This is a genomic window from Variovorax sp. 3319 (assembly GCF_031456585.1).
Taxonomy (GTDB): Bacteria; Pseudomonadota; Gammaproteobacteria; order Burkholderiales; family Burkholderiaceae_C; genus Variovorax; species Variovorax paradoxus_P.
Map to the genome: position 1 here is coordinate 113,730 of NZ_JAVDUZ010000006.1, position 56,849 is coordinate 170,578.

Below are 56,849 nucleotides of genomic sequence, written 5' to 3' on the forward strand. Positions count from 1 at the left end.
ACTTCCGCAACTACCGCCCTGACGACCTGCTTGCAACAACGCTCAAGGCCGCGCTCGCTGCCGTGCCGGGCCTCGATTCAAAGGCCATCGAAGACATCATCTGCGGCTGCGCAATCCCCGAATCGCAGCAGGGCTTGAATGTCGCGCGCATCGGCGCCGTGCTGGCGGGCCTTCCCACCAGCATCGGCGGCATTACCGTGAACCGCTTCTGCGCTTCGGGGCTCTCTGCAGTGCAGATGGCCGCGGACCGCATCCGCGTGGGCGAGGCCGACGTGATGATTGCGGCCGGCGTCGAGAGCATGAGCATGGTGCCGATGATGGGCAACTCGCCGTCGCTCTCGCCCTCCATCTTCGAGCGCGAAGGCGACGTGGGCATTGCCTACGGCATGGGTCTTACGGCCGAGAAGGTTGCGCAGCAATGGAAGGTGAGCCGCGAGGCGCAGGACGAGTTCGCGCTCGCCTCGCACCAGAAGGCGCTGGCCGCGCAGAAGGCGGGCAAGTTCACGGATGAGATCACGCCCATCGAGGTGACCGACCGCACGCCCAATCTCGAGACCGGCGAATCGATTGCGAAGACCCGCACCGTGAATCTCGACGAAGGCGCCCGCCCCGACACCAGCCTGGAGGGCCTGGCCAAGCTGCGCACGGTGTTTGCCGCACGCGGCACCGTGACGGCAGGCAACAGCTCGCAGACGTCGGACGGCGCGGGCGCGCTCATCCTTGCGAGCGAGAAGGCGGTCAAGCAATACGGCCTTACGCCGCTCGCGCGTTTCGTGAGCTTTGCAAGCAAGGGCGTGCCGCCGCACATCATGGGCATCGGCCCGATCGAGGCGATTCCTGCTGCACTGCGCTACGCAGGCCTCAGGCACGAGGACATCGACTGGTTCGAACTCAATGAAGCTTTTGCCGCGCAATCGCTCGCAGTCATCAACACGCTGGGGCTCGATCCGGCCAAGGTCAACCCGATGGGCGGCGCGATTGCGCTCGGCCACCCGCTTGGCGCGACCGGCGCAATCCGCGCGGCCACAGTGGTGCATGCGCTGCGCCGCGAGAATCTGAAGTACGGCATGGTCACGATGTGCGTAGGCATGGGACAGGGCGCCGCCGGCATCTTCGAGCGCGTGTAGGCGGCTACTGCGCAGGCGATCTGCGGCGTTGCGGGGCCCGTCGGGAAATCCTCACGACCCTGAAGGTCGCTCCGGTTTCCCGCCACCCGCGGCTTGCATCTCATCCCGCTCACTACGCCGGAAAGGTTGCGGTCGTGGTTCAAAAAACGAAGGAGACAAACGATGCAGGCACAACAACTCTCGGTCGACAACGGCGTGCAAGTGGCCGTACGCCGCTACGAGCCGGCGGGTGAACCGCATGCCAGCATCGTCATCGGCGGTGCCATGGGCGTGCGGCAGTCTTTCTACGAACCCTTCGCGCAATGGCTTGCGCAGCAGGGCCTGCAGGTGTGGACCTTCGATTACCGCGGTTCGGGCGACTCGCGCAACGGCGCCTCGCTGCGCGGCTTCGAGGCTGATCTGTTCGACTGGGCGCGCGACTACGAGGCCGTCATCGACGCTGCAAAGACTGCAATGCCGGAGCAGCCGCTGTACCTGCTAGGCCACAGCCTCGGCGCGCAGCTGCCGGGCTTCCTGCAGCGGCCGGAGCAGGTCGACGGCTTGGTCAGCATTGCTGCGGGCAGCGGCTACTGGCGCGAGAACGCGCCCAAGCTCAAGCGCAGCATTCTTTATTTCTGGTTTGTGCTGGTGCCGCTGGTCACGCGGCTGTGCGGCTACTTTCCGGGCCGCAAGCTCAAGAAGGTGGGCGACCTGCCGCGCGGGGTCATCATGCAATGGCGCCGCTGGTGCCTTCATCCGCGCTACAGCGTGGGTGCCGAAGGCGAAAGCGCGGTGCAGAGCTACGGGCGCGTGCGTTTTCCGGTGCTCGCACTGTCGATGACGGACGACGAACTCATGACGCTTGCCGGCACCGAAAGCCTGGTGAGCTTCTATGCGGGCGCGCCGCGTGCCGTGGAGCGCATTGCGCCCGCCGACGTACAGGTGCGGCGCATCGGCCACTTCGGCTTTTTCCGCGAACAGTTCAAGAGCAGCCTATGGCCGAGCACCATCGACAAGCTGCACCGGCTGGCCGCGATTACCGCGGTGCAGCAACCCGGCGTCCCGCACACGACTGCATGACGCCACGCATCGGAGGCACACTGCAAATCACCATGAGTACGCATCCCTTCGACAAAGCCCTGGCGCTGCAGCACAGCGACATCCGTGCCGGTCATTTCACCGGCGCCACCAGCCCCGACTACTGGAACATGGTCGGGCCCTTCGGCGGCGCCACGGCGGCCATTGCGCTGCAGTCGGTGCTGCGGCACCCCGACCTGCTGGGCACGCCGCTCGCGCTGACCGTCAACTTTGCGGCCGCGCTCGAAGCCGGCCCATTCGACGTGCAGGCCACGCCTGTGCGCACCAACCGGTCGACGCAACACTGGACAGTGCAGATCACCCAGCCGGGAGCGAACGGCGCGCCGAACATGACGACCACTGCCACGGTGGTCACGGCGGCGCGCCGTGAAACGTGGGGCGAAAGCGACATGCCGATGCCCGAGGTGCCGCCGCCCGAGGCGGTCAAGCGCTTCAGCATCGGCCCGGCCGGCGTGGCCTGGCTGGACCGCTACGAGATGCGTCCAATCAGCGGCGGCATTCCCGCGAAGTGGGACGGCAACCTGCAGCACAGCGAAAGCCGGCTCTGGCTGCGCGATGCGGAGCAACGGCCGCTCGACTTCTGCTCGCTCGCGGCGATGAGCGACATGTTCTACCCGCGCGTGTGGCTGCGCCGCGCCAAGCATGTGCCGGCGGGCACGGTGTCGATCACCACCTACTTCCATGCCGGGCCGGACCAACTGGCCGAGGTCGGCACCGGCTACCTCTTGGGCCGTGCGGTGGGGCAGCAGTTCTTCAACGGCTTCTTCGACCAGGCGGCCCACCTCTGGAGTGAGAAGGGCGTGCTGCTCGCGACGTCGAACCAGATCGTCTACTACAAGGAATAGCGAGAGAACGCCCATGCAAAAAACCGCACTCATCATCGGCGCCGGAGATGCCACCGGCGGTGCCATTGCCCGCCGTTTCGCTCGCGAAGGCTATGCCGCCTGCGTGACGCGGCGAAGCCTGGACAAACTGCAGCCCCTGGTTGCGCAGATCGAAGCCGACGGCGGCCGCGCCCATGCGTTCGGCTGCGATGCCCGCAAGGAAGAAGAAGTGGTTGCGCTGGTCGAACAGATCGAATCGACCATCGGCCCCATCGAGGTGATGGTGTTCAACATTGGCGCGAACGTGCCCGAGAGCATCCTGACCGAAACGGCGCGCAAGTATTTCAAAGTGTGGGAGATGGCCTGCTTCTCGGGCTTTCTGAACGGGCGCGAGGTTGCCAAGCGCATGGTGGCGCGCGAACTCCCCAAAGGCGGGCACCGCGGCACGATCATCTTCACGGGCGCCACGGCATCGCTGCGCGGCGCTGCGAACTTCGGAGCCTTCTCGGGCGCAAAAATGGCGTTGCGGGCACTGGCCCAGTCGATGGCCCGCGAGCTCGGCCCGCAGGGCATTCACGTCGCACATGTGGTGGTCGATGGTGCCATCGACACCGAGTTCATCCGCACCAATTTTCCAGAGCGCTATGCGCTGAAGGAAAGCGATGGCATCTTGAACCCGGAGCACATTGCGGACAGCTATTGGATGCTGCATTCGCAGCCGCGCGATGCGTGGACGCATGAGCTTGATCTGCGGCCGTGGTCGGAGAAGTTCTGAGATGACTTCTTCGATTGTGCGCACTGAGCGTTGTTCAGGGCGCGCACCCGCCGACGGGGTACCTTTCTCCGCGAATGTCCCCCGGCCTGCGGGCTTCCGCCCCTCCTCCTTTGTTTCGCTGCGCAAGGCACCCCATCGACGGGAGCGTTGCAAAGAGCAGTGGTTGATCAGCGGTACACCAGCCGCGTGCCCCGGTGCACAGGGCATCGGGTGCTCCCCGCAGCGAAATAAAGGAGGAGGGGCGCAGCCCCGGGGGACATTCGCGGAGGGGAGTACCCGGTGGCCTTTGCACACGCCCTGAACAAAACGCCCCGAACAACAGCCTAAGAACAAAAGCCCCGAACAAGCGCCCCCAAAGGAGACCTCAATGAATAAGTCCGTAGATTTCTATTTCGACTTCGGCAGCCCCGCCGCCTACCTGGCCGCCACCCAGCTGCCGCACGTCTGCGCCGACACCGGCGCCGAACTCGTCTGGAAGCCCATGCTCCTGGGCGGCGTGTTCCAGGCCACCGGCAATCGGTCTCCTGCCGAAGTGGTGCCGAAGGCGCCCTACATGACCATCGACCTGCAGCGCTTTGCCAGGCGCTACGGCGTCCCCTTTGTGCACAACCCGCACTTTCCCATCAACACGCTGCTGCTCATGCGCGGCGCCACCGGCATCCAGATGAAAGAGCCGGCCCGCTTCGGTGCGTATGTCGACGCCATCTTCCACGCCATGTGGATCGAGCCCAAAAACATGAATGACCCGGCCGTCGTCGGCGCCGTGCTTCAGAATGCGGGCTTCGACGCCACTGCCTTGCTCGCGCTGGCCGGTTCGCAGGAGGTGAAAGGTCGCCTGAAAGCCGTTACGCAAGAAGCCGTGGAGCGCGGCGTGTTCGGCGCGCCCACCATGTTTGTCGGCGACCAGATGTTCTGGGGCCAGGACCGCCTGGATTTTGTGCGAGAAGCCCTCGACGCCTGAGCGTTGCGTCACCCGTTTTTATTCAAGGACCATTCCCATGAGCGACATCCTCGTTCACACCGAAGCCGGTGTGATGACCATTACCTTCAACCGCGTCGACAAGAAAAACTCCATTACCAGCAGCATGTACGCCGAGCTGGCCGATGCGCTGGCAACGGCCGAAAGCGATGCAGCCGTGCGCTGCGTGCTGATTCAGGGCGACCCGACGATTTTCAGCGCCGGCAACGACATCGGCGACTTCCTGAATGCCCCGCCCGCGGGCAAGGAGTCGCCCGTGTTCCGCTTCTTGCGCGGCATCGCCACCTTTCCCAAGCCCGTTGTCGCGGCCGTCTGCGGCCCGGCCGTGGGCATTGGCACCACCATGCTGTTCCACTGCGACCTGGTCTACGCGGGCGACAACGCGGCCTTCTCGATGCCTTTCGTGAACCTGGGTCTCTGCCCCGAGGCCGCCTCCAGCCTGCTGGTGCCGCAGATGCTGGGCTACCACCGCGCGGCCGAGGCACTGCTGCTGGGCGAGCCCTTCATGGCCGAGGCCGCGCTCGAAGTGGGCCTGGTCAACCGCATCGTGCCGCCGACCGAGGCCAACGCCATTGCCCAGGTGCAGGCTCGCAAGCTCGCGGCCAAGCCGCTGAGTGCGCTGGTCGAAACCAAGCGGCTGCTGAAAAAAGCACAAATGCCCGCCGTGCTCGAACGCATGGACGAAGAGGGCGCGAGCTTTGGCCGCATGCTGCGCGAGCCGGCCGCGCGCGAGGCCTTCGGCGCGTTCATGGAAAAGCGCAAGCCCGATTTTTCGAAGGTCTGAGGGACTTTTTCCCCCGGGCTCCGATTACTTTTCGATCGGACGGGGGCGACCGTTGTCGTCGATGGCCACGTAGGTAAAGGTGGCCTGCGTCACCTTGATGTACTCGCCCTGCGCCCGAAAGCGCTCGGCAAATACCTCGACGGTTACCGTGACCGAGGTGCGCCCGACGCGCACCAGCTTCGAATAGAACGAGAGAATGTCGCCTAGCCGCACCGGCTGCTTGAAGATGAACTCGTTTACGGCCACCGTGGCCTGGCGGCCCTTGGCGTAGCGTGCCGGAATGACCGAACCGGCCAGGTCGCACTGCGCCATCACCCAGCCGCCGAAGATGTCGCCATTGGCGTTGCAGTCCGCCGGCATGGGAATCACCTTGAGCACCAGCTCCATGTCTGTGGGCAGGCTTTTCAGGGTTGCGGCGGCGGCGGTGCTGGAAGTATCGGACATGGGCACAATCTGAGGCAGAACAAAGCAACCACGATTGTCCCTCATGCGCCGCAGCGGCGAAGCCCTACCCCCACCCTCCCGTCCCGTTGCCGGGCACCCGCCCGCGCGCAGCGACCGCTCCGACTGGGCCACGCTGCGCCGGCTTTTTCCGTACCTTTGGCAATACAAGTGGCGGGTGATCGCCGCGCTTGCCTTCATGGTCGGGGCCAAGGTGGCCAACGTGGGCGTGCCGGTTCTGCTGAAGAACCTCATCGACACGATGACGCCCAAGCCGGACATGGCGCAGGCGCTTCTGATCGTGCCCATCGGGCTTTTGCTGGCCTACGGGCTGCTGCGCTTTTCGACCGCGCTCTTCGGCGAGCTGCGCGAGCTGATCTTTGCCAAGGCCACCGAGGGCACGGCCCGGCAGATTGCGCTGGAGGTGTTCGGCCACCTGCATTCGCTGAGCCTGCGCTTTCACCTGGAGCGCCAGACCGGCGGCATGACGCGCGACATCGAGCGCGGCACGCGCGGCGTGCACTCGCTGATTTCGATGTCGCTCTACAGCATCGTGCCGACCATCATCGAACTGGTGCTGGTGCTCACCATTTTGGGCGTGAAGTTCGACTCGCTCTTTGTGTGGATTACCGGCGCGGCGCTGGTGCTGTACATCACCTTCACGGTCACCGTAACGGAGTGGCGCACCCAGTTTCGCAAGACCATGAACGAGCTCGACTCCATGGCCCAGAGCCGTGCGGTCGATTCGCTGCTGAACTACGAAACCGTCAAGTATTTCAACAACGAAGAGTTCGAGGCCAGGCGCTACGACGCCAGCCTCGACCGCTACCGCAAGGCCGCCATCAAGAGCCAGCGCACGCTCAGCATGCTCAACACCGGCCAGCAGCTGATCATTGCGACCAGCCTGGTGCTGATGCTGTGGCGCGCGACCTCTGGCGTGGTCGAGGGGCGCATGACGCTGGGCGACCTGGTCATGGTCAATGCCTTCATGATCCAGCTCTACATTCCGCTCAACTTTCTGGGCGTGATCTACCGCGAGATCAAGCAGAGCCTGACCGACCTGGACAAGATGTTCGTGCTGATGGAAAAAGAGCGCGAGGTGCGCGATGCGCCCGGCGCGCAGCCTTTGTCTTTGCTCCCTCTGCCTCTGGGAGAGGGCAGGGGTGAGGGCAGCGGCGTCGACTCCACCATACGCTTCGAAGACGTGAGCTTTGCCTACGAGCCCGCGCGCCCCATCCTGAAGAACGTGAGCTTCGAGATTCCCGCCGGCAAGACCGTAGCGGTGGTCGGCCCGTCGGGCTCCGGCAAATCCACGTTGGCACGGCTGCTCTACCGCTTCTACGACGTGCAGCAGGGCCGCATCACCATTGGCGGGCAAGACATCCGCGAAGTGCAGCAGTCGAGCGTGCGCCGAGCCATCGGCATCGTGCCGCAGGACACGGTGCTGTTCAACGACACGGTCGAATACAACATCGCCTACGGCCGCCCCGGCGCCACGCGCGAAGAAGTGGAAAACGCCGCGCGCGCGGCGCGCATCCACGACTTCATTTCGGCCACGCCCTTGGGCTACGAAACCACCGTAGGCGAGCGCGGCCTGAAGCTTTCGGGCGGAGAAAAGCAGCGCGTGGCCATTGCCCGCACGCTGCTCAAGAACCCGCCGATCGTGATTTTCGACGAGGCCACCTCGGCGCTCGATTCCGCCAACGAGCGCGCCATACAGTCCGAGCTGAAGAGCGCCGCGCAAGACAAGACAACGCTGGTCATTGCGCACCGGCTCTCGACGGTGGTCGATGCGCACGAAATCCTGGTGCTCGAAGCGGGCGTGATCGTCGAGCGCGGCACGCATGCAGAGTTGCTGGCCAGGCAGGGCCGCTATGCGCAGATGTGGGCTTTGCAGAAGAGCGAAGCGGCGCCTCTGTTGTAGCCCGATCATTCATTCATCCTTACTTTCATCGATCCAGGAGTTCAGACGTGCCGACCAAGATTCCCCTGCTGGTGCTCAACAGCCTCTCGAGCGCCCACCAGGCCCAGATTGCCGAGGTCTACGACGTGACCTACGCCTTCGATTCCGCCGCGCGTGCCGCAGCCGTTGCCGAACATGGCAAGAAATTTCGCGCGGTGCTGACCATCGGCGTGATCGGCATCACGCCTGAGGAAATTGCGGCCATGCCGGCGCTGGAACTCGTCTGCTGCATGGGCGCGGGCTACGAAGGCGTGCCGCTCGAAGTGACTCGCGCGCGCGGCATCGTTACCGCAAACGGCGCAGGCACCAACGACGACTGCGTGGCCGACCATGCCTTCGGCCTGCTGATCAGCATCGTTCGCGGGTTTCGCCAGCTCGACCGGCTGTGCCGCGAGGGCGTGTGGCGCGAGTCCATACCGCAGCCGCCGAACGTGTCGGGCAAGAAGCTCGGCATCCTCGGCCTTGGCACCATCGGCCAGAAGATCGCCAAGCGCGCCGCCGCGTTCGACATGGAAGTGGGCTATCACAACCGCAAGCCGCGCGAAGGCGCAACGCAGCGCTACTTCGACGACCTGAAGTCGCTCGCCACGTGGGCCGACTTTCTGGTGCTCGCCGCGCCAGGCGGGCCGGCTACGCGCCACCTGGTGAATGCCGAGGTGCTCGATGCACTGGGGCCGCAAGGCTTCCTGGTCAGCATCGGGCGTGGCAGCGTGGTCGACACGGAGGCAATGGCTGCGGCGCTGCGCGAGAACCGCATTGCAGGTGCGGGGCTCGATGTGTACGAAAGCGAACCCAAGCGGCCCGAGCCGCTGATTGGACTGGACAACGTGCTGCTGACGCCGCACATGGCGGGCTGGTCGCCGGAGGCGACGCAGAAATCGGTCGACCATTTTCTAGCGAATGCCGAAGGGCATTTCGCGGGGCGCGGTGTCTTGACCCCGGTCTGAAGGTCTTGCTCCTTCCCCCTCTGGGGGAAGGTTGGGTTGGGGGCGGGCAGGGCGCCCATTGGATGCGCGCCGCGTGCCCCCACCCCCGCCCTCCCCCGGAAGGGGAGGGAGTCAGTCCAAAGCCGCGGGGCGTCGGGCGCCCCAGCCGCAGGCCTGGTCGTACGCATGCCCAAGCCGCAGCACGTCGAGGTCCGCATGAATGGGCCCGGCCAGCTGCAGGCCCATCGGCAATCCTCCCTCTCCGAATCCGGCGCGCACATTCAGCGTCGGCAACCCAGCCAGGGTGAACGGCGTCACGATTTCCATCCAGCGGTGGTACGTGTCGCTCGGCACGCCGGCCACTTCGGCGGGCCAATGTAGCTCGGCTTCGAATGGAAACACCTGCGCCGATGGCGCCAGCACGAAGTCGAAGCGCTCGAAGAGCTTGAGGAACGCGCGGTACACGTTCGAGCGATAGACCGAAGCCTGGTACAGCGACGCCGCATCCAGGTGGCGGCTTTGCTCTATTTCCCACTGCGCCTCGGGCTTGAGCTGGGCAAAAAGCTTCGGATCGCTCAGGTACGCACCGAGCTTGCCGCCCACCAGCAGCTGCCGCAGGCGCAGCCAGGCGCTCCAGTTGTGCTCGCGCGGCACGTCCAGCGTGCAGGGCTCCACTTCGCAGCCGATGGCGCGAAAGGTGTCGAGCGCGCGTTCGCCCAGTTCGCGGATGCCCGCCGCCAGCGGCAGATCGGGCCAGATGCTGCCTAGCCAGCCGATGCGCAAGCCTTCGACCTTGCTGTCGAGCCGCAGCGCATCGGGCGCAGGCAGGGCGTGCTGAGACGACAAGGGCACGCGCGTGTCGAAGCCCGCCTGCACTGCGAGCAGCCGAGCGGTGTCTTCCACGGTGCGGCCCATCGGCCCTTCGGTGCCCAGTTGCTGAAAGAACAGCTCCTGCTCGGGATCGCCGGGCACGCGGCCGCGCGAGGGACGCATGCCGATCACGTTGTTGAAGGCGGCCGGGTTGCGCAGCGAGCCCATCATGTCGCTGCCGTCGGCCACCGGCAGCATGCCCAGGGCCAGCGCCACGGCAGCGCCGCCGCTGCTGCCGCCGGCGCTGCGGTCGGGCGCATGGGCGTTGCGCGTAACGCCGAACACCGTGTTGTAGGTGTTCGAGCCCAGGCCGAACTCGGGCGTGTTGGTCTTGCCGATAACGATGGCGCCCGATTCGCGCATGCGCGCCACGTGCAGGCTGTCGGTGCGCGCCGGGGAGCGCGGCGAAAGCGGTGAGCCCATCGAAGTCGGCAAGCCCGCGGCGTGGCTCAAATCCTTTACCGCCAATGGAAAGCCGTGCATCCAGCCGCGCCGCTCACCGCGTGCGAGCTCGGCATCGCGCTCGCTTGCCTCGGCCAGCAGGGCCTCGGGTTCGCGCAGCGAAACAATGGCGTTGAAGCGGGGGTTGAGTGCCTCGATGCGGGCCAGCGAAGCTTGCATTGCCTCTCGGCAAGACACCTTGCGCGCTGCAATCAGCTGCGACAGTTCGGTGGCGGTCAGTTCGGGCAGGTCGGCAAGAGACATGGCGAGTGCGGGAAATGGAGGGGCGCCCAGTATGGCGCGGCGCTCGCATAATCGCCGCGTATGGAAACAAAGTGGCTAGAAGACTTCATCAGCCTGGCGGAAACGCGCAGCTTCAGCCGCTCCGCCCAATTGAGGCACGTCACGCAGCCGGCTTTTTCGCGGCGCATCCAGGCGCTGGAGGGCTGGGCCGGTACCGACCTGGTCGACCGCAGTTCGTACCCCACGCGCCTCACGCCCGCGGGCCAGACGCTCTACAGCCAGGCCATCGAGATGCTGCAATCGCTGCAGAGCACCCGCGCCATGCTGCGCGGCCATTCGGCGGCCGGCCAGGACGTGATTGAAATTGCGGTGCCGCACACGCTGGCCTTCACCTTCTTTCCCTCGTGGGTGACCAGCCTGCGCGAGCACTTCGGGCCGATCAAGAGCCGGCTCATCGCGCTCAACGTGCACGACGCCGTGCTGCGCCTGGTCGAAGGCAGCTGCGACCTGCTCATTGCCTATCACCATCCTTCGCAGCCGCTGCAGCTGGACGCCAACAAGTACGAGATGGTCAGCCTCGGCGAAGAAACCGTGGCCCCCTGGGTCAAGGCCGACGCCGAGGGAGCGCCGCGCTTTCGCCTGCCCGGCAGGCCCGGCCAGCCGTTGCCGTACCTGGGCTATGCGCCCGGCGCCTACCTGGGGCGGGTGGTCGACCAGCTGCTGAAGGAATCGGGCACCGCCATTCACCTCGATCGGGTCTACGAAACCGACATGGCCGAGGGCCTGAAGGTGATGGCGCTCGAAGGCCACGGCATCGCCTTCCTGCCGCAAAGCGCGGTGCGCAACGAGATCAAGGCGCGCAAGCTGGTGAGCGCGCTGCCGCCCGAAATCGACAGCCTGGAAGCGACGATGGAAATTCGCGCCTACCGCGAACGGCCCAGCGCGCCGATGCCCGTCAAGGCCGGCACGGGCCGCTCCGCGAAACCGGCGGCGGCTACGGAAGGCGGCTTGCAGCCCAAGCGCACGGCGGATGCACTGTGGTCTTACCTCGTCGGCGCCCAGCCGACCCGTTGAAGCCGGAACCCGCCACATGTTGACGCCTTGAATTTGTGCGCTGCACAATCTATAAATGCTGCGCATGAGGCCCCCCGCAAAAGGCATTGGCGTCGCGGGCTGGCGGCCACTACAGTCGCGGCAGTTTTCAGATCGCTGTCACAGCAAGTCTTACGGCACGCGCCACCCGCGTGCTTTTTTTTAGCCGAGGAACCTGTATGAGCCCCAATTTCAGGACCGAACACGATTTTCTCGGCGAAAAGCAGATTCCTGCGTCCGCCTACTGGGGTGTGCACACGGCGCGCGCGGTCGAGAACTTTGCAATTTCAGGCACCCGCGTGTCGGCCATGCCAGACCTGGTGCGGGCGCTGGCGCTGGTAAAGAAGGCCGCCACCCGGGCCAATGCCGACCTGGGCGCCATCGACCGCGAACGCGCCGCGGCCATCATCCTGGCGTGCGACGACCTTGTCGAAGGCAAGCTGCTCGACGAGTTCGTGGTCGACGTGATCCAGGGCGGCGCCGGCACTTCGACCAACATGAACGCCAACGAGGTGATCTGCAACCTCGCGCTCGAGAAGCTCGGCCACGAAAAGGGCCGCTACGACGTGCTGCACCCCAACGACCACGTCAACGCCTCGCAGAGCACCAACGACGTGTATCCCACGGCGGTGCGGCTGGCGCTGTGGTTTGCCATCGGCAAGCTGCTCGAATCCATGGCGGCGCTGCGCAAGAGTTTCGAGGCCAAGGCACTCGAGTTCAAGGACATCCTCAAGATCGGCCGCACCCAGCTGCAGGACGCCGTGCCCATGACGCTCGGCCAGGAGTTCCTGACCTACGCCATCATGATCGGCGAAGACGAGGCGCGGCTCGGCGAGGCGCGTGCGCTCATCGAAGAAATCAACCTCGGCGCCACTGCCATCGGCACCGGCATCAACGCCCCGCACGGCTATGCCAACCTGGCCTGCCAGTACCTGGCCGAGCAAAGCGGCGTGCCGCTGAAGCAGGCCGCCAACCTTATCGAGGCCACGCAGGACACCGGTGCCTTCGTGCAGCTTTCGGGCGTGCTCAAGCGCGTGGCCACCAAGCTCAGCAAGACCTGCAACGACTTGCGCCTGCTTTCCAGCGGCCCGCAGGCCGGCTTCGGCGAAATCAGGCTGCCCCCGCGGCAGGCCGGCTCGTCGATCATGCCGGGCAAGGTCAACCCGGTGATCCCCGAGGTGATGAACCAGGTGGCCTTCGAGGTCATCGGCAACGACATCACGGTCACCATGGCGTCGGAGGCCGGCCAACTGCAGCTCAACGCCTTCGAGCCCATCATGGGGTGGAGCCTGTTCAAGAGCATCCGGCACCTGAGCAATGCCTGCGTCACGCTGCGGCAGAACTGCGTCGACGGCATCGAGGCAAACCGCGAGTTCCTGGCCAAGCGCGTGCGGGAATCGGTCACGCTGGTTACCGCGCTCAATCCGCTCATCGGCTACGAAAAGGCGGCGCTCATCGCCAAGACGGCGCTCGCCACCGGCGGGCCGATCGACCTGGTGGCCGAATCGCTGGGCATCATGACGCGCGCCGAGATGGACGCGCTGCTCGTGCCTGAAAACCTGACCCAGCCCGTTCGCCTGTCCGCACCGGTGCCGCCGGCTGCCGAGCCCTCGGGCACAAAGGCTGCTTAGTGAAAGTCGGACAATGCCGATGGGTAGCCTTGCACCACGACGGCGCCGCGATGCGCGGGGCCGGTGCAAACGTCATCGAGAATGCACCGGGTTGGCCCGGGTATTCCCCATGACCTGAATGTCTAAAATTTAGTTGTATCTGTATCTTCCAGTCACCTCAGGAGTTTTCCGTATGAAAAAGCAAGTATTGGCATTGGCAATCGCAGCCGTGGCTGCCGGCAGCGCATTTGCTCAAGCCAATGACACCCTGGCCAAGATCAAGGCCTCGGGCACCATCACCGAAGGCGTGCGGGAATCTTCCGGCCTTTCTTACACGCTGGGCAACGGCCAGTACACCGGTTTTCACTACGACGTCTGCGCCAACATCATTCGCGACATCCAGAAGCACCTCGGCCTGGCCAAGCTTGAAACCAAGTTCCAGCCCGTGACCTCGCAAAACCGCGTGCCCCTGGTGCAAAACGGCACCGTCGACCTGGAGTGCGGCTCCACCACCAACAACGCCACGCGCCAGAAGGACGTTTCGTTCGCTGTCACCACCTACGTCGAGGAAGTGCGCATTGCAGTCAAGGCCAACTCGGGCATCACCAGCATCAAGGACCTGAACGGCAAGACCGTGGCCACCACCACCGGCACCACGTCGGTGCAAACGCTGCGCAAGAACGAGCGCGCCGGCGGGATCGACTTCAAGGAACTGTATGGCAAGGACCACTCCGACAGCTTCCTGCTGCTCGAATCGGGCCGCGCCGACGCCTTCGTGATGGACGGTTCCATCCTGGCTTCGAACATTGCCAAGTCCAAGTCGCCCGCCGACTACAAGATCGTGGGCGAAGTGCTCAGCGTCGAGCCCATCGCCATCATGATCCGCAAGGACGACGCCGCCTTCAAGAAGGTGGTGGATGACAGCATCAAGGCACAGATCAAGAACGGCGAACTCGCCAAGCTCTGGGACAAGTGGTTCCTGAAGCCGATTCCCCCGGCAAACGTCACCGTGAACCTGCCGCTGTCGGAAGCCACCAAGTCGGCCTGGGCCAACCCCAACGACAAGCCGATGGAAGAGTACGCCGTCAAGAAGTAATCGCCACGAAGGTCATCCGCGAACGCCCGCCGCCCCCGGCGGGCGTTTGTTTTCGCAGGCAACGCAACGCGGCGCGCGGGCATGGCCTCTGCAAGCTGGCAGTCTGGAAATCTGAAAGAAGGAGAGTCCCCGATGGGATCAAACTGGGATTGGCAGGTCTTCTTGCAAGACCCGGGCGGGAAGTACCCGACCTACTGGGAGTGGATGCTGTCCGCATGGGGCTGGACCGTGTCGGTGGCGCTGCTGGCGCTCATCGTCGCGCTGGTGCTGGGTTCGCTCGTCGGCATCATCCGCACCTTGCCCAACAGCCCCTGGCTCGTGCGCCTGGGCAATGCCTGGGTCGAGCTGTTCCGCAACATTCCGCTCTTGGTGCAGATCTTCCTCTGGTATCACGTCATTCCGGCGCTGATCCCGGTCATGAAGGGCGTGCCGAGCTTTGTGCTGGTGGTGCTGGCGCTGGGCTTTTTTACCTCGGCGCGTATTGCCGAGCAGGTGCGCTCTGGCATTCAGGCACTGCCCAAGGGCCAGCGCTACGCGGGCATGGCAGTGGGCTTTACCACCACGCAGTACTACCGCTACGTGATCTTGCCAATGGCCTACCGCATCATCATTCCGCCGCTCACGAGCGAAACGATGAACATCTTCAAGAACTCGTCGGTGGCGTTTGCCGTTTCGGTGACCGAACTCACGATGTTCGCCATGCAGGCGCAGGAAGAAACCTCGCGCGGCATCGAGGTGTACCTTGCAGTGACCGGGCTCTACGTGATCTCGGCCTTTGCAATCAACCGCATCATGGCTTTCATCGAGAAGAAGACGCGCGTGCCGGGCTTCATCGTCTCGGCCAGCGGCGGCGGGGGACACTGACATGACGTACCCCCACGTTCGCGGCTACGCCGTTTCACTGCCCCCCGAGGGGGCGCGTGCCCCCTTTGGGGCGGCCCGGCAGGAGGCACAATGAATCTCGACCTGTCGTTCTACAACTGGGACGTCATCAGCAACTTCGTCGTCAAGGGCTTCTACTTCAGCATCATGCTGACGATCGTGGCCACCATTGGCGGCGTGCTCTTTGGCACCGTGCTGGCGCTCATGCGCCTCTCGGGCAAGAAGTGGCTCGATGCGCCCGCTGCCATCTACGTCAACGGCATGCGAAGCATTCCGCTGGTGATGGTCATTTTGTGGTTCTTCCTGCTGGTGCCGGCCTCGTTCTACGCGGCGTTCGGCTCCATCGGCTCGAACTACCGCTCGGAAATCTCGGCCGTGATCACCTTCATCGCGTTCGAGGCTGCCTACTTCAGCGAGATCATGCGAGCGGGTATCCAGTCGATCCCGCGCGGCCAGGTGTATGCGGGCCAGGCGGTCGGCATGACCTACGGCCAGAACATGCGCCTGGTGGTGTTGCCGCAGGCCTTCCGCAACATGCTGCCGGTGCTGCTCACGCAAACCATCATCCTGTTCCAGGACACCTCGCTGGTGTACGCCATCGGCGCCTACGACATGCTCAAGGGCTTCGAGACCGCGGGCAAGAACTTCGGCCGCCCGATCGAGGCCTACCTGCTCGCGGCTGTCGTTTACTTCATCATGTGCTATGCCTTGTCGTGGCTCGTCAAGCGCCTCCACAAGAAGATTGCCATCATTCGCTGAGTGGCTGAACCGGAGAAAGAAATGTCCGAAAAAATGATTGAAATCAAGAACGTCTCCAAGTGGTATGGCCCGGTGCAGGTGCTCAACGATTGTTCGGTGAGCATCTCCAAGGGCGACGTGGTGGTGGTGTGCGGGCCTTCGGGCTCGGGCAAGTCCACCCTCATCAAGACCGTGAACGCGCTCGAGCCTTTCCAGAAGGGCGAGATCACGGTCAACGGCATTCCGCTGCACGACCCCAAGACCAACCTGCCCAAGCTGCGCTCCAAGGTCGGCATGGTGTTTCAGCACTTCGAGCTGTTTCCGCACCTCTCGGTGACCGAGAACCTCACGATCGCCCAGATCAAGGTGCTCGGCCGCAGCCCCGAAGAAGCCAAGACCCGCGGCCTCAAGATGCTCGACCGCGTGGGCCTGATGGCGCACAAGGACAAGTTCCCGGGCCAGCTCTCGGGCGGCCAGCAGCAGCGCGTGGCCATTGCCCGTGCGCTCAGCATGGACCCGATCGTGATGCTGTTCGACGAACCCACTTCGGCACTCGACCCCGAAATGGTCGGCGAAGTGCTCGACGTGATGGTGAGCCTGGCCAGGGACGGCATGACCATGATGGTGGTGACGCACGAAATGGCGTTTGCCCGCAAGGTGGCAAGCCGCGTGATCTTCATCGACGTGGGCGGCAAGATTCTTGAAGACTGCCCGAAGGACGAGTTCTTCAGCCACCCGGAAAACCGCCAGCCGCGCACCAAGGATTTCCTCAACAAGATCCTGCAGCACTGATCGATTCGATTCGCTGCGGCACAAAAAGCAAAAGCCACGCTGCGAACAGCGTGGCTTTTTTATTGCCCCGGTTCTCAGGGCAGCCGTGCGATGTGTTCGGTCAGCAGGTCGAAGAAACCCTGCGCATCGCCACCGACGATCCAGTTCGCGTTGGCGGGGCGGTTCAGGCTGCCGTACCAGTCGGCCGCCGTCTGGCCAAAACCCATGCCTTCTCGGCTGTCGATTTCAACGTAGACCGGCCTGCCCCTGAAGAGTGAAGGCTGCAGCAGGTAGGCGATGACGGTGGCGTCGTGCACCGGTCCGCCGGGCATGTCGTAGTGCCGCATTTCCTGCGGTGCGTAGGCGTCCAGAATGTCGGCGACGATGGTGCCGGCCCGGTTGCCGATGCCGCGCAGCCGCGCAATGCGGTCGTCGCTCGTGAGAATCTTGTGCGTCACGTCCAGCGGCAGCATCGTCGTCGGCACGCCGCTTTTCAGCACGGCCTCGGCCGCATGCGGATCGGCGAACACGTTGAACTCCGCTGTGGGCGTGATGTTGCCGCCGTTGAAGTGCGCGCCGGCCATGAGCACCAGTTCGCGCAAGCCGCGCACGATGTCCGGGGCTCGCCCGAGCGCCAGCGCAAGGTTGGTTTGCGGGCCGAGCATGGCAAGCGTCACGCTTTTCTCTGGCGCCGCGCGCAGCGTGCGAATGAGGCAATCGACCGCGTGCCCTTCAGCCAGCGGCACGGCCGGTTCATGAACCTCGACGCCGGTGATGCCCTCTTGGCCGTGGATGTTGGCCGCGTAGATCGGCGTGCGCTGCAGGGGGCGTTCCGCGCCGGCATGAACCGGAACATCTGGCCGCCCGGCCCATTCGCAGGCAAGGCGCGCGTTGCGCGAGGTCTTGGCCAGCGGAACATTGCCGGCCACCGTGGTCAGCGCTTGGAGCTTCAGCGCTTCAGGCGCCGCCATGGCGAACAGCAGCGCAATCACGTCGTCCGCGCCGGGGTCCGTGTCGATGATCAGGGTGTGCATCGCGACATTGTCGCGGCGCCGCCCTGAATCGATGCCTGCGCTGTCTTTTGCTGAATTACTTCTTGCGTGCTGCGATGGCCTTCTCGGCCTTCGCCACGAGGTCTGCGCCCACGGTGCCCTTCCACTTTTCGTACACGGGCCGCGTGGCCTTCACAAAGGCTTCGCGCTCGGCGGGCGAGAGCTGGGTCACGGTCACGCCCATGGCGGCAATGTCCTTCAGCACGGGCTTGTCGGCTTCGACAAGGCCCTTGCGCGCAATGGCAATCTCTTGTTGGCCGGCATCGATGGCGGCCTGGCGAACGATGGCCTGGTCGGCCGGGGTCCACGAAGCCCAGATTTCCTTGTTGACGACGAAGACCAGCGGGTCGGCAACGTAGCCCCAGGTGGTGACGAACTTCTGGCCCACGTTCTGCATCTTGAGCACGGTGAACAGGAAGAGCGGGTTCTCCTGCCCGTCGACCGCGCCGCTGGCAAGCGCGGGCTGCGCATCGGCCCAGCTCATCTGCGTGGGGTTGGCGCCGAGCGCGGTGAACATGTCGGAGTAGATCGGCGAGCCGACGACGCGGATCTTCATGCCCTTCAGATCTTCAGGCGACTTGATCGGCTTCTTGGAGTTGGTGATTTCGCGGTAGCCGTTTTCACCCCAGGCAAGGGGCACCACACCGGCCTTGTCGAGGGTCTTGAACATGTCCTTGCCGACTTCGCCCTGCGTGAGCGCATCGATGGCCGCGTAGTCGGGCATCAGGAAGGGCATGGAGAAGAGGTTGAGCTGCTTGACTTGCGGCGACCAGTTGATGGTCGAGCCCACGGCCATGTCGATGACGCCCTGGCGCAGCGCGCTGAACTCGCGGGTCTGGTCGCCCTGGATGAGCGAAACACCGGGGTAGAGCTTGATGTTGATGCGGCCCTGGGTACGCTCCTTCACGAGGTCGGCCCAGATCTTTCCGGCCTGGCCCCAAGGCGTGGGCGGGCCGAGCACGAGGGACATCTTGTATTCGGGCTTGTAGGCGGCCTGCGCCATGGCGCCGGTCGAGAACATGCCCAGGGCGGTGGCTACGGCGGCAAGGCCCAAGAGGGTGCGGCGGAATTTCATGAGAGGTCTCCTTGTTTTCTGAACACAACTAAGTGGTGGATGTTTTATGGGAACGTTTGCTGATGTTTTGGCGCTGTTGTTCAGGGCTGGTGCAAAGGCCACCGGGTACTCCCCTCCGCGAATGTCCCCCGGGGCTGCGCCCCTCGAACTGACCGCGCGAGGAACGAGCACTACTGCCTCAGCACGCGGCCCCATCTCAGTACCCCAGCTTCCGAGGCAACCACAACGCAAGTTCCGGGAAAGCGATCACCAGCACCATCACGACGAACATCGAGAACAGCATCCAGCCGACCCACCGCACGGTTTCTTCCATGCGCACCTTGGCAATACGGCACGACACCATCAGGTTGACCGCGAGCGGCGGCGTGAACTGGCCCAATGCAACCTTCAGGGTGAGGATCACGCCGAACCACACCGGATCCCACTTGTAGTACTGCACGATGGGCAGCAGCAGCGGCACGAATATGAGGAAGATCGACACGCCGTCCAGGAACATGCCGACCGTGATCAAGAGCAGGATCAGCAACGCCAGGATGCCGTATTCGCCCAGGCCCGAATTGACGATGGCGCGCGTCACCGGGTCGATGATGCCCAGCGTCGAAAGCGAATACGCGAAGATGCCCGCAAGCGACACCACCAACAGGATCACAGCCGACAGCTCACCCGATTCGCGCAAGATCACGAACAGGTCGCGCACCTTGATCGTCCGGTGAATGCACATGCCCACGAACAGCCCGTAGAACACCGCCACCACCGCTGCTTCGGTGGGCGTGAACCAGCCCGCGCGCATGCCACCCAGAATGAGCACCGGCGCTGCCAGGCCCCAGACCGCTTCGCGAAAACTCTTCCAGAACGGTGGGCGCGGCAACGTCGATTCGAGTGCGCCCATCTTGTGCTGGCGGGCCAGCAGCACGGCCGGAATCATCAGCGCCAGGCCGGCCATCACACCCGGGATCATGCCGGCTGCAAACAGCGCCGGCACCGAGGCGCCAGGCACCAGCACCGAGTACACGATGAACGCGACCGAGGGCGGAATCAGGATGTCGGTGGCCGCAGCGGCACCCACCACGCTGGCCGAGAAGGCTGCCGGGTAGCCCGCGCGAGACATGGCCGCGATCATCACGGCGCCCACGGCGGCGGCGTTGGCGGGGCCGGAGCCCGAGATGCCGCCGAGGAACATGGCCACTGCAATGGCCACCAGCGGCAGCATGCCCGGGCCGCGGCCGACGATGGCGACCGCAAAGTTGACGAGCCGCAGCGCCACGCCCGAGCGGTCGAAGATGGAGCCCACCAGCACGAACATCGGAATGGCCAGCAGCGGATATTTGCCAAGGCCGGCATAGAAGTTTTGCGGCACGGCCAGCAAACCGAACCACTGGGCGTCGCTGTTGGCCAGCGCAATGCAGGCGGCGCCGGCCAGGCCCAGCGCGGCACCGATGGGCACGCCCACCAGCATCATCGCGACGAAGGCGACGAAGAGCAGGGTGGCGATCACGATGCGTCGCCTTTTTTGCGGTCTTGCTCGGGGGCGTAGTCCTTGCGGCCGCGGCGGATCATCAGGCCCACCGCGCGCAGCGCAATGCCAAATGACACGATGGGAAGCCACATCGAATACCACCAGGCCGGCAGGCCAATGCCCGGCGTGGTTTCGTCGAACCGGTAGTCGTCCCACACCATGCGGATGCTGAGGGCGCCGATCAGCGTGAACAGAATGGCGATCATGAGCGCGCCGAACTGCGCAAGGCGCTTGCGCCGCGCCATGGAGCCGCTCTCCGAGAAATATTCGATGCGGATATGCCGGTCGCGCGCCACCGCGGCCGAGCCGGCCACCAGCGCCAGCATGATCATGAGAAAGACCGAGAACTCCTCCGTCCAGGCAAACGAAGAGTCGGTGAAGTAGCGCACCAGCACGTTGGCGAAGGTAATGAGCGCCAGCGCGCCCATGATGATGACGGTGAGCCAGTCTTCGATGGCGAGCGGCACCTTGGTGGGCTCGTCGGCGGCTTCGATGTCTGGGGGGAGGGGGCTGGCGGCGTCCAGCAAAGGGCCGGACTCGTTGGGAGTGGTCATCGAAAGGGAGGGGGAAAGCAGCTATGGATGGTAACGATCCATGTCCATCCGTTCATTGGGGTTTTCCTAAGCTGCGGCCCCCTGTTCCGCCCCCTCTGGCCCTCTCGAGAAGGGCTATTCGAGCTTGGCGCCCGAATCCTTGATCAGGCGCTCCCAGATCGGGCTTTCCTTCTTGTACACGGCGGTAAAGGCCTCCGGCGAGCTCTCCTTCAGGTCGAAGCCCATGGCCGCCACGCGCGCCTGCACGTCGGGCTGGCGCGTGGCCTTGCCCACTTCTTCGGCAATGCGCTGCACGATGGGCTTGGGCGTGCCGGCCGGCATGGCAATGGCAAGCCAGCCCGCCACGCGGTAGGCCTCGTCGCCCAGCCCTTGCTCGGCCAGCGTCGGCACGTCGGGCAGCGTGGCCATGCGGCGCTCGCCGCTCACGCCCACGGCCCTGAGCTTGCCCGCCTCGATGTGCGGCTTGGCCACCAGCGCGCTGGCAAAGGCCATCTGGATCTGGCCGCCAATCAGGTCTTGCAGCATCGGCGCCTCGCCCTTGTAGGCCACGTGGTTCATTTCGGCCTTCTGCGTGAGGCTCATGTGCGCGCCGGCCAGGTGCGGATACGCGCCCACGCCGTACGAGCCGTAGGCCACCTTGCCCTTGTTGGCCGCCACGTACTTCAGGAGCTCGGGCCCGTTCTTCACCGGCACGCTCGGGTGCACCACCAGCACCAGCGGGGCGGTGGCAATCTGGTAGACCAGCGTGAGGTCGCGCTGCGTGTCGTAGGGCAGCTTCTGGTAGAGAAACTGGTTGGTCAGCAGCGAGTTGCTCAGCGCCAGCACCAGCGTGTAGCCGTCGGGCGGCGCCTTGGCCACGGCGTCGGTGCCGATGATGCCGGCGGCCCCGGGCTTGTTGTCGATGATGACGGGCTGGCCCAGCCCGGCAGCCATCTTCTCGCCCACCAGGCGGGCCAGCACGTCGGTTGCGCCGCCCGGGGCAAAGGGCACCACCATGCGGATCGGCTTGCTCGGATAGGTCTGCGCCCAGCCGGCGGTGGTGGCCGTGAGCGCCAGCGACGCAAGGGCAAGGCCGTGCAGGGCACGGCGGGTGGTGAATGTGGCGTTGTTCATGTTCTCGATGTCTCCGGTGGTTGATTTGTTTTTTATGTGCGTGCCGCCAGCCAGATGGATGCAGGGCTATTCGGTGAGCACCTGGGTCTTGAACGGCAGCGGCGCCAGCGCTGCTTCGATCCGCTCCCGCAGCGGCGCTGCAAGCGCACCTGCGGCAGCGGCCTCGATGCGCACCTGCACCAGGCGCTCTCCCTCATGGGCGACGCGCGGCATGGCTCCTGCGTCGACGCCAAGCTCGCTGCACACCTGTTCGACGGCCGCAGCCACCACGCGGCTCGCCGCCATTGCGCGCAACTCGGGCTTGTAGATCTTGCCGACGTTGGTCATCGGCATGTTCTCGATGACGATCACCGACTTGGGCTTGGCGGGCGCTTCGTCGACGCGCGCGGCGGTAAAGGCCAGCAGTTCTTCGTCGGTGGCCGATGCCCCCGGCACCAGCGTTGCAAACACCACCGGCAGCTCGCCCGCGTACGCATCGGGTGCACCCACTGCCGCGCACAGCTGCACCGCCGGATGCGCGCCCAGTGCGTCTTCGATCACCTTGGGGTCGATGTTGTGGCCGCTGCGGATGATCAGGTCCTTCGAACGGCCGCTCAGGTTGAGCCGCCCTTCGCCGTCGATCCAGCCCAGGTCGCCCGTCGCAAGCCAGCCGTCTGCGGTAAAGGCCTTGGCGTTGTCCGCCGGGTCGACAAAGCCCGAGAACAGGTTGGGCGCCTTGAACAGCACCATGCCCTGCTCGCCCGGCGGCAGGTCGCGGTCGCTGGCGTTGCCGCTTTCGTCGAGCGCCACGATGCGCATCTGCATGTAGGGCAGCGGAAAACCGACGCAGCCGGCAGGCCCGTTCACGCCCGGCGGGGTGATGGTCGAAATGCCGGCCATCTCCGTCATGCCCAGGCTCTCATGCACATGCAGGCCGAACAGCCGTTCGAAGCGCGCGGCCAGTTCCGGCGAGAGCACGGCAGCGCCCGTGCGGCAGTAGCCGATCGATGAAATATCGGCGCCGTCCAGCGGCACATTCGCCAATGCGGCCAGCACCGTGGGCACGGCCGAGAGCGAGGTCGGCCGGTATTTTTCAACCAGCTTCCAGTAGTTGGCAAGCACCTCCTTGTTGCGCAGCAGCGAGGTGGTCGGAATGATCACTTCCACCCCGGCCGAGAGCGACGCCAGCGAAGCCGGCAGCACGCCCGCCACATGGAACAGCGGATAGCCGTTGATCGAAATGCCCTGGTCGTTCATGCCCGCGACCTGAACGCTGGCCCAGGCGGTGAACACCTGCGCGCCGTGGCTGTGGCGCGCAAGCTTGGGTGCGCCGGTGGTACCGCCGGTGTGAAAGTAGGCGGCAATGTCGGTGGGCGCAATGTCGCGGCCGCTCACAAGGCGGTCCGGAGGCTGCGCGGCGCGCAGCGCGTTGAAATCTGCGACGCCGTCGGGCAATGCGCCCGCGGCGCCCGGCGCCTCGTCGTGCGGCGCCACGCGCAGCACCGTGGTGAGTGTGGGCACCTGGCTGCGCAGCCGCATGGCCTTCGACCACATGCCCGATTCGCTGTCCGAGCCATAGGCGATCAGCACCCTGGCGCGGCCTGCGGTCATCAGCGCTACCAGCTTCTCGTCGGTGAGCAGCGGGTTGAGCGGCTGCACGATGCCCGCAGCCTCGCCGCCCCAGAGCGCCAGGTGATATTCAAGGCACCCTGGCAGCAGCACCGCCACCGCGTCCTGCGGACCCACCCCCAGCGCATGCAGCATGTTCGCGGTCTGGTGGATGCCCGCGAGCAAGTCGGCGTACGACCAGCGGATCGGCTCGTCGGCCGGGTTGCCGGTGCGAAGAAAGGTGAGCGCCGTCTTGCCGCCGAAGGCCGCGCCCGCGTTGCGAAAGATCTCGTAGGTGCTGCGCACCGTCAGCGCCTGCTCCAGCGGCGTTTCCTCCAACCGCCGGATATCCGCGAGGCTGCGCACCGGAAACTGGGGGCGGAACGGCTCGCCGGCCACCTTCATCTTGTTGCTGTCTGCCATGCGTGTCTCCTGATGTTGTCTCTTGCCGGCCGCTTGCGAAGCGCTGTTTTACTGGTTCGTGATCTTGTTGTCGCGAATGACCTTGCCCCAGCGCTCGAAATCCTGGTGCATGCGCGTGCCCGTCTGCCCGGGCGTGCCGTAGGCCGCAAAGGAGCCGACGCTTTCGAGCTTGTCCTGCACTTCCTTGTCGGCCAGTGCTGCCTTCAGTTCGGCGCTCATGCGGTCGACCACGTCCTTGGGCGTGCCCGCCGGCGCCAGGAGGCCGCCCCACGAGGTTGCGTCGAAGCCCGGAAAGCCCTGCTCGGCCACCGTCTTCACGTCGGGCAGCAGGCTCACGCGCTTGCCCGAACCGACCGCAATGGCGCGCAGCGTGCCGGCGCGGATGTGCGGCATTACCGCCACCAGGTCCGAGAACATGGCCGGCACCTGCCCGCCGATCAGGTCCGTCACGGCCGGCGCGCTGCCGCGGTAGGGCACGTGCTGCATGTCGAACTTGCCGATGTTCTTGAGCTGCTCGGTCGTCAGGTGGCCGAAGCTGCCGGCGCCCGCCGTCGTGTAGTTGAGCTTGCCGCCTTCGGCCTTGGCCTTGGCAATCAGGCCTTGCAGGCCGGTGACTTCGGGCAGCGACTTCGGATTGACCACCATCACGATCGGCAGGTCATACACCGTGCCCACGGGCGTGAAGCTCTTGAAGATGTCGTAGGGCGTCTGGCCGTACAGGTGCGCCGCCAGCAGCGTGGGCGTGGCCAGCATCACGAAGGTGTAGCCGTCGGGTGCAGCCTTGGCGGCAGCAGCCGCGCCGATGGTGCCCGATGCGCCGCTGCGGTTGTCGATGAGGATGTTCTGCTTCAGGCCCTGCGACATCTTCTGCGCCACGATGCGCGTGGCCACGTCGGTCGGCCCGCCGGGCGGAAAGGGCACGACCACCGTGATCGGCTTGGCCGGCCAGGCTTGCGCGAAGGCGGCGCCTGCCACCAGTGGAAGGGCCAGCGCGATGAGCACGCGGCGCGCGGGATTGCGAAGGGAACGAGAGAAAGGAAATGCCATGACTTCTTCAGGGAATCGGAGAGAGAGAGGGAAAAGGAAAGAGCGTCTTCAGAGAACGCCGTTCGATTTAAGTTGCGCGAGCTTGTCGTCCGAAAGGCCGAGCAGCGACTGCAGCACCTCGTGCGTGGCTTCGCCCAGTTGCGGCGGCGCGCTGCGCACCGGCAGGCGCTCGCCGTCGAAGCGGTAGGGCGGTGCAAGCACGTTGACCTTGCCGGCCACCGGATGCGGCTGCTCGGTGACAAGGCCCGCGTCGGTCGCGCGTTTGGAGTTGAGCGCCTCGAGCAGGCCCAGCACCTCGCCGCACGGAATGCCCGACTGCGTGAGCTTTTCGAGCAGGTCGGCGCGCTGGCGCTTGGCCAGTTCGGCGTGCAGTTCGGGCAGCAGCACCGCGCGGTTTGCCGAACGCAGGATGTTGGTCTTGAAGCGTTCGTCCGCCGCCAGGTCGGGCCGCTCGAGCACGTCGGTGCAAAAGCGCGAGAACTGGGCGTTGTTGCCCACGGTAATCACCAGCGGACCATCGGCCGCGTCGAATACGCCGTAGGGCACGATGGACGGATGCGAGTTGCCATAGCGCGGCGGGTCTTCGCCCATCAGCAGAGCTTCGAGGCCGTAGTAGGCGGTGATCATCAGGCCGCAGTCGAACAGCGCCATTTCCACGTGGCGGCCCTTGCCGGTTTTTTCGCGCTGGTACAGCGCAGCCAGCACGGCTTGTGCCGAGTACATGCCGGTGAACAGGTCGACCACCGCCACGCCAAACTTCAGCGGCGGCTGGTTGGCTTCGCCGTTCAGCGCCATCAGGCCCGCCTCGCCCTGCACCACCAGGTCGTAGCCCGGTCGTGCGGCCTCGGGGCCGGTGCGGTCGTAGCCCGAGATCGAGCAGTAGATGAGCCCGGGGTTTTCCTTGCTGAGCTGTTCGTAGCCGAGGCCCAGCTTGTCGATGCCGCCGAACTTGAAGTTCTGGATCACCACATCGCACTGCCTGGCAAGGTCGCGCGCAATCTGCTGGCCTTCGGGCGTTTGCAGGTCGAGCGTGACCGAACGCTTGTTGCGGTTCACGCTGTTGAAGTAGGCCGTCTCGGTGTTGCCGACACGCAGGCCCCAGTCGCGCGTGTCGTCGCCGCGGCCCGGGTGCTCGACCTTGATGACTTCGGCGCCCATGTCGGCCAGCACCATGCCGCACCAGGGGCCCGCAAGAATGCGGGACAGATCGAGAACGCGCACGCCGGCAAGCGGCAGCGAGGAATTCAGCATTGGCATGAGAGCAACTCCCTTGAAACGAGAAAGCCCCGCAGCGAGTGCGAGGCGTGATGTGGGGTGAATGCGGCTGGCGGCGTCAGGAAGGGTTGGGCTTCTTTCGGCGCAGCGCCGTGAAATCTGCCGTGCGCTTGCCAAGAAAGGCGCCAATGCCTTCAGCCGCTTCGGCGTCGGCTTGCGACTCGACCATGTACACGGCCTCGGCGTCGAGCTGTTCTTCGAGCGTGGCCCGGTGAGCCTGGCGGCACAGCGTCTTGATGCGTGCGCTCGCGCGCTGCGGGCCGTTGGCCACCTTGGCAGCCAGCGCAACGGCCTCGGCCAGCGCGGCGCCCTTGTCGGTGAGGCGGTTGACGGCACCCAGCGCATGCAGGCGCTCGGCCGTCATGCGGTCGCCGGTCAGGCACATTTCGGTGAGCACCTGGCGCGAGACGAACTCCGACAGGAAAGCCGTGGCGCCGCCGTCGGGCGTGAGACCCACCTTGACGTAGGCGACCGTGTAGAACGCATCGCGCGCCGACACCAGCATGTCGCAGGCCAGCGCCATCGAGAGGCCCGCGCCCGCTGCACCGCCTTCGACGGCAGCAATGACGGGCTTGCCGCAATCGCGGATGGCGCGGATCAGGTCGTGCAGGCCCTCGAGCTTTTCGCGGCGTTCCGAGGCGGGCAGTTCGCGGCGCTTGGCCAGCAGGTTGAGGTCGCCGCCCGAGCAGAAAAAATCGCCCGCGCCGGTGAAGACGATGGCGCCGACTTCCGGGTCGCCTTGCGCGTCGTCGAGCGCGGCGCTCAGCTCCGCATACAGCGTTGGCGTGATCGCGTTGCGCGCACCGGGGTTGCTGTTGGTCAGGATGCGAACGGCGCCCTGCTGGCTGATGAGAACGGTCTTGTCGCTCATTGCGCGGTCTCCTTGCCAAGCGCGATGTAGCGCTGCAGATGATGGTCTTCGTCGCCGAGCTGGTGGTCGATCATCACGAGCCGCTTGGCATAGTGCGGCAGCGGCAGCTCCCACGTCATGCCGATGCCGCCGTGCATCTGGATGCTTTCTTCAGCCACCAGCGCGCCGATGCGGCCGATGCTGAACTTGGCGGCCGAGAGCGCACGTTCGCGTGCCACGCGGTCGACGCCGTCGATGGCCGCCGCTGCATTGATGACTGCCGAGCGCGCCTGTTCGATCTCGAGCAGCAGGTCGGCCATGCGGTGCTGCAGCGCCTGAAAGCTGCCGATCAGCGTGCCGAACTGCTTGCGCGTGCGCAGGTAGTCGAGCGTGGCGGTCTTGGCGGCCTCCATGGCGCCGACAGCCTCGGCGCACAGCGCGAGCACCCCGCGGCCGATGGCACGCTCCAGCGTGGCATGGCCCTGGCCTTCGCTACCCAGCAGTGCATCGGCATCGAGCTTCACGCCGTCGAATGCAAGTTCGGCCACGCGGCCGCCGTCGATGGCGGGGCAGCCGCGCACCGCAAGGCCCGTGGTCTTCGCGGGCACCAGGAACAGCGAGATGCCGGCCTCGTCGTTCACGCCGCCGGATGTGCGGGCGGAAACCAGGAACACGTCGGCCTGCTCGCCGTGCGGCACGGCAGCCTTGGCGCCGCTCAGCACCCAGCCGTCGCCGCTGCGCTCGGCGCGCGTGGCGACATGCGTGCGCTCGTAGTGCGCGCCGGCTTCGTCGTGTGCAAAGGCGGCAACGATGGCGCCGTTGATGATGTCGCCGAGCTTTTCTTTCTGTGCGGCATTGCCGGCGGCGCTGAGCGCCTCGCCGACCATGACCGCGCCCAGCAGCGGCTCGACAACCAGGCCGCGGCCCAGTGCCTCGAAGACCACGGCAATGTCGAAGCCGCCGCCGCCGAAGCCGCCGTCGGCCTCGCTGAACAGCGCGCCGATCACGCCCAGTTCTGCGAACTGCTGAAAGATTTCCTTGCTCAACCCGTGCGCCGACTTCGCGATGCGGTCACGCGCATCGAAGGCGTACTGCTCGGCGATGAAGCGGTTCAGGCTGTCGGCGAGCATGCGCCGGTCTTCGGTGTGTTCGAAGTTCATGTGCGTGTCTCCTTTACAGCCCGAGGATCATCTTGCTGATGATGTTCTTCTGGATTTCATTCGAGCCGCCGAAGATCGACAGCTTGCGGTTGTTGAAGTAGCGCGCCGCCGCGGCCGATGCGTAGGCAGGGCCGAAGGTTTCGCCGTCGAAGCCGTCGTGCAGCGCCTCTTCGATGAAGGGCCGGCCGTACACGCCCATCGCACGGCGCGCGAGCGACGAAATTTCCTGCCGGATCTCGGTGCCGCGAATCTTCAGCATCGAGCTTTCCGCACCCGGCACCCCGCCGCCGGCCACTGCCGCGATCACGCGCAGGTTGGTCGTCTTCATGTTCTCCAGGTCGATTTCGACACGTGCCATGCGCGCCGCAAAGGCCGGGTCTTCCGCCAGCGGCTTGCCGTTTTTCGTTTGCGTGGCCGCAATGCCCTTGAGCTGTTCGAGCGCGGCCACCGAGAAGCCCACGCCTGCGATGTTGGTGCGCTCGTAGGTCAGCAGGTACTTGGCGCAGGTCCAGCCCTTGTTCTCTTCGCCGACCAGGTTCTCGGCCGGCACACGCACGTCGGAGAAGAACACCTCGTTCACCTCGTGCTCGCCGTCCAGCGTGATGATCGGGCGCACTTCCACGCCGGGCGATGTCATGTCGATCAGCAGAAAGCTGATGCCTTCCTGCTTCTTCGCCTCGCGGTTGGTGCGCACCAGGCAGAAGATCATGTTGGCGTGCTGGCCGAGCGTGGTCCAGGTCTTCTGGCCGTTCACGATGTAGTGGTCGCCCTGGGCATCGATGCCGCGCACGGCTGATGTCTTTACCGCCGCCAGGTCGGAGCCTGCGCCGGGCTCCGAATAGCCCTGGCACCACCAGTCGGAGCCGTCGAGGATGCGCGGCAGCCAATGGCGCTTTTGCGCCTCGTTGCCGTACTTGATGAGCACCGGCCCGAGCATGTTCACGCCGAAGGGCACGATGCGCGGTGCAAAGGCCAGCGCGCATTCGTGCTCGAAGATGAACTTTTCGACCGCCGTCCAGCCCGGGCCACCGTACTGTTCGGGCCAGTGGTTGGCGAGCCAGCCGCGCTCGTTGAGGATGGCGTGCCATTCCTCCATGTCGGCCTTGGTGAGGATCTTGCCGCCGCTCACCTTGGCCGAGAGGCGCGCGGGCAGCTTGTCGGCCAGAAAGGCGCGCACTTCCGTGCGGAAGGCTTCTTCTTCGGGGGTGAAGTTCAGGTCCATGGCGTCGCTTCTTTAAAAGAAAGGGGTCAGGCGTGGTTGAGGCTGTCGAAGTTCGCGCCGCGTGCGACCAGTTCCACCAGCAGCGGCGAGGGCTGCCAGAACAACGGGTCTTCCTTCGCAAATTCGCGAATGTCGGCCAGCACCTTGGGCAGGCCCACGGTGTCGGCGTACTTCATGGGGCCGCCGCGGTGGCGCGGAAAGCCGTAGCCGTAGAGAAAGGTCACGTCCACGTCGAGCGGGCGCAGCGCAATGCGCTGGTGCACCACGTTCGCGCCCTCGTTGATCATTGCGGCCATGTAGCGGCGCATGATTTCTTCTTCTGTGAAGGCGCGCGGCTTGATGCCCGCGCGCTCGCGCTCGGCGTCGATGATGGCCAGTACCTCGGGGTCGGGCACGCCGGTGCGCGCGCCTTCGGGGTACAGGTAATAACCGCGCTGCGTCTTCTGGCCGAACCAGCCGCGCTCGCAGATGCGGTCGGCAATCTGCACGTAGCGCGCCTTGGGGTCGCGCGTGGCGGCCTTGCGCTTGCGCGTGGCCCAGCCGATGTCGCCGCCCGCCAGGTCGGACACCTGGAACGGCCCCATCGGGTAGCCGAAGTTGCGCACCGCCTCGTCGATCCGATAGGGCGAGGCGCCGTCTTCCATCATGTGGTCGGCGGCCTGGCGGTACACCGCCAGGATGCGGTTGCCGATGAAGCCGTCGCACACGCCGGCGCGCACGGGCACTTTCTTGAGCTTCTTCGCAAGCTCGAAGCCGGTGGCCACCACGTCGGCGCTCACCTTGGCGGGCACCACGATCTCGAGCAGCTTCATGATGTTGGCCGGCGAGAAGAAATGCAGGCCCACAACGTCCTGCGGGCGCGAGATGCTGGCCGCAATCTCGTCGATGTCGAGGTACGAGGTGTTGGTGGCCAGCACCGCGCCGGGCTTGCACACGCGGTCGAGCTCGGCGAACACGGCTTTCTTCACGCCCATGTCTTCGAACACGGCTTCAACCACGATGTCGGCCTGCGCAAGCGCGTCGTAGCTCGTGGAGCCCGAAAAGCGCGCCATCACGGCCGCCTTGGCCTCGGGCGTCATGCGGCCCTTGCCGATCAGGCCGTCGTACACCTTTTCGACGTGCTGGCGGCCGCGCGCAAGACTGGGCTCATCACGCTCGATCATGGTCACCGGCAGGCCCGCATCGAGCATGGCCACCGCAATGCCTGCGCCCATGGTGCCGCCGCCGATGATGCCGGCCGATTCGATGGCACGCGGCTTCGCGGCCTTGGTTTCAGGTGCCTTCAGCACTTCGCGCTCGGCGAAGAAGGCGTGGATCAGGCCGGCGCGCTGCGGGCTGTCGATGCACTGCAGGAACAGCTTGCGTTCGAGCGCCATGCCTTCGTCGAAGGGCAGCGTGAGCGCGGCTTCGACGGCTTCGATGATCTTCATCGGCGAGAAAAGCCCGCGGCTCTTCCTGGCGGTGTCGGCGCGCGCCGCTTCAAGCGCGGCGCGGCTGGCCTCTGCGTCGGCCAGGCCGGCGGCCTCGCGCGTGCGGCGCACCGGGGCCTTGGCCGCGGCCAGTTCTTCTGCGTAGGCCAGGCCTTCGGCGCGCGCATCGGCCTGGGTGCCCAGGCGGTCGACCAGCCCGAGCGACAGCGCTTCCTTCGCCCCTGTGTGGCGGCCGCTGAGCATGAGCTCGAGCGCTGGCTTTACGCCGATCAGGCGCGGCGCGCGCTGCGTGCCGCCGGAACCGGGCAAGAGGCCGAGCTGCACTTCGGGCAGTCCCAGCTTGGCCGACGGAGCGGCAAGGCGGTAGTGCGCCGACAGCGCCACTTCAAGCCCGCCGCCCAGCGCTGCGCCGTGGATGGCGGCAATCACAGGCTTCGTGCAGTTTTCGATCTTCAGGCACACCTCGGGCAGCGAAGGCGGCTGCGGCGTCTTGCCGAACTCGCGGATGTCCGCACCCGCGATGAAGTTGCGGCCCGCGCCCACGATCAGCACCGCGGCGGCCGCGCTGTCGGCCTCTGCCGCCTCGATGGCGGCCACCAGGCCTCGGCGCACGTCTACGCCCAGGGCATTGACGGGCGGGTTGTCGATGGTCACCACGAACACGCCGCCCGGTTGGGGAGAACGCTCGAAGCTGACGGGGTTGGAAGAAGACGCGGGAAGGCTGGAATCGGTAGTGGCCATGTCTTGTCTCTCTCTCTCTCTTGTCTCTGCGGGGCTCTAGGGTGAACCCAGCATTCTTTGCCCGATGCGCGGCTTTGACAATTGCATAGGCGGTTGACAGACTGTCAAAGGATTTTTGACACAATCCGGTGCATGGACCTCCAATCGCTGACTTTGCTGGTGGAAATCCTTGACGCGGGCAACCTGAGCGCGGCGGCGCGCCGCCTCAAGATGAGCCGCGCCAACGTCAGCTACCACCTGAACCAGCTGGAGCGCTCGGTCGGCGCCCAGCTGGTGCGGCGCACCACGCGCCGCGCCGAGCCCACGGAGATCGGCCTGCGCCTTTACCAGCACGGCGTTGCCATCCAGGCCGAACTGCTGGCCGCAAAAGAATCTGTCACCACGCTGGGCCAAGGCCTGCAGGGCCGCGTGCGGTTGAGCGTGCCAAGCGGCTACGGCCAGCTGGTCATGGCCGACTGGCTGATCGACTTCAAGCGCCAATACCCCGGCATCGTGCTGGACGTGGTGTTCGAAAACCGCATCGAAGACCTGCTGCGCGACGAAGTCGACATTGCGATTCGCGTGGTGCCCGAGCCTCCGCAGAACCTGGTGGCGCGGGAGCTGGGGCCGGTGCGCTACGTGGCCTGCGCCTCGCGCGACTACGCGCAGAAGCATGCGCTGCCGGTGCAGCTGGACGAGCTGCAGGGTGCGCCGGTGGTCACCGCCGCGGTCATTGGCCGGGAGCTGCGCGTGTCGGCCTACCAGGGCGAGACCCGGCGCGAGGTGATTCTGGAACCGACGCTCATTTCAGAAAACTTTTTGTTCCTGCGGCAGGCCATTCTTGCGGGCCTCGGCATCGGCCTGGTGCCCGACTACGTGGTGCAGGACGACGTGCGCAGGGGCGAGGTGATAACCACGCTGGACGACTGGCGCCTGAGTATTTTCGGCACGCAGATGTTCATGCTGTACATGCCCAACCGCCAGCACACGCGGGCAATCCGCACGTTTATCGACTTCATCCTCGAGCGTGTGAGGGCGCCGGGTGCGGCAGAGCCGCTCGAACGGCCGCAGGAATAGCGGCTTCGGATTCAGGCGCTGCGCAATGCGCGCCGCGCGCCCGCGTCGTCCACCGGCGCATCGAGCGGGCCGAGGCGCCGCATCTTGTCGTACAGCGTCTTGCGCGGCACGCCCAGCCGTTCGGCCGCGGCAGCCGCGCTGCCGCCGCTGGCTTCGAGCGCCTCATGGATCAGGTAGCGCTCGAACTGCGCCATCTGCTCGTCGAGCGTGCGCGAGCCCTGGGCGGTGCTGAGGTTGCCTCCATCCCCATCCCAGAGCCCAAGCACGAACCGGTCGGCAATGTTGCGCAACTCGCGTACGTTGCCCGGCCACGCATGCGCCATCAGTTCCTGCAGGTGGCGCGGGGTGACCACCGGCAGCTCCCGCTCGTGGCGCAGCGCCGCCTGCATCGCGAAGTGGGTAAAAAGCAGCGGGATGTCCTCGCGGCGCTCGCGCAGCGGCGGCAGCTGCAGCACCACCACGCTCAGGCGGTAGTAAAGGTCGTCGCGGAAGGTCTTGGCGCGCGCGGCCTCCAGCAGGTCGGCCTTGGTGGCGGCGACCACGCGGCTGTCCATCGGCCGCAACTCATTGGAGCCCAGGCGCTCGTACTGGCGTTCCTGCAGCGTGCGCAGCATCTTCACCTGCAGGTTCATCGGCATGGTCTCGATCTCGTCCAGAAAAAGCGTGCCGCCGCGCGCATGCTCGATCTTGCCGATGCGCCGCTTGGCCGCGCCGGTGAAGGCGCCGGCCTCGTGGCCGAACATCTCGCTCTCGAAGAGCGCCTCGGGCATGCCGCCGCAGTTGATGGCCGCAAAATGGCCCTCGCGTCGGCGCCCGTGGTCATGCAGGCAGCGCGCCACCAGCTCCTTGCCCGTGCCGGTCTCCCCGAGAATCAGCACGTCGGCATCGGTCGTGGCCACGTCCAGCACCAGCCGGCGCAGGCGCTGCATGGCCGAAGAGCGGCCGATGAGCTTGGCCTCGATCGCCTCGTAGCTCGCGAGCTTGCGGCGCAAGAGGTCCACCTCCAGGCTCAGCGCGCGTTTTTCGAGCGCCCGCTCGACCACCTCGGTGAGCTGTTCGGGCGAGAAGGGTTTCTCGATGAAGTCGTAGGCGCCCAGGCGCATCGCCTGTACCGCCATCGTGATGTCGCCGTGCCCGGTTACCAGGATCACGGGCAGCGTCGGGTCGATCTTCAGCGCGTGCGACAGGAGCGCCACGCCGTCCATGCCCGGCAGCTTCACATCGGTTACCAGCACGCCGCCAAAGCCGGGCACCACGCGCGGCATGACCTGCTCGGCCGAGCCGAAGCCCGACACGCGCAGGCCCGCCAGCTGCAGCGCCTGGGTGCTGCCCATGCGCACCGCGGGGTCGTCCTCGACGAACAGCACTTCGAGTTCTTCTTCAGCCATGGGGGGGTGCTCCGCGCGGTCCGTTGCGCAATGTGACGATGAATGCCGCGCCGCCGAGCTCGCTCTCGCCGGCGCGCAGGAGCCCGCCGAAGTCGCGCACGATGCCCGCGGAAATGGCCAGGCCCAGACCAAGCCCGAGGCCCTGCTCCTTGGTGGTGAAGAAGGGCTCGAACAGGCGCGGCATTACCTCCATGGCGATGCCGTTGCCGTTGTCGTGCACTTCCACGGTCGCGCCCTCGGGCGAGCTGCGCGCGACGATGCGCACGCGCCGCAGGCTCGCTCCGCCGGCCGCGGCGGCGTCGAATGCGTTGGCCAGCAGATTGACCAGCACCTGCTCCAGCCGGTTGCCCTCGCATAGCGCGTACAGGTGCGGCTCGATGGCCTGCTCCAGCTGGATGTGTTCCTGGCGGACGCGCTGGTCCAGCAGGAAGAGCGCATCGGCGATCACGTCGGCCAGCGCCACCGAGCGCATCGCCACTGCCGAGCGCCGCGCAAACTTCTTCAGCTGCGCGGTGATCTGCCCCATGCGGTCGGTCAGCTGGCAGATGGTGCGCAGGTTCAGGTCCACCTGCGAGGCCTCGCCCCGCTCCAGGTACACCACCGCATTGGCCGAGAGCGTGCGCAGCGCCGCCAGCGGCTGGTTGAGCTCGTGCGTGATGCCCGCGGACATCTGGCCCAGCACGGCCATCTTGCCTGTCTGCACGAGATCGTCCAGCGTGGTCTTCAGGATCTCCTCGGCGCGCTTGCGCTCGGCGATCTCGGTCTGCAGGTGCAGGTTGGCCTCGCTCAGCGCCTCGGTGCGCAGCTGCACCTTGTGCTCCAGTTCGTCGTAGGCGCCCTGCAGCGCCTCGCGCGCGGCCAGCCGCTGGTGCACGATGCGGCGGCGCTGCTGGAAGTACAGCACCAGCAGCGTAAGGAAGACGAGCGCGAACACCGTGGCCACCGCGCTCGTGCGCGCAAGCGCATGCACCGGCTTCATGTCCGACAGCATGATGAGCTTCCAGTCGGTGCCGTCCACCGGGCGGCTGTCCAGCAGGTAGTCGGGCCCGAAGGCGTCGCGGCCGGGCGCTCGGCCGGCCTCGGCGGGGCTCAGCTGCACCACCATGCCGGCGCCGCCCGACAGCGGCCGGTGCTCGCGCATGTCGATGGGCGTGAGCGAGCCGGCCTCGGTGTACTGGCGCGTCTGCGCGAGCTGCTGCAGCGTCTCGCTGGAAAGCGGGCGCAGCGCGCGAAATTTCCAGCCCGCGTCCGACGAGAGGAACACCACGCCGTTGCCGTCCACGGCGAGTACCTTGTCGGCCGACTGCGACCAGGTGGCGTCGAGCTTGTCCAGGTTCACCTTCACTGTCGCCACGCCAAGCTGCCGCGCGCCGTCGGGAATGCCGAATGAGAAGTAGTAGCCCGGTTCGCGGCTCACCGTGCCGATGCCGTAGAAGCGCCCCGGCACGCCGCGCACCGCATCCTGGAAGTAGGGGCGATACGAGAAGTTCATGTCCACGAAGCTGCCCTGCTGGTTCCAGTTGCTCGCGGCCAGCGTGAGGCCCTTGGCGTCCATCACGTAGAGAGCCGAGGCCTGGGCGTGCGCATTGACGGTCTCCAGGTACACGTTGGCGTTGAACTGCAGGCTGCTGTCGTCGGGGCTGCGCAGCAGGTCGAGCACGTCGGGGCTCAGCGACAGCACCTGCGGCAGGTATTCGTAGCGGCTCAATTCGCTGCGCAGGCTGGTCGAATAGATGTCGAGGCGGTGCAGCGTGCCCTGCTGCAGCGTTCGGATGCCGGCGCGCTCGCCCGCAAGGTATGCGAGCGCTCCGCCTGCGCCGATCAGGCAAAGCCAGACGCCGACGGCCGCCCAGCGGCGCCAGCGCGCGGCCTTGTCGCGCACGTCCCCCGGCGATCCGGCAAAGCCGGGCCGGTACGGCGCGGAGAGCTTCAGCATGGCACGGCCTGCCGCAAGGAGCGTTGACACGGGAACGGTAAGCGGAGGTCCGCCGGTCTGCGATAGAGGGCTCCGATCGTAGTCAGGCCCACCCGCCGCGCGGAGACGGAATAACCCTCGTTGCCAGCCCTGCCTCCACCCCCGTCTTCACCCGTGCGCCGCACCATCGGCGCTTCAGTCCGCGTACACGCCGGCCGCCTTGATGACCGGGCCGAAGCGCGCGACCTCGGCCTGCACGAACTTCTTGTGCTCTGCCGGCTCGACGCGCTTGTCGGCCACGACGACCGCGCCCAGGCCTTCCTCCTTCTTGATGAACTCCGGGTCCTTCAGCGCGGCCTTCAGTGCATCGTTGATCTTCTTGAGCACCGGCGCGGGCGTGCCCTTGGGCGCGTAGAGGCCGTGCCAGATCGTCACCTGGAAATTCTTCAGGCCCGACTCGTCCAGCGTGGGCAGGTCCTTGAGCGCCGGGGTGGACAGGCGCTGGAGCGTGGTCACGGCATAGGACTTGACCTTCTTGGCCTCGATCTGCCCGGTGGTGTTGGTGGTCTGGTCGCACAAGAGGTCGATCTGCCCACCCAGCAGGTCGGCGATGGCGGGTGCGGTGCCCTTGTAGGGCACGGTGGTCATCTCGGCCTTGAGTTCGCTTTGCAGCAGCAGGCCGCACAGGTGCGAAGCCGAGCCGATGCCCGCATTGCCCAGGTTCGTCTTGCCCGCGTTCTTCGTGATCCACTCGCGGAGCTGCTTGAAGTTGTTGGCTTCCAGCTGCGGCTTGCCGATGACAGTCATCGGCACGTCGTTGATCATGCCCAGGTATTCGAAGTCGGTCTCGTAGTTGTAGGGGAGCTTGCGATAGAGCACCGGCGTGGTCGCCATGCCGACATGGGTGAGCAGCAGCGTGTAGCCGTCCGCCTTCGCGCGTGCCACCTTGGCGTTGCCGATGGTGCTGCCGGCGCCGGCAGCGTTGTCGATCACGATGCTGGTGCCGTCCAGGGGTTTGCGCATCGCCTCGGCAAGGTCGCGCGCGACGCGGTCGGTGGGGCCGCCGGCTGCGAAGGGCACGACGATGGTGATCGGCTTGCCCGCGGGAAAGTCCTGCGCGTGCAGGCCGAGTGAGGCGGTGCAAAGGACCGCGGCAATTGCTGCGAGGGCGAGAGGCTTGTTCATGGATGCTTTCAAAGGTTCACTCCGGGAGACAGGGGGAAAAGGCGGGGACTGCGCTTCGTCCCCGCGGAGGGCTTACATGAAGCTGGACACCAGCTTCTTCGTGATGTCGAACAGCAGGTTCACCGGCGAAGGCCCGAACGACAGCCAGGTGCCTGCGAGCGGCTGCTGGCCTACGCCCGGCTTGGTCCAGTCGCAGACACCCCCGGGGAAGGCCGCGCTCAGACGCGCCCACTGCACCGGGTTGAAGGTCACGCTGTAGTCCGAGGGATTGAGCGGCTTCAGCTGGCACTTGGCGATGTCGTCGGTGAGCGGTCCGCCCGCGGCCATGCGCGGCGTGGTGCCCGCGGGGTAGAAGGTGTTGCACGCGCCCGGTCCGAAGGCGGTCTGTTCCTCGGTGTACTTCAGGCCCGCGTTCCAGCACGCGTCCTGCAGATCGGCCGGGCGATTGGCGGCGATCTTCTGCGCCTTGGTCCGGTCGGACGTGTCGGCTTTCGCGGCGGTGAGCCACTTGACCATTTCGTCGTACGCGGCAGCGGTGCCGCCACCCATGGTCCACATCACGTGGTTGTCGATGTTGCCGTTGGCGCGGCGCAGGCGCTCGCGCATCGAGAACGAATGGATCTTGGTGTGGATGTCGCCGCCGGTGTTGCCGTCGTTGTAGTCGCGCAGGTCGATGATGGCCGTGGACGCGAGGCCGCCTCCGCCGCTCACGATGCGGCCCGACTGGTAGGCGCGGCGCAGCGCGTCCGTATCGCCCACGGTGCGCGTGGCCGTGCGCTTCATGTCGCGGTCCACGCCGCCTATGCGCTCGTTCAGGTCGAGGAACTTGTCGATGCCGAGCTTGCCTTCGTTGAGCGCGTTCAGGCCGTACTGGATGCCCACGTTGTCGATCGGGCGCAGCGCGAAGCCCTCGGCCTCGGTCTTGCCGTAGACGTTCACGGTGTGGTCGAACACCGTGGCGCGCGCGCCGGTCGGGTTGGTCAGCGCGTTGTAGCGCTTGTCGGCCGGCACACCCGCGGGGAACGACACGGTGGGGTCGAGGCGGCCCGCACTGTTGCTCATGTTGGGAATGTTGCCGATCTGCAGGTAGCCCGAAATGGCCTGCTTTTCGGCTGCCGTATAGGCGAGCGCCGTGGTGGCCGGATCGTTGAAGTAGTTGTTGAGCACGCGCGAATCGTGCAGCTTGAAGATGGTGGAGGAAGTCACATCGGCGAACACCTGGCTCACCACCACTCCGTCGAACAGGCCCGGGTAGTTGTCGCTCGTCTGGTGGCTCTGGTATGAGCCGCCCGAGCCGCCGGTGCCGATGGTGTGGGCGGGCAGGCCGTAGTTCTCGATGAAGCGCTCCTTCACCATCGCAATGGTCTCCGAGGAGAGCTGATCGTTGCAGTTGGTGCCGAAGACGTTGAGCGTGGAGGTCGTCACCGCGAAGCCGCGGCTTTGGTAGATCGGGTTGATGAGCGTGGCGAAGTCGTTGCCCTGCTGGAACCAGCCGCCCTGGCAGCCGCCGCCCAGCGGGTAGAGCAGCGTGCCGTTCCAGTTGGCCGGGGGCGTGGTGGGAGAGGGCGGTGGCTCATTGAGCACGTCGTGCAGGATCGCCGACTGGTACAGGCCCCGGTTGATGGTGCCGCTCTCCAGCCGCACCACATAGGGCACTTGCTTGCCGTTGATGGTGAGGTAGGCGATGTTGGCCGGGTAGGCAGTGATCGACTCGGGCACAAAGCGGGTGTTGGCGCCGCCTGTGGTGCGGTAGTAGTAGTCCACGCGCGTCTCCACCGAGCACTTGCCGTCGTCCAGCGACTTGAGCACCTGCCCGCCCATGCGCGTGAATGTGGCGTAGCCGCACACGAAGGGCTCCTCGTGCGGGCCGGAGATGACCGGGCCGGTGACCGGGTACGCGGTGAGCGCGAGCTTGGTGCTGTAGCCGCCGTACTTTGCGACCAGTTCGTTAGCACCTTCCTTCAGGCCGGTGACCTTGCCCAGCAGGCGGCCGGTGGCGGCGTTGCGCGCGAAGGCGGCGGTAACGTCGCGGCCGTCCACTGTCACGGCAAGGCTGTCCGCCGGCCGCTCCTTGATCAGTTCGAGCTCGACCAGCGCATCGTCGCCAGTCACTAGCTGCGGCGCGGAAGAGAGCACGCTGACCTTGAGCGTGGCCTCGGGCGGTGTTGGCGGCGTGCCCGGATCTGGATTGCCGGGATTGCCCGGGTCCGGATTGCCCGGTGTGCCGGGGTCACCGGAAACGGGTGGAAAGAAGCTGAAGCCGCCACCTCCGCCGCTACCGCCGCCGCAAGCGGTGAGGATCAGCGCGGCCAGCAGTGCACTGGCGCGGGCCGGCGTCGTGCGAAAGCGTCTTGTGTTCCGGGAAGTCATGGTCAGGTCTCCGTCTTGTTGTGGTTGCGAAAAGAAAACAGGCATGCGGCGGCGCGACCCGGCAGGGCCGGGTCGTCGCGCGATGCGGGGGTCAGTGCGGACTGGAAGGGAAGGCGGGCGTCGGCTGGTCGGTCATGCGTGTCTCCATCCTCTGTCGGGTGTGCAACAGAGATAGCAACCGATGTGCCATGGCCGTCGCCGCGCGTAAGCCATTGAATTCAAAGGAGTTACTTCGAAAAGCTCATGGTTTTCCCGTGCAGCTCGGGCTGGAAAACCAGCCAGTGCCCGCCTGGGTAGTCTGGAAATCCGCACGGGCATTGGCTGACGGCGCTCTGCAATAACTGTATATTTATCCAGTATTCGAGACCAGACCTGACGTGGACCTCCAGCGCAAACTCGCCATCCTTGCGGACGCCGCCAAGTACGACGCCTCGTGTGCGTCCAGCGGCTCGCAGCCGCGCGACTCGCTCGGCGGCCGCGGCATCGGCTCGACGGAGGGCGCCGGCATCTGCCACAGCTTCGCGCCGGACGGGCGCTGCATCTCGCTGCTGAAGGTGCTGCTCACCAACCACTGCCAGTACGACTGCCTCTACTGCGTCAACCGCGCATCGAGCAACGTGCCGCGTGCGCGCTTTCGCGTCGACGAGGTGGTGCAGCTCACGCTCGACTTCTATCGCCGCAACTGCATAGAGGGCCTGTTCCTGTCCAGCGGCATCATCAAGTCGCCGGACCACACGATGGAGCAGGTGGTCGAGGTGGCGCGCACGCTGCGCGAAGAGCACGACTTTCGCGGCTACATCCACCTGAAGACCATCCCCGACGCAAGCGACGAGCTCATCGCGCGTGCCGGCCGCTATGCCGACCGCCTGAGCATCAACGTCGAAATGCCGACCAGCGAGGGCCTGCAGGCGCTCGCCCCCGAGAAGGACGAAAGCGCCATTCGCCGGTCGATGGCGCGGCTGCGCCTGCGCATCGACGACACGCGCGAAGAAGCGCGCCGCGTGGTGCCCATTCGCGCGCTGCCCGGCGCGTCGCCCACTGCCGCAAAGCCGCCGCCCTTTGCGCCCGCGGGCCAGAGCACGCAGATGATCGTGGGCGCCGATGCCACCGACGACCGGCAGATCCTTGCCTCGAGTGCCACGCTCTACGGCGCCTACAAGCTCAAGCGCGTGTACTACTCCGCCTTCAGCCCCATACCCGACGCCGCCCGCGCGCTGCCGCTGGTGGCGCCGCCGCTGATGCGCGAGCACCGGCTCTACCAGGCCGACTGGCTCATGCGCTTCTACGGCTTCGGGCACCAGGAAATCGTGGCCGAGCCCGACGGCCTGCTGCGGCTCGACGTCGATCCCAAGATGGCCTGGGCGCTTGCGCATGCCGACCGTTTTCCGGTCGACCTGAACCATGCGCCGCGCGAAATGCTGTTGCGCGTGCCGGGGCTCGGCGTGAAAGCCGTCGAACGGCTGCTGCAGGCGCGGCGCGTGCGCCGGGTGCGCGCGGACGACCTCCGGCGGCTGCATGTGCCGGCGCGCAAGGTGCTGCCTTTTGTGGTGGCCGACGGACACCGGCCATCGCGCGGGGCGCCCATGCCTTCGCCGGCACCGCAGCTTGCGGCGCAAGCCTCGCTGTTCTGAGCCCAGGGCAATCGCCATGCATGTGCGGCTCGACGACCCGGTCGATCTCGACGCCTTTCGCCGCCATGCGCGGCAGCTGCTCGCAGCTGGCGTGCCGCCGGACCGCGTCGAATGGAACGCAGCGCAGGCCGAAGGCGATGCCGCCGATCTTTTTGGCGCAGCGGGCGATGCCGCGCCGCAAGCAGCGCTTGCCTCCGCCGCACAGCACCAGCCCGTGCCCGCATGGTTCGTCGAACTGTGCGGCGACGTCATCCTGCACCGCGACGCGCAGCGCCTTGCGCTCTTGTACCGGCTGCTGTGGCGCCTTTCGCACGAGCCCGCCTTGCGGCATGACCCGCTCGACGCCGACCTGATGCAGGCCCGGCGGATGGCCAAGGCCGTGCACCGCGACATCCACAAGATGCGCGCCTTCGTGCGCTTTACCCGCGTGACGGGCGACGACGGCCTGGAACGCCACGTGGCGTGGTTCGAGCCCGAGCACCGCATCGTCGAAGCCAATGCACCTTTTTTTGCGCGCCGCTTCGCGCAGATGCGCTGGGCCATCCTCACGCCCGAGCGTTGTGTGGAATGGAACGGCCATGCGCTGGCCTTCCGCGATGGCGCCGACCGGCGCGAGAAGCCGCCGCCCGATGCCGGCGAGCAGCTCTGGCTGACCTACTACGAACACATCTTCAACCCGGCGCGGCTCAAGCTCGCGATGATGCGGCGCGAAATGCCGCGCCGCTACTGGCACAACCTGCCCGAGGCCGCGCTCATCCAGCCGCTGGCCCAGGCCGCTGCCGCGCGCAGCCAATCGATGATCGAGGCGCCGCCCACCGCGCCGCGCCGCATCCGCGCGCCCATTGCGCTGCACCTGCGGCCGGCGGCGGGCGTGGAACCCGCCAACCTTGGTGAATTGCGCGCCGCGGCGCATGCCTGCCGCGACTGCCCCATCGGCGCGCTTGCAACGCAGGCCGTGTGCGGCGAAGGCCCGCTCGGCGCAACGCACATGCTGGTCGGCGAGCAACCGGGCGACCAGGAAGACCTGGCCGGCCGTCCCTTCGTCGGACCCGCGGGCCAACTGCTCGACCGCGCCATGGCGCAACTGGGCTGGGCGCGCGACACCGTGTACCTGGCCAACGCCGTCAAGCACTTCAAGTACGAGCTGCGCGGCAAGCGCCGCATCCACAAGACCGCAGGCCAGCGCGAGGCCGAAGCCTGCGCCCATTGGCTGGACAGCGAGATTTCGCTGGTGCGTCCGCAGGCGCTGGTAGCGCTTGGCGCCACCGCCGCGCGCACCCTGCTGGGCCGCCCGGTGGCGGTGCAGGCCGAGCGCGGTGCGTGGCTGCACGAGCGCGGCGATGGCCGGGCTGTGTTCGTCACCCTGCACCCGTCGGCCCTGCTGCGCCTGCCCGACATGGAGCGCGCCGAAGCCTTCGAGCGCTGGCTTGCCGACCTTGCGATGGCGCGCGGCACGCTTTCTGCTGCAGTCCCGGCATGAAAGAACCAGCATCAGCCTGCGCCCCTTTGAGCGTCGCGCCACTCACGCCGCATGCCTTTGCGCCCTTTGGCACCGTGATCGAGGCACCCGATGCCGGAGGCCGCGCCATTAACGGCGGCAACGCAAGGCGCTTCGACCTGCTCGACAACCTGCAGCTCGATGCTGCGGGCGGCCGCGCGATGCTCGCGCTGTTCCGCGCCGAGGCGCGCAGCTTTCCGCACGGCGTGGCAGAGATGGAACGCCATGCGCTCGGCAGCCAGACCTTCGTGCCGTTGGGCGAGCGGCGCTTTGTGATCGTGGTCGCTCGCGCAGGCGAAGCGCCGGCCTCTGCGGGAGGCCTGGCCGCCTTCGTCACCGACGGCCGGCAGGGCGTGGTGCTCGCGCCCGGCACCTGGCACCACGCGCTGCTGGCGGTGGATGCGGGAGACTTCGTTGTGATCGAGCGCGCCGGAGAAGCGGTCGATTGCGATCTTTGCGCGCTCGCCGCGCCGGCGGTTGTCGACTGGAAGGGCTAGGCGCGTTTGCCTGGCCAGCGCCGCCAACGCCTCGTGGTCTTCGATGATGTCGAGGGGAACCTCGAAATACTTCCGCACCTGCACCCGGCGGGCGTCAGCCGGCGGCAATGCTTTCGGCCAGCCGGATCAATGAACGGTCGGAGCCGGCCGGCCCCAGCAGCGACAGGCCGAGCGGCGCACCATCGCGCCGCGCGAGCGGCATCGAAAGCTGCGGAAAGCCGCTGAGCCCCGCAATGCACAGCATCTGTATCGCGCGGTTGCGGTAGTCCTCCAGCCCGGCCTCGCTCTCGCTGCGAAGCGGCGCAATGTCGGGCATGGTGGGCATCAGCAGCACGCCGTCCGTGCCCAGCAGCGCGGCCAGATGCGCGCGAAAAGCGGTGCGGAAGACACGCGCGGCCGTTACCTGCGCGTCGGTCACTTCACGCGACCACGCAAAGCGCTCGGCCACGCCGGGGCCCAGCGGCGGTGCGTAGCGTTCGATCAGCGGGCCGTCGGTGAGCCAGGCTTCGCGCGACTGCAGGTAGCGAAAGTTCCAGTACATCGCGTCGAACGATTCCATTGCCACTGCCGTGCCCTGCGCCGGTCCGAGCAGGCCCTGCACGCGGTCTACCACGCCTTGCAGCGCCTTCGTGGCGGCGGGCGCGGCCAGGGCCCACACGTCGTCGGGGCCCAGCAGGCGAACGCGTTCGGGCAGGGCCGGCGCGTCGGCGCCCAGCAGCACATCGGCCACGCGCGCAAAGGTGCCGATGTCGCGCGCGAACCAGCCGCAGGTGTCGAAGCTCGGCGCTAGGTCGAGCGCACCTTCCAGGCTTACGCGGCCATGCGTCGGCCGCAGGCCGTACAGGCCGCAGTGGTTGGCCGGCGCGCGCACCGAGCCGCCCGTGTCGGTGCCGAGCGCAAAGTCGCAAAGGCCGGACGACACCGCCGAGGCCGAGCCCGACGACGAGCCGCCCGTGATGCGGTCCTTGGCGGCGCCATTGATGGGCGCACCGAAATGCGCGTTGTTGCCGTTCATCGAGAACGCGAGTTCGTCGGTCACCGTCTTGCCCGTAAAGCGCGCGCCCGCATCGAGCAGCTTTTGCACGGTGGGCGCGGTGCGCGTCTTTATGCCCGACATCGCCAGCACGATCGGGTTGCCGCCCCCGGTGGGGTAGCCGGCCACGTCGAACAGGTCTTTGGCCGCAAAGCTCAGGTCGGCCAGCGGGCCGGTAGGGGCATGCGGCACTGGCGCGTCGGGGTACGGAACGAAGGCGTGGGCGGGATCGTGCAAGGGCATGGTGCGTAGGTCGATATGTGGGTGCGAAGTGCGCAGTCAGGCTGCCAGCGTGGGCGCGAGGGCCGCAGCGGCAGCGGTGTGGAGGCAGCGCGCGCGGTGGCCAGGCGCCAGCTCGACCAGCGGTGGTTGCGCTGCGCGGCAGGCGTCGGTTGCGAGCGCGCAGCGTTCGGCAAAGGCGCAGCCCGGCGGCAGTGCCGAAAGATCGGGCGGCGCGCCGCCAATGGTCTCCAGCCGCGTGCCGCGCGCCAGTGCGCCGTGCGCGCGGCTCTTGAGCAATGCAATGGTGTAGGGATGGCGCGGCGATCGGATCAGTTCGCGCGCGGTGCCTTCCTCGACGATGCGGCCGGCATACATCACGGCGATGCGGTCGGCCACCTCGACAGCGGCGCCGATGTCGTGCGTGACGAAGATCACCGACAGGCCCAGGTCGCGCTGCAGCTCGCGCAGCAGAAGCAGGATCTGGATTTGCACCGTGGCGTCGAGCGCGGTGGTCGGCTCGTCGGCCAGCAGCAGCTGCGGCTTGCAGGCCAGCGCCAGCGCAATCATCGCGCGCTGGCGCATGCCGCCAGACATCTCGTGCGGGTAGGCCGCCAGGCGTCGCTCGGGGCTGGGAATGCGCACGCGCTCGAACAGCGCGAGCGCGCGTTGGTGCGCCTCGGCCGCCGTCACTTTCTTCTCGTGCCGGCGGATCGATTCGACGATTTGCGCGCCGACCGAATACACCGGATCGAGTGCGAGCAGCGGCTCCTGGAAAATCATCGAGGCAACCTTGCCGCGAAAATCGTCGAGCTCGCGCGCGGGCATCGCAAGCACGTCGCGCCCCGCCACCTGCACCTGTCCGCCCATGCGCGTTCGGCGCTCGGGGTGCAGGCGCAGCAGCGTGCGCATCGTCACGCTCTTGCCGGAACCCGATTCGCCGATCAGCGCGACCACTTCGCCGCGCTGCACTTCGAGGCTCACCCCGCTGACCGCATGCACGGGCTTGCGGCCGCCGCTGAAGGTAACGCTCAGGTCGCGCAGGCGGACCATCGGCTCGCCGGCGGGATTGACGTTGCCGTTGTTGCCCCTGTTGTTGCCGCTGCTGCTGCTCATGCTGCCTGCCTCATGGGCGGTTGTGCCATCGGGTGTCCACTGCCAGGCTCGAGAACCAGGCAGCTCGCCGCATGCCGCGACCCCATGGCCACGGGCTCTGGAGCCACCCGGCTGCACACCGGTGCGGCCATCGCGCAGCGCGGATGAAAGCGGCAGCCCGAGGGCGGGTTGATGGGGTTCGGCGGGTCGCCGGCCAGCGCGGCTTCTTCGGTGCGGTTGTCGGGGTCCATCGAAGGCATCGACGAGAGCAGGGCGCGGGTATAGGGGTGCGCGGGCGCATCGTAGAGCGCGTCGGCCGGGCCGATCTCGGCCACCTGGCCAAGGTACATGACCATGACGCGGTCGCTCACGTAGCGCACCACGTTGAGGTCATGGCTGATGAAAAGATAGGTGAGGCCGAACTCGGCCTTGAGGTCGAGCAGCAGGTTGATGACTTGCGCTTCCACCGACTTGTCTAGCGCCGACACGGCCTCGTCCAGAATCACCATGCGCGGCTGCAGCGCAAGCGCACGCGCAATGTTGACGCGCTGGCGCTGTCCGCCCGAAAGCTCATGCGGATACCGTTCGGCAAAGCGCTGCGGCTCCAGGCCCACGCGCGCAAGCAGGTCGCGCGCACGCGCCACAGATTCGCGCCGGCTCACGCCATGCACTTGCGGTCCGAAGGCGACCGAGTCTTCGATGGTGAGGCGCGGGTTGAGCGAGGCATAGCTGTCTTGAAAGACCATCTGCACCTGGCGCCGAAACTCCTTGAGCGGAAGTTCGCGGCCGCCGACTTCACGGCCGTCAAAAATCACCTCGCCCCGGGTCGGTGCAATCAGCTGCATGAGCAGCCGGGCGGTTGTCGACTTGCCGCAGCCCGACTCGCCGACGACGCCGAGCGTTTCACCTTTCAGCACTTCGAAATCGACGCCGTCTACTGCACGCACCACACCGCCGCCACGGCCTAGAGGGTCTTTCTTGAGCGGAAAGTGCTTGACCAGGCCTGTGATAGTGAGCAGCGGTTGTGCGGGGCCGCCTATGTCTTTTAGTGCGTCCATGTTGTCCTTTGTTGCTCTTGTTCTGGGCGATGCTGTTCAGGGCTTGTGCACAGGCCACCGGGTACTCCCCTCCGCGAATGTCCCCCGCCTTCGGCTCCTCCTTTATTTCGCTGCGGGGAGCACCCGATGCCCTGTGCACTGGGGCGCGCTGCTGGTGTTCCGACGATCAACGACCGCTCTGTACAACGCACCCGCTGGCGGGGTGCCTTGCGCAGCGAAATAAAGGAGGAGGCCGCAGGCCGGGGGACATTCGCGGAGAAAGGTACCCCGTCGGCGGGTGAGCACCCCGAACGCTCCCCACCGCGGCGAACAAAAAAAGCGCTCATCTTCATCCCTTGTTGTCCATCGCCGACCGCAATCCATCGGACAGAAGATTGAAAGAGATCGAAGTGATGAAGATCATCGCGCCGGGCAATGCGGCAACCCATGGTTGCACATAGATCGCGGTGCGCAGCGTGTTGAGCATCAGCCCCCACTCCGGCTCCGGCGGCTTTACGCCCAGGCCCAGGAACGACAGGCCCGAGGCCAGGATCATCGACACCGCGATCAGGCTTGTCGCGTACACAAAGATAGGCCCGAGCACGTTGCCCAGCACATGCACCCGCACGATGGTGAACGGGTTGGCGCCCGAGGCGCGCGCGGCCTCCACGTAGTCGCGCGTGCGCACCTGCGTGGTCACGCTTTCGGCCACGCGCGCAATCTGCGGAATGAACACGATGGTGAGCGAGATCAGCGAGTTGACCACGCCCGCACCCAGCGTGCCCGAGAGCGCAATGGCCAGCAGCACCGACGGGAAGGCGTAGAACACGTCGATGGTGCGCATGATCAGCGTGTTGGTAAAGCCGCCTGCGTAACCTGCAACGATGCCGATCACCGTGCCGAGCACGAAGGCGCAGATCACCGGCGTGATGCCGATGAACAGCGACAGCCGCGCGCCGACGATCAGGCGCGACAGCATGTCGCGGCCCAGCTCGTCGCTGCCGAGCGGCAGGCCTTCGGTGCCGATGGGTTTTAGCCGCTTGAGCATCGACGATGCGTAAGGGTCTGCCGGCGCGAGCCAGGGGCCGAATACGGCCAGGCCTATGAGCAGCAGCACCATGAAGGCGGCGCCCATGGCGACCGGATCGCGCGTGAAGCGCAGCAGGGCCGAAGTCCAGTAGCCGCGCGAACGCTGCATCGGCAGCGGTTTTACATCGGCGGCTGTTGCAGCAGCCGGGGAGGGGATGGGGAGTGCGCTCATGGTGGTCAGGCCCGCGCAATCCGCGGGTCGAGCATGGTTTGCAGCACGTCGACCAGCAGGTTCAGCAACACGAAGAACAGCGCCAGCACCAGGATGGTTCCCTGCAGCAGGGGCAAGTCGCGCTGGAAGATGGCGGAGTTCAATAGAAAGCCGGTGCCCGGCCAGGAGAACACCGTTTCGATCAATATCGAGCCGCCGAGCAGGTAGCCCAGCTGCAGGCCCATCACTGCCAGCGCCGTGGGCGCCGCGTTCTTCACCATATGGCGGAACACGCCGAAGTGCGTGAGGCCCTTGGCGCGCAGCCCGACGATGAATTCCTGCTCCAGGATGTCGGCCACCAGCGCGCGCACCGTGCGCGCGATGATGCCCATGGGAATCACCGACATGGTGAGCGCGGGCAGCAGCAGAAACTGCACGTGCTCCCAGTCCCACGCCCAGTCGCTCGAACCGCCCGGGCCCGCGCCCGTGGCGGGCAGCCACATGAGCTGCGACGAGAAAACGATCACCATCACCATGCCCAGCCAGTAGTGCGGCACGCTCACGCCCAGCACCGACAGCATCGAGGCGAAGCGGTCGATCCACGAGTTGCGGAAGTAGCCCGCCACAAAGCCGAACAGGCAGCCCAGCACAAAGCCGATGAACGTTGCCACCACGGCCAGCCGCAGCGTGTTGCCCACGGCAGTGAACACCTCGCCCGCCACCGCCCGGTTGCTCGCAATCGAAACGCCCAAGTCGCCATGCAGCGCGCGCCATATCCACATTGCGAACTGCTCGGGCAGCGAACGGTTGAAGCCGTACAGCTCGCGCAGCTGCGCCTGCAGGTCGGCCGAGGCATCGGGAGGAAGAATCGACACCAGCGGATCGCCGGGCGCGATGTGCACCAGCAGAAAGCACACCAGCGCCACGCCGATCATGATCGGCACGGCGTAGACCACGCGGCGCAGAAGGTAGGCCAGCATCAGTCCATCGTCATGGTTGCGATGTCGATGAACCAGCTCTTGGGCTGCACCACGTTCTTTACCTTGGCCGACAGGGCGCGCGGGCCGACGTCATGCGCAATCCAGACGAAAGGCGCGTCGTCCACGATGTGCGCGTGCAGCTTGGCCAGTGCGGCGTCGCGCGCCTTGTCGTCGAAGCTGGTGCGAGCATCGGCTACGAGCTTGTCGACCTCGGCATTGCCGTAGTAGCCCCAGTTGTTGGACACCGGCGGAAAGGTCTTGGTGCTTACGAAGCGCACCATGGCAAAGAACGGGTCCATGGCCGCGAAGCTCACGTTGGTGGCGTTGGCGCCGTTGGCAGACGGATCTTTCACGCCCTTGCGCCAGTTGGTGAAGAGCGTGTTCCATTCGATCACGTCGAACTCCACGTCGAAGAAGCATTGCTTGAGCGACTGCTGCGCAAACTCGTTCATGGGCAGCGGCTGCATCTGGCCCGAGCCCGAGGCCGAGATCTGCACCTTCACCTTGATCGGCTTGGCCGCCGAGTAGCCGGCCTGCGTCATCAGCGCCTGCGCGGCCTTTACGTCGTACTTGATGTCGAACTTGGGGTTGCCCCACCACGGATGACCGGGCGGCACGGTGCCCTTGGGCTCGGCCATCATGCCGCCGAGCAGCTGCTTCATGCCGCCGCGGTCGATGCACAGGTTGGCGGCCTGGCGCACGCGCTTGTCGAGCCATGGCGACCCTTCGGCGAAAGACAGTTGCCACGGCCACACATGCGGCTGCGCGTTCGAATAGATCTTGAATCCGCGCTGCGTGATCTGCGGCATGGCGTCGGGCGCGGGGGCTTCGATCCAGTCGACCTGGCCGCCCAGCAGCGCGGCGGTGCGCGCGTTGGCTTCGGGCATGGGCAGCATCACCACCTTGTCGATCTTCGGCACGCGCTTGGCATCCCAATAGGCCTTGTTGGCAGCCAGCTCCAGCCGCTCGCGCGCCACGAAGCGCGTGACCTTGAACGGGCCCGAGCCCGCGGGGTCGGCGGCAAAGGCGGTCCATGCGGCCTTGGCCTTGTCCGCGGGCGTGGCGCCGGCCGCGGCGTCGAACTTCTTTTGCCACTGCGCGGGCGAGGCCATGAACAGGTTCGTCAGGTTGATCGGCAGGAATGCATCGGGCTCGCTGGTGGTGAGCTCGACCGTCATGTCGTCGACCTTGCGCGCGGTGCGCAGCGTCGGCATGCGCGATGCGGTCACACCCACCTGGCTCGGGTCGAACTGCGGGGCGTCCTTGTCGAGCACCTTCTGCACGTTCCACACCACGGCGTCGGCATTGAAGGCCGAGCCGTCATGAAACTTGACGCCGGGCCGCAGCTTGAAGACCCACTTGGTCTTGTCCTTGGCGTCGACGGCCCATGAGGTGGCAAGGCCGGCGATCAGCACGCTCGGCGCATCGGCCTTCGACAAGTCCCACTGCGTGAGCGAGTCGTAGATGGGAATGCCTGTGAAGCGGTTGCCCTCGAAGCCCTGGTCGGGCTGGCCCAGCGTGCGCGGAATGTCTGCCGCGGTCATGGCGATGCGCAGCGTTTTTTCCTGGGCCAGGGCCGGCGTTGCCAAGGCCAGGGTGGCCATTGCCGCGCAGGCGGCCAGGGGTTTCAGGATCGAGGCAGGAACAGCACGCTTCACATGGAACTCCTAGGGATGAAAGGCAAAAGGTGTCGAACCGGTGATGAAGCACGACGTGTGCCAGCCATTGGTTTCCACGCTTTCCTCGGGACGGGGCGTGTTCGGCCGCACGCCGTACCGGCTAGGCCATCCGGCGAATGGACGCGGCCGGGCCCGGTTTTCACAATGCATCCGTTCGTACTTCACGTTCCACGTTCGAAAGCAGACGATGACCGTACTCAGACAAGGCTCGATCGGCCCGCAGGTTCGCCAGCTGCAAGAGGCCCTGAACAGCAAACTGCGTCCCAGCCCCGGCCTGGTGCCCGACGGCCAGTTCGGCTCGCGCACGCGCGCCGCCGTGCTCCGGCTGCAGGCCGAGAACTGGCTGGTGGAAGACGGCGAGGCGGGGCCGTGCACGCAGAACGTGGCCTTCGACACCGAAGGCAATGCGCCCATCCTCCACCCGATCAGCCTGATCCCGCAGCCTACGCCCACGCAGTGCTGGGCGGCGAGCACCGCGATGATCACGCGCACCAGCGTGCCCGCGGTGCTGGCGCGCACGCCGCCCGACCTGATAGCGCCCGGCGGCGGGCTGCGCAATTCGTCCGACACCAACGACGCCATGACCAGCGGCCAGCGCTATGCCTCCGCGCACGGGCTCACGGTGCGGCCGCCGATGTCCTGGCCGGTCAGCGCGCTGCGCGATGCACTGCGAAGCGGCGCGCTGATGTTCGACATGCTGTGGAAGTCGGGCGAGTACGCCGAAGGCTTCGGCAGCCCCGGCCACATGATCGTCGTTGCGGGCATTCGCGGCGACAACGACCCGAGCGGCCGCGGCACCACCTTGCGCATCTTCGATCCGTGGCCGCCCAACATCGGCGCGCGCTATTCGGTCGGCTATTTCAAGTGGATCCAGGAAGTGCCCACCCGCACCTACCGCGTGTTCCAGCGCTAGCCCGGCCAGGGGCACCACGCAGGAGGGCGATGCGACAATTGCCCTCCCATGACAGACACCCTCACCATCACCCGCCCGGACGACTGGCATCTGCACGTGCGCGACGGCGCCGCGCTCGAAGCCGTGGTGCCGCACAGTGCCCGCCAGTTCGGCCGCGCGCTGATCATGCCCAACCTGCGCCCGCCCGTAACCACCGCAGCGCAGGCCGCGGCCTACCGCGACCGCATTCGCGCCGCGGTGCCCGAAGACACGGCCTTCGAGCCCGTGATGTCGCTCTACCTGACCGACAAGCTGCCGCCCGAAGAAATTGCCCTGGCGGCCCAGGCTGGCGTGCGCGCGCTCAAGCTCTACCCGGCCGGCGCCACCACCAACAGCGATGCCGGGGTGACCGACATCCGCCACACCTACAAGACGCTCGAAGCCATGCAGAAGCACGGCCTGCTGCTGCTCGTGCACGGCGAAGTGACCGACCCCGCCATCGACCTGTTCGACCGCGAAGCCGTCTTCATCGACCGCGTGATGATTCCGCTGCGCCGTGACTTTCCGGAGCTCAAGGTGGTGTTCGAGCACCTCACCACGAAAGAGGGCGCTCACTACGTGCGCGACGCAGGCCGCTTCACGGCTGCCACCATCACGGCGCACCACCTGCTGTACAACCGCAACGCCATCTTCACCGGCGGCATTCGCCCGCACTACTACTGCCTGCCCGTGCTCAAGCGCGAGACGCACCGCGTGGCGCTGGTCGAAGCGGCTACAAGCGGCAGCGACCGCTTCTTTCTGGGCACCGACAGCGCGCCGCACCCGGCGCACCTGAAGGAGCATGCGCTCGGCTGCGCCGGTTGCTACACCGCCCTCACCGCCATCGAACTCTATGCCGAGGCCTTCGACAGCGTGAACGCGCTCGACAAGCTCGAAGGCTTTGCAAGCTTTCACGGCCCCGACTTCTACGGCCTGCCGCGCAACAGCGGCACCATCACGCTGAAGCGCGAAAGCTGGACCGTGCCCGAGACGGTGCCTTACGGCGACGCCACGCTCAAGCCGCTGCGCGGCGGTGAGGCCGTGGCCTGGAGACTCGCATGACGCCCACGCTGCGCGTGATGCTGCTGATCGATGCCGACAACGTTTCGGCCGACGTGATCGAGCAGGCCGTGCAGCGAACCATGTCGGAGTACGGCGCGGTTCATGTGCGCCGTGCCTACTGCAACGCCGAAACCGCGCTCAAGCAGCAGGCACTGTTCAAGCGGCTGTCGGTGCGGCCGATGGTCAATATTTCGGCTGGCAAGAACAGCACCGACATCGCGCTTGCCGTGGATGCCATCGACCTTGTCATGGCCGAGCGCCCCGATGTGGTGGTTTTGGTCTCTTCGGATTCCGACTTTGCGCCGCTCGTGATCCGCCTGCGAGAAAAGGGCTGCCGCGTGTGCGGACTCGGGCAGCAAGGCAAGACCGGCGACGAGACGGTGATGGTCTATGACGAGTTCACCGACCTGCGTCACCATGGTGCGCCGGTGGCACCGCGCGCCGCGCCGGCGAAGAAGGCTGCGGCCAAGGTAGCTGCCAAGCGGGTATCCGCCAAGACCGAGAAGAAGAGCGCGGCCGCGCCGGCCCGCAAGACCGCGGCCAAGGCACCGGCCCGAAAGACCGCCAAGGCAGCGAAGGCAGCACAGGCGCAACCGCCTTCCGAGGCTGCCGAGTTCATCCTGCAGGCGGCGCCCGCGCTGCGAAGCGGTGCCGACGTGCCACTTAACGACGTGGCCCAGGCCTTGCGCGCAGCCGGGCTGCTCGGCAAGCACGGCAGCTCACTCAAGCTGTTCGACAAGCTCCCGGCGGAGTTCACCGTGCTGCAGCATCCAGACCGCATCCGTTGGACAGGGGCTCACGCGCCTTGAGCCTGGCGGCGATCGACTGGGCGCAGCCCTGGCTTGCGCCTTATCGCGCCATCGGCGAGCCGGCGGCCCAGGCTGCACTTCGCACCACATCGGTCGCAGCAGCGCTGCAGCACGGCGCGGTGCCGGGCGCCTCGCCCAGGTTTGTGCCGCAGTTCGATCTTCCCGCGGGTCAAGCCTACGAAGCGCATATCTTCCAGACCCGCACCGTACCCACCCGCGACAACCTGCACGACTTCTTCAACGGTCTTGTCTGGCTTGCCTACCCGCAAAGCAAGCGCCGCCTCAACGAGCTGCAAGCCGCGGAGATCGCCCGCAGGGGCATCGCGTCCACGCGCGGCCCGCTGCGCGATGCGCTCACGCTCTTCGACGAGAACGGCGCGGTGCTCGATGCACCGGAGGCGTTGTGGAAGGCGCTGGCCGCGCGCGACTGGCACACGCTTTTCGTGACGGAGCGCCCGCTGTGGGCCGAAGCCCGCCTGCTCGTGTTCGGCCATGCGCTGCTCGAGAAGCTCACCGCTCCGCGCAAGGCAGTCACCGCCCATGTGCTGCTGCCTCCGCCAGGTGCGGACGGCCTGTCAGTGCTGGACGACCGTGCACTGGCACGCAGCCTCGACGCGGATTACCTGGTGCAAAAACCCTTCGTCCCGCTGCCGGTGCTGGGCGTACCCGGCTGGTGGCCGGAAAACGAGTCGCCAGATTTCTACAACGACGCGAAGGTCTTCCGCCCCCGGCGGTAGAACTTTTGCTCCTATCATCGCTCTACCCGCAAGCCGCCGTGCCGGCCGCCTTCAGAACCAAAAGACAACAACGGAAGGGGGCCAGTCGTTGCACGGCTTGAAGAGGACCATCCGGCCCTCATCTGTGCGGCAGCGTTCCCCCATGGAGAATCCAACTTGAAACGTATCCTTCTGTTCGTTTTGACCAATGTGATGGTCGTTGCAGTGCTGGGCATCGTCGCCAGCCTGCTCGGCGTCAACCGCTTTCTGACGGCCAACGGGCTGAACCTGACAGCATTGCTCGGCTTTGCGCTGATCATGGGCTTTGGCGGCGCGATCATTTCGCTGCTGATCAGCAAGCCGATGGCCAAGTGGACCACCGGCATCCGCATGATCGACAACCCCCAGTCGCCCGATGAGGCCTGGATTGTCGGCACCGTGCGCAAGTTTGCCGACAAGGCCGGCATCGGCATGCCCGAGGTCGGCATCTTCGAGGGCGAGCCCAATGCCTTTGCCACCGGCGCGTTCAAGAACTCGTCGCTGGTGGCGGTGTCCACCGGCCTCTTGCAGAACATGACGCGCGAAGAGGTCGAGGCAGTCATCGGCCACGAGGTGGCGCACATCGCCAACGGCGACATGGTGACGATGACGCTGATCCAGGGCGTGATGAACACCTTCGTCGTGTTCCTCTCGCGTGTGATCGGCTATGCGGTCGACAGCTTCTTGCGCCGCGGCGACGACCGCTCGTCGGGCCCCGGCATCGGCTATTACGTGAGCACCATCGTTCTGGACATCGTGCTGGGCTTTGCGGCTGCCATCGTCGTGGCCTGGTTCTCGCGGCAGCGCGAGTTCCGCGCCGACGCCGGCGCCGCTGCGCTCATGGGCAACCGCCAGCCGATGATGAACGCGCTCGCCCGCCTGGGCGGCCTGCCGGCCGGCGAACTGCCCAAGGCGGTCGAAGCCATGGGCATCACGGGCAGCATCGGCAAGCTGTTTGCCACGCATCCGCCAATCGAAGAGCGCATTGCGGCGCTGCAGAACTCGCGCTGATCTTTCGCGCTGAATTCGCGCTGACAAAAAAAGCCGCCACGGTTGCCGTGGCGGCTTTTTTATTGCACTGAAGCTGTTCGTGACTAGTACGAGCGCAGAGAAATGCCCCAGCGCCCCGCAACGCGGGTGGCTATCCAGAGATTGCGGTGCGTGCTCAGCACCATGCCGGCCTCGTCTTCACGCGTGTAGGTGACGACGAAATGCACCTTGTCGGCGCTGGCCAGCACGGCTTCCTTCGACTGGTACCGCGTGCGGCGCCATCCCGAAGCCTTGAGCTTGTCGAAAAAGCCGGCCGGGTGGTTGCCCGGCGCCTGCCACTCGAGGCGCTGCGCGCCCGAGAGCATCACATGCGGAAAGTGAAGCTCGCCGTCCATGCCCGCGGTGTCGCAGGCATTGAAGCGTTCGGTGAAGCGATCGAGGCAGGCGGAGGCCTCGCGGATTGCATCCGCCTCCGCGCCGCTCGCAGAGGCCGCCGGTGCGACGAAGCTCGCGAAGTCGGTCACGGGTGGCTCCGGCGGCAACGGCCCGGGCGCTCAGGCGGCCGGAGAGGCCGGCTGCCGCTCGGTTCGCGCACGTGCAAGCGTGCGTGCCACTTCGTCGGCGTCCATGCCGTACATCTCGGCAAACGCCTGCTCGCTGTCGCGTCCGCTGGCCTCGAAGGCGCGCAGCAGTGCTTCGCGCTTGGCCGCTTGCCGCCCCAGTTCGGCCAGCGCTTCGTCGAGCACGGCGTTGGTTTCTTCGTCGCGCGAGCGCACCAGCACCGCATAGGCTTCGCGGTCGAGGCCCGACGCTTCCACCGCGCGGGCAATGCGTGCCACCAGCTGCGGACGCAGGTCTTCGCCGGGGTTGCGCTGCGCGCGGCGGCGGTGGAGCTCCAGGATGGCGTGGTGCACGTGCTCGGGCGCCACGGGTTCAACCACGTTGCCGTCCAGGTCGTGCCGCGGAAGGCCCGCCGCCACCGCTTCAAGGTAGCGCGTGGAGCGTGCGTGCAGGCCGAGCGCAACCTTCAGCTCGTCTTTCTTGAAATCGTCCGGATGCTTTTCGAGCAGGTCCTGGAACACGCCCAGCTTGAGCGGCAGGAAGCGCGCACCGAACATGCCGGGATAAAGCTCGAACAGCTTTTCGAGCGCGGGGTGCACCTTGCGGGCGCGCTGCGGCTGTTGCTGCTGCGGCGCGGCCTGCTTGCCGGCCCTTTGCTTTTGCTGTTGCTGCTGCCGTGGCTGGCGCGGCTGCCGGGGCGGGCGGGCACCCTCGGCGCGGGGCTGCTGGGCAGCGCCCTCGGCTTCCGTTTGCCGGACTTCCTGGATTTCTTCTTGAGGCGTGGCGGTGTCGGTCATCGGTCGGTTCTTGTCAGGTTGGCAGCAGGCAGAAAGAAAGCAATGTTCCCTCGCGCTCAGCGCGGTCGGAACATCTTGAAGAGATTGTCGGGGCTGATCTCGAAATAATCAGCCGGGCCGCCGCCGCGCAAGATGGGGCGCGCGGCAGCTGTGTCGTAGATGCCGTTTTTCAGCAGGTGCCGTGCAATGTGCACGCCCACCACTTCACCGAGGATGAGCCAGGTGGGCACGGGCACGCCGTCCACGCCTTCGAGCTGCAGCAGTTGCGTGAGCCGGCATTCGAACGACACGGGGCTTTCTGCCACGCGCGGCACCGCAATGTTGCGCGAAGCCACGGGCGTGAGGCCTGCAAGCTCGAACTCGTTCACCTCGGGCGGCACGGCCGCGCACGACTGGTTCATTCGCTCGGCCAGCGGCCGGGTGGCCAGGTTCCAGCC

50 protein-coding genes (2 of these 50 cut by a window edge) are annotated in these 56,849 nt (G+C 66.4%); 23 read left to right on the top strand and 27 right to left on the bottom strand.

The features are described 5' to 3' along the window. From J2X67_RS13870 to J2X67_RS13895, 6 genes are all read left to right on the top strand, one after another. On the top strand, positions 1 to 1,127 hold the 3' portion of the coding sequence (locus J2X67_RS13870) for an acetyl-CoA C-acyltransferase (protein WP_309953830.1). Its footprint begins 76 nt before the window's first position; 1,127 of the gene's 1,203 nt are visible here — the last part of the coding sequence; its start codon lies off the left edge, out of view; it ends in the stop codon at positions 1,125 to 1,127. Between the two features lie 162 nt (positions 1,128 to 1,289). Continuing rightward, on the top strand, positions 1,290 to 2,186 hold the full coding sequence (locus tag J2X67_RS13875; RefSeq protein ID WP_309953832.1) for an alpha/beta fold hydrolase: 897 nt from the start codon (positions 1,290 to 1,292) through the stop codon (positions 2,184 to 2,186). Between the two features lie 32 nt (positions 2,187 to 2,218). Further along, positions 2,219 to 3,049: a thioesterase family protein gene (locus J2X67_RS13880; RefSeq protein WP_309953833.1), complete on the top strand. Its 831-nt coding sequence runs from the start codon at positions 2,219 to 2,221 to the stop codon at positions 3,047 to 3,049. A 13-nt stretch (positions 3,050 to 3,062) separates the two neighbouring features. Then, on the top strand, positions 3,063 to 3,803 hold the full coding sequence (locus J2X67_RS13885; protein WP_309953836.1) for an SDR family oxidoreductase: 741 nt from the start codon (positions 3,063 to 3,065) through the stop codon (positions 3,801 to 3,803). A 367-nt stretch (positions 3,804 to 4,170) separates the two neighbouring features. After that, entirely contained in the window at positions 4,171 to 4,764 is a 594-nt protein-coding gene (locus J2X67_RS13890) for a 2-hydroxychromene-2-carboxylate isomerase (protein WP_309953838.1), read from the top strand. Positions 4,765 to 4,801: 37 nt separating this feature from the next. Further along, positions 4,802 to 5,566, top strand: a complete 765-nt coding sequence (locus tag J2X67_RS13895) for an enoyl-CoA hydratase (protein ID WP_309953839.1) — start codon at positions 4,802 to 4,804, stop codon at positions 5,564 to 5,566. A gap of 24 nt (positions 5,567 to 5,590) precedes the next feature. Here J2X67_RS13895 and J2X67_RS13900 read toward each other — a convergent pair whose 3' ends face one another. Further along, positions 5,591 to 6,010 carry an acyl-CoA thioesterase gene (locus J2X67_RS13900; protein ID WP_281147825.1) on the bottom strand — a complete coding sequence of 140 codons (420 nt, stop codon included), beginning with the start codon at positions 6,008 to 6,010 and terminating at the stop codon, positions 5,591 to 5,593. 43 nt (positions 6,011 to 6,053) lie between these two features. Here J2X67_RS13900 and J2X67_RS13905 point away from each other — a divergent pair, with 43 nt between their 5' ends. After that, positions 6,054 to 7,931 carry an ABC transporter ATP-binding protein/permease gene (locus J2X67_RS13905; protein WP_309954084.1) on the top strand — a complete coding sequence of 626 codons (1,878 nt, stop codon included), beginning with the start codon at positions 6,054 to 6,056 and terminating at the stop codon, positions 7,929 to 7,931. 47 nt (positions 7,932 to 7,978) lie between these two features. Next, positions 7,979 to 8,917, top strand: coding sequence for a 2-hydroxyacid dehydrogenase (locus J2X67_RS13910; RefSeq protein ID WP_309953840.1), 939 nt, complete (start codon positions 7,979 to 7,981; stop codon positions 8,915 to 8,917). 111 nt (positions 8,918 to 9,028) lie between these two features. On the opposite strand, the gene J2X67_RS13915 is transcribed toward J2X67_RS13910, so the two are convergent. Further along, positions 9,029 to 10,471: an amidase gene (locus tag J2X67_RS13915; protein WP_309953841.1), complete on the bottom strand. Its 1,443-nt coding sequence runs from the start codon at positions 10,469 to 10,471 to the stop codon at positions 9,029 to 9,031. 60 nt (positions 10,472 to 10,531) lie between these two features. Here J2X67_RS13915 and J2X67_RS13920 point away from each other — a divergent pair, with 60 nt between their 5' ends. The 6 genes from J2X67_RS13920 to J2X67_RS13945 all read left to right on the top strand — a co-directional run bounded on the left by J2X67_RS13920 (position 10,532) and on the right by J2X67_RS13945 (position 16,660). After that, positions 10,532 to 11,524, top strand: coding sequence for a LysR substrate-binding domain-containing protein (locus J2X67_RS13920; protein WP_309953842.1), 993 nt, complete (start codon positions 10,532 to 10,534; stop codon positions 11,522 to 11,524). Positions 11,525 to 11,721: 197 nt separating this feature from the next. Next, positions 11,722 to 13,173, top strand: coding sequence for an aspartate ammonia-lyase (locus J2X67_RS13925; protein WP_309953844.1), 1,452 nt, complete (start codon positions 11,722 to 11,724; stop codon positions 13,171 to 13,173). Positions 13,174 to 13,345: 172 nt separating this feature from the next. Further along, on the top strand, positions 13,346 to 14,248 hold the full coding sequence (locus tag J2X67_RS13930; RefSeq protein WP_309953846.1) for an amino acid ABC transporter substrate-binding protein: 903 nt from the start codon (positions 13,346 to 13,348) through the stop codon (positions 14,246 to 14,248). Between the two features lie 132 nt (positions 14,249 to 14,380). Beyond that, positions 14,381 to 15,112, top strand: coding sequence for an amino acid ABC transporter permease (locus J2X67_RS13935; RefSeq protein ID WP_309953848.1), 732 nt, complete (start codon positions 14,381 to 14,383; stop codon positions 15,110 to 15,112). Between the two features lie 90 nt (positions 15,113 to 15,202). After that, complete coding sequence (locus tag J2X67_RS13940; RefSeq protein ID WP_281147832.1) at positions 15,203 to 15,889, top strand: amino acid ABC transporter permease; 687 nt, start codon at positions 15,203 to 15,205, stop codon at positions 15,887 to 15,889. Between the two features lie 33 nt (positions 15,890 to 15,922). Further along, complete coding sequence (locus J2X67_RS13945; protein ID WP_258508239.1) at positions 15,923 to 16,660, top strand: amino acid ABC transporter ATP-binding protein; 738 nt, start codon at positions 15,923 to 15,925, stop codon at positions 16,658 to 16,660. A gap of 74 nt (positions 16,661 to 16,734) precedes the next feature. On the opposite strand, the gene J2X67_RS13950 is transcribed toward J2X67_RS13945, so the two are convergent. The 12 genes from J2X67_RS13950 to J2X67_RS14005 all read right to left on the bottom strand — a co-directional run bounded on the left by J2X67_RS13950 (position 16,735) and on the right by J2X67_RS14005 (position 31,684). Then, positions 16,735 to 17,673, bottom strand: a complete 939-nt coding sequence (locus J2X67_RS13950; protein ID WP_309953850.1) for a nucleoside hydrolase — start codon at positions 17,671 to 17,673, stop codon at positions 16,735 to 16,737. A 55-nt stretch (positions 17,674 to 17,728) separates the two neighbouring features. Further along, entirely contained in the window at positions 17,729 to 18,766 is a 1,038-nt protein-coding gene (locus J2X67_RS13955) for a DctP family TRAP transporter solute-binding subunit (RefSeq protein WP_309953852.1), read from the bottom strand. A 196-nt stretch (positions 18,767 to 18,962) separates the two neighbouring features. Continuing rightward, on the bottom strand, positions 18,963 to 20,261 hold the full coding sequence (locus J2X67_RS13960) for a TRAP transporter large permease (protein ID WP_309953853.1): 1,299 nt from the start codon (positions 20,259 to 20,261) through the stop codon (positions 18,963 to 18,965). Further along, complete coding sequence (locus J2X67_RS13965) at positions 20,258 to 20,836, bottom strand: TRAP transporter small permease (protein ID WP_309953854.1); 579 nt, start codon at positions 20,834 to 20,836, stop codon at positions 20,258 to 20,260. The genes J2X67_RS13960 and J2X67_RS13965 overlap by 4 nt, the downstream gene beginning before the upstream one ends. 114 nt (positions 20,837 to 20,950) lie before the next feature. After that, positions 20,951 to 21,949 (bottom strand): tripartite tricarboxylate transporter substrate binding protein, encoded by a 999-nt coding sequence (locus J2X67_RS13970; protein ID WP_309953856.1) that lies wholly within the window; start codon positions 21,947 to 21,949, stop codon positions 20,951 to 20,953. Between the two features lie 66 nt (positions 21,950 to 22,015). After that, positions 22,016 to 23,959 carry an acyl-CoA synthetase gene (locus J2X67_RS13975; RefSeq protein ID WP_309953857.1) on the bottom strand — a complete coding sequence of 648 codons (1,944 nt, stop codon included), beginning with the start codon at positions 23,957 to 23,959 and terminating at the stop codon, positions 22,016 to 22,018. 48 nt (positions 23,960 to 24,007) lie between these two features. Next, complete coding sequence (locus J2X67_RS13980; RefSeq protein ID WP_309953859.1) at positions 24,008 to 25,006, bottom strand: tripartite tricarboxylate transporter substrate binding protein; 999 nt, start codon at positions 25,004 to 25,006, stop codon at positions 24,008 to 24,010. A gap of 48 nt (positions 25,007 to 25,054) precedes the next feature. Further along, a complete protein-coding gene (locus J2X67_RS13985) occupies positions 25,055 to 26,263 on the bottom strand; it encodes a CaiB/BaiF CoA-transferase family protein (RefSeq protein ID WP_309953863.1) in 1,209 nt (402 codons plus the stop codon). A gap of 76 nt (positions 26,264 to 26,339) precedes the next feature. Further along, positions 26,340 to 27,152: an oxepin-CoA hydrolase, alternative type gene (locus J2X67_RS13990; protein WP_309953865.1), complete on the bottom strand. Its 813-nt coding sequence runs from the start codon at positions 27,150 to 27,152 to the stop codon at positions 26,340 to 26,342. Further along, on the bottom strand, positions 27,149 to 28,291 hold the full coding sequence (locus J2X67_RS13995; protein WP_309953867.1) for an acyl-CoA dehydrogenase family protein: 1,143 nt from the start codon (positions 28,289 to 28,291) through the stop codon (positions 27,149 to 27,151). Before J2X67_RS13995 ends, J2X67_RS13990 begins: the two co-directional genes overlap by 4 nt. Before the next feature lie 13 nt (positions 28,292 to 28,304). Beyond that, positions 28,305 to 29,513, bottom strand: a complete 1,209-nt coding sequence (locus tag J2X67_RS14000; RefSeq protein ID WP_309953869.1) for an acyl-CoA dehydrogenase family protein — start codon at positions 29,511 to 29,513, stop codon at positions 28,305 to 28,307. 26 nt (positions 29,514 to 29,539) lie between these two features. After that, positions 29,540 to 31,684 carry a 3-hydroxyacyl-CoA dehydrogenase NAD-binding domain-containing protein gene (locus J2X67_RS14005; RefSeq protein ID WP_309953871.1) on the bottom strand — a complete coding sequence of 715 codons (2,145 nt, stop codon included), beginning with the start codon at positions 31,682 to 31,684 and terminating at the stop codon, positions 29,540 to 29,542. Positions 31,685 to 31,816: 132 nt separating this feature from the next. On the opposite strand from J2X67_RS14005, the gene J2X67_RS14010 reads away from it, so the two are divergent. After that, positions 31,817 to 32,740, top strand: coding sequence for a LysR family transcriptional regulator (locus tag J2X67_RS14010; RefSeq protein WP_309953873.1), 924 nt, complete (start codon positions 31,817 to 31,819; stop codon positions 32,738 to 32,740). 11 nt (positions 32,741 to 32,751) lie between these two features. Here the strand turns inward: J2X67_RS14010 and J2X67_RS14015 are convergent, their stop codons facing one another. From J2X67_RS14015 to J2X67_RS14030, 4 genes are all read right to left on the bottom strand, one after another. After that, the gene (locus tag J2X67_RS14015) at positions 32,752 to 34,128 is read right to left on the bottom strand and encodes a sigma-54 dependent transcriptional regulator (RefSeq protein ID WP_309953875.1); all 1,377 of its coding nucleotides are present in this window, start codon (positions 34,126 to 34,128) and stop codon (positions 32,752 to 32,754) included. After that, entirely contained in the window at positions 34,121 to 36,064 is a 1,944-nt protein-coding gene (locus J2X67_RS14020; protein WP_309953877.1) for an ATP-binding protein, read from the bottom strand. The genes J2X67_RS14015 and J2X67_RS14020 overlap by 8 nt, the downstream gene beginning before the upstream one ends. Positions 36,065 to 36,238: 174 nt before the next feature. After that, positions 36,239 to 37,228, bottom strand: coding sequence for a tripartite tricarboxylate transporter substrate-binding protein (locus tag J2X67_RS14025; RefSeq protein WP_309953879.1), 990 nt, complete (start codon positions 37,226 to 37,228; stop codon positions 36,239 to 36,241). Between the two features lie 72 nt (positions 37,229 to 37,300). After that, on the bottom strand, positions 37,301 to 39,598 hold the full coding sequence (locus tag J2X67_RS14030) for a DUF6351 family protein (protein ID WP_309953881.1): 2,298 nt from the start codon (positions 39,596 to 39,598) through the stop codon (positions 37,301 to 37,303). A gap of 377 nt (positions 39,599 to 39,975) precedes the next feature. On the opposite strand from J2X67_RS14030, the gene J2X67_RS14035 reads away from it, so the two are divergent. From J2X67_RS14035 to J2X67_RS14045, 3 genes are read left to right on the top strand one after another with little or no spacing between them, the layout of a single operon-like run. Continuing rightward, on the top strand, positions 39,976 to 41,229 hold the full coding sequence (locus J2X67_RS14035) for a putative DNA modification/repair radical SAM protein (protein ID WP_309953882.1): 1,254 nt from the start codon (positions 39,976 to 39,978) through the stop codon (positions 41,227 to 41,229). 16 nt (positions 41,230 to 41,245) lie between these two features. Continuing rightward, positions 41,246 to 42,709 carry a UdgX family uracil-DNA binding protein gene (locus J2X67_RS14040; RefSeq protein ID WP_309953884.1) on the top strand — a complete coding sequence of 488 codons (1,464 nt, stop codon included), beginning with the start codon at positions 41,246 to 41,248 and terminating at the stop codon, positions 42,707 to 42,709. Continuing rightward, entirely contained in the window at positions 42,706 to 43,224 is a 519-nt protein-coding gene (locus J2X67_RS14045) for an ureidoglycolate lyase (protein ID WP_309953886.1), read from the top strand. Before J2X67_RS14040 ends, J2X67_RS14045 begins: the two co-directional genes overlap by 4 nt. Before the next feature lie 94 nt (positions 43,225 to 43,318). Here the strand turns inward: J2X67_RS14045 and J2X67_RS14050 are convergent, their stop codons facing one another. The 6 genes from J2X67_RS14050 to J2X67_RS14075 form a co-directional block, all read right to left on the bottom strand. Beyond that, positions 43,319 to 44,500, bottom strand: a complete 1,182-nt coding sequence (locus J2X67_RS14050) for an amidase (protein ID WP_309953887.1) — start codon at positions 44,498 to 44,500, stop codon at positions 43,319 to 43,321. Positions 44,501 to 44,536: 36 nt separating this feature from the next. Then, on the bottom strand, positions 44,537 to 45,529 hold the full coding sequence (locus J2X67_RS14055) for an ABC transporter ATP-binding protein (protein ID WP_309954085.1): 993 nt from the start codon (positions 45,527 to 45,529) through the stop codon (positions 44,537 to 44,539). A 59-nt stretch (positions 45,530 to 45,588) separates the two neighbouring features. Continuing rightward, entirely contained in the window at positions 45,589 to 46,629 is a 1,041-nt protein-coding gene (locus J2X67_RS14060; RefSeq protein ID WP_309953888.1) for an ABC transporter ATP-binding protein, read from the bottom strand. Positions 46,630 to 46,957: 328 nt separating this feature from the next. Continuing rightward, positions 46,958 to 47,869, bottom strand: a complete 912-nt coding sequence (locus tag J2X67_RS14065; RefSeq protein WP_309953889.1) for an ABC transporter permease — start codon at positions 47,867 to 47,869, stop codon at positions 46,958 to 46,960. Between the two features lie 5 nt (positions 47,870 to 47,874). Beyond that, on the bottom strand, positions 47,875 to 48,828 hold the full coding sequence (locus J2X67_RS14070; protein WP_309953890.1) for an ABC transporter permease: 954 nt from the start codon (positions 48,826 to 48,828) through the stop codon (positions 47,875 to 47,877). Continuing rightward, entirely contained in the window at positions 48,828 to 50,486 is a 1,659-nt protein-coding gene (locus J2X67_RS14075; RefSeq protein ID WP_309953892.1) for an ABC transporter substrate-binding protein, read from the bottom strand. Before J2X67_RS14075 ends, J2X67_RS14070 begins: the two co-directional genes overlap by 1 nt. A 208-nt stretch (positions 50,487 to 50,694) precedes the next feature. On the opposite strand from J2X67_RS14075, the gene J2X67_RS14080 reads away from it, so the two are divergent. The 5 genes from J2X67_RS14080 (at position 50,695) to htpX (ending at position 55,075) form a co-directional block, all read left to right on the top strand. Then, complete coding sequence (locus J2X67_RS14080) at positions 50,695 to 51,420, top strand: peptidoglycan-binding protein (RefSeq protein WP_309953894.1); 726 nt, start codon at positions 50,695 to 50,697, stop codon at positions 51,418 to 51,420. 48 nt (positions 51,421 to 51,468) lie between these two features. Then, complete coding sequence (gene pyrC, locus J2X67_RS14085) at positions 51,469 to 52,500, top strand: dihydroorotase (protein WP_309953895.1); 1,032 nt, start codon at positions 51,469 to 51,471, stop codon at positions 52,498 to 52,500. Further along, positions 52,497 to 53,309: an NYN domain-containing protein gene (locus tag J2X67_RS14090; protein WP_309953897.1), complete on the top strand. Its 813-nt coding sequence runs from the start codon at positions 52,497 to 52,499 to the stop codon at positions 53,307 to 53,309. The genes pyrC and J2X67_RS14090 overlap by 4 nt, the downstream gene beginning before the upstream one ends. After that, a complete protein-coding gene (locus J2X67_RS14095; RefSeq protein ID WP_309953898.1) occupies positions 53,306 to 54,046 on the top strand; it encodes a DUF3025 domain-containing protein in 741 nt (246 codons plus the stop codon). Before J2X67_RS14090 ends, J2X67_RS14095 begins: the two co-directional genes overlap by 4 nt. 156 nt (positions 54,047 to 54,202) lie before the next feature. Then, on the top strand, positions 54,203 to 55,075 hold the full coding sequence (htpX, locus tag J2X67_RS14100) for a protease HtpX (protein ID WP_309953900.1): 873 nt from the start codon (positions 54,203 to 54,205) through the stop codon (positions 55,073 to 55,075). An 83-nt stretch (positions 55,076 to 55,158) separates the two neighbouring features. Here htpX and J2X67_RS14105 read toward each other — a convergent pair whose 3' ends face one another. The 3 genes in view from J2X67_RS14105 to J2X67_RS14115 are tightly spaced (at most 56 nt apart) and all read right to left on the bottom strand, a layout consistent with a single transcriptional unit that may run on beyond the window. Continuing rightward, positions 55,159 to 55,578 carry a hypothetical protein gene (locus J2X67_RS14105; RefSeq protein WP_309953902.1) on the bottom strand — a complete coding sequence of 140 codons (420 nt, stop codon included), beginning with the start codon at positions 55,576 to 55,578 and terminating at the stop codon, positions 55,159 to 55,161. 30 nt (positions 55,579 to 55,608) lie between these two features. Continuing rightward, a complete protein-coding gene (locus J2X67_RS14110) occupies positions 55,609 to 56,412 on the bottom strand; it encodes a ProQ/FINO family protein (protein ID WP_309953904.1) in 804 nt (267 codons plus the stop codon). 56 nt (positions 56,413 to 56,468) lie between these two features. Continuing rightward, positions 56,469 to 56,849, bottom strand: partial view of a flavin reductase family protein gene (locus J2X67_RS14115; RefSeq protein WP_309953906.1) — the 3' portion only. It continues 276 nt past the right edge of the window; 381 of the gene's 657 nt are visible here — the last part of the coding sequence; its start codon lies off the right edge, out of view — the gene reads right to left on this strand; it ends in the stop codon at positions 56,469 to 56,471.

Bases quoted from the DNA above. Each gene is read 5' to 3' on its own strand.
- J2X67_RS13875 (WP_309953832.1), top strand. From the start codon at position 1,290: ATGCAGGCACAACAACTCTCGGTCGACAACGGCGTGCAAGTGGCCGTA.
- J2X67_RS13880 (WP_309953833.1), top strand. From the start codon at position 2,219: ATGAGTACGCATCCCTTCGACAAAGCCCTGGCGCTGCAGCACAGCGAC.
- J2X67_RS13885 (WP_309953836.1), top strand. From the start codon at position 3,063: ATGCAAAAAACCGCACTCATCATCGGCGCCGGAGATGCCACCGGCGGT.
- J2X67_RS13890 (WP_309953838.1), top strand. From the start codon at position 4,171: ATGAATAAGTCCGTAGATTTCTATTTCGACTTCGGCAGCCCCGCCGCC.
- J2X67_RS13895 (WP_309953839.1), top strand. From the start codon at position 4,802: ATGAGCGACATCCTCGTTCACACCGAAGCCGGTGTGATGACCATTACC.
- J2X67_RS13900 (WP_281147825.1), bottom strand. From the start codon at position 6,010: ATGTCCGATACTTCCAGCACCGCCGCCGCCGCAACCCTGAAAAGCCTG.
- J2X67_RS13905 (WP_309954084.1), top strand. From the start codon at position 6,054: ATGCGCCGCAGCGGCGAAGCCCTACCCCCACCCTCCCGTCCCGTTGCC.
- J2X67_RS13915 (WP_309953841.1), bottom strand. From the start codon at position 10,471: ATGTCTCTTGCCGACCTGCCCGAACTGACCGCCACCGAACTGTCGCAG.
- J2X67_RS13920 (WP_309953842.1), top strand. From the start codon at position 10,532: ATGGAAACAAAGTGGCTAGAAGACTTCATCAGCCTGGCGGAAACGCGC.
- J2X67_RS13925 (WP_309953844.1), top strand. From the start codon at position 11,722: ATGAGCCCCAATTTCAGGACCGAACACGATTTTCTCGGCGAAAAGCAG.
- J2X67_RS13930 (WP_309953846.1), top strand. From the start codon at position 13,346: ATGAAAAAGCAAGTATTGGCATTGGCAATCGCAGCCGTGGCTGCCGGC.
- J2X67_RS13935 (WP_309953848.1), top strand. From the start codon at position 14,381: ATGGGATCAAACTGGGATTGGCAGGTCTTCTTGCAAGACCCGGGCGGG.
- J2X67_RS13940 (WP_281147832.1), top strand. From the start codon at position 15,203: ATGAATCTCGACCTGTCGTTCTACAACTGGGACGTCATCAGCAACTTC.
- J2X67_RS13945 (WP_258508239.1), top strand. From the start codon at position 15,923: ATGATTGAAATCAAGAACGTCTCCAAGTGGTATGGCCCGGTGCAGGTG.
- J2X67_RS13950 (WP_309953850.1), bottom strand. From the start codon at position 17,673: ATGCACACCCTGATCATCGACACGGACCCCGGCGCGGACGACGTGATT.
- J2X67_RS13955 (WP_309953852.1), bottom strand. From the start codon at position 18,766: ATGAAATTCCGCCGCACCCTCTTGGGCCTTGCCGCCGTAGCCACCGCC.
- J2X67_RS13965 (WP_309953854.1), bottom strand. From the start codon at position 20,836: ATGACCACTCCCAACGAGTCCGGCCCTTTGCTGGACGCCGCCAGCCCC.
- J2X67_RS13970 (WP_309953856.1), bottom strand. From the start codon at position 21,949: ATGAACAACGCCACATTCACCACCCGCCGTGCCCTGCACGGCCTTGCC.
- J2X67_RS13975 (WP_309953857.1), bottom strand. From the start codon at position 23,959: ATGGCAGACAGCAACAAGATGAAGGTGGCCGGCGAGCCGTTCCGCCCC.
- J2X67_RS13980 (WP_309953859.1), bottom strand. From the start codon at position 25,006: ATGGCATTTCCTTTCTCTCGTTCCCTTCGCAATCCCGCGCGCCGCGTG.
- J2X67_RS13985 (WP_309953863.1), bottom strand. From the start codon at position 26,263: ATGCCAATGCTGAATTCCTCGCTGCCGCTTGCCGGCGTGCGCGTTCTC.
- J2X67_RS13990 (WP_309953865.1), bottom strand. From the start codon at position 27,152: ATGAGCGACAAGACCGTTCTCATCAGCCAGCAGGGCGCCGTTCGCATC.
- J2X67_RS13995 (WP_309953867.1), bottom strand. From the start codon at position 28,291: ATGAACTTCGAACACACCGAAGACCGGCGCATGCTCGCCGACAGCCTG.
- J2X67_RS14000 (WP_309953869.1), bottom strand. From the start codon at position 29,513: ATGGACCTGAACTTCACCCCCGAAGAAGAAGCCTTCCGCACGGAAGTG.
- J2X67_RS14005 (WP_309953871.1), bottom strand. From the start codon at position 31,684: ATGGCCACTACCGATTCCAGCCTTCCCGCGTCTTCTTCCAACCCCGTC.
- J2X67_RS14010 (WP_309953873.1), top strand. From the start codon at position 31,817: ATGGACCTCCAATCGCTGACTTTGCTGGTGGAAATCCTTGACGCGGGC.
- J2X67_RS14015 (WP_309953875.1), bottom strand. From the start codon at position 34,128: ATGGCTGAAGAAGAACTCGAAGTGCTGTTCGTCGAGGACGACCCCGCG.
- J2X67_RS14020 (WP_309953877.1), bottom strand. From the start codon at position 36,064: ATGCTGAAGCTCTCCGCGCCGTACCGGCCCGGCTTTGCCGGATCGCCG.
- J2X67_RS14025 (WP_309953879.1), bottom strand. From the start codon at position 37,228: ATGAACAAGCCTCTCGCCCTCGCAGCAATTGCCGCGGTCCTTTGCACC.
- J2X67_RS14030 (WP_309953881.1), bottom strand. From the start codon at position 39,598: ATGACTTCCCGGAACACAAGACGCTTTCGCACGACGCCGGCCCGCGCC.
- J2X67_RS14040 (WP_309953884.1), top strand. From the start codon at position 41,246: ATGCATGTGCGGCTCGACGACCCGGTCGATCTCGACGCCTTTCGCCGC.
- J2X67_RS14045 (WP_309953886.1), top strand. From the start codon at position 42,706: ATGAAAGAACCAGCATCAGCCTGCGCCCCTTTGAGCGTCGCGCCACTC.
- J2X67_RS14050 (WP_309953887.1), bottom strand. From the start codon at position 44,500: ATGCCCTTGCACGATCCCGCCCACGCCTTCGTTCCGTACCCCGACGCG.
- J2X67_RS14055 (WP_309954085.1), bottom strand. From the start codon at position 45,529: ATGGTCCGCCTGCGCGACCTGAGCGTTACCTTCAGCGGCGGCCGCAAG.
- J2X67_RS14060 (WP_309953888.1), bottom strand. From the start codon at position 46,629: ATGGACGCACTAAAAGACATAGGCGGCCCCGCACAACCGCTGCTCACT.
- J2X67_RS14065 (WP_309953889.1), bottom strand. From the start codon at position 47,869: ATGAGCGCACTCCCCATCCCCTCCCCGGCTGCTGCAACAGCCGCCGAT.
- J2X67_RS14070 (WP_309953890.1), bottom strand. From the start codon at position 48,828: ATGCTGGCCTACCTTCTGCGCCGCGTGGTCTACGCCGTGCCGATCATG.
- J2X67_RS14080 (WP_309953894.1), top strand. From the start codon at position 50,695: ATGACCGTACTCAGACAAGGCTCGATCGGCCCGCAGGTTCGCCAGCTG.
- pyrC (WP_309953895.1), top strand. From the start codon at position 51,469: ATGACAGACACCCTCACCATCACCCGCCCGGACGACTGGCATCTGCAC.
- J2X67_RS14090 (WP_309953897.1), top strand. From the start codon at position 52,497: ATGACGCCCACGCTGCGCGTGATGCTGCTGATCGATGCCGACAACGTT.
- J2X67_RS14110 (WP_309953904.1), bottom strand. From the start codon at position 56,412: ATGACCGACACCGCCACGCCTCAAGAAGAAATCCAGGAAGTCCGGCAA.